This window comes from Chitinophaga barathri, assembly GCF_003807585.1.
GTDB classification, from domain to species: Bacteria; Bacteroidota; Bacteroidia; order Chitinophagales; family Chitinophagaceae; genus Chitinophaga; species Chitinophaga barathri.
Window position 1 is genome coordinate 461,371 of sequence record NZ_RMBX01000001.1, and the last position, 57,671, is coordinate 519,041.

The 57,671-nt window shown below is 49.2% G+C and carries 37 protein-coding genes (1 of these 37 running past the window's edge); 6 read left to right on the forward strand and 31 right to left on the reverse strand.

Annotated features, from left to right (window positions below; genetic code table 11):
* Window positions 1-256 precede the first annotated feature (256 nt).
* Together EG028_RS01630 and EG028_RS01635 are read left to right on the forward strand one after the other, a co-directional pair.
* Window positions 257-1,114, forward strand: a complete 858-nt coding sequence (locus tag EG028_RS01630) for a sensor histidine kinase (protein ID WP_162946195.1) — start codon at window positions 257-259, stop codon at window positions 1,112-1,114.
* Between the two features lie 4 nt (window positions 1,115-1,118).
* Window positions 1,119-1,883, forward strand: coding sequence for a LytR/AlgR family response regulator transcription factor (locus tag EG028_RS01635; RefSeq protein WP_120514293.1), 765 nt, complete (start codon window positions 1,119-1,121; stop codon window positions 1,881-1,883).
* Between the two features lie 96 nt (window positions 1,884-1,979).
* On the opposite strand, the gene EG028_RS01640 is transcribed toward EG028_RS01635, so the two are convergent.
* The 4 genes from EG028_RS01640 to EG028_RS01655 all read right to left on the reverse strand — a co-directional run bounded on the left by EG028_RS01640 (window position 1,980) and on the right by EG028_RS01655 (window position 8,499).
* Window positions 1,980-3,074: an efflux RND transporter periplasmic adaptor subunit gene (locus EG028_RS01640; protein ID WP_120514294.1), complete on the reverse strand. Its 1,095-nt coding sequence runs from the start codon at window positions 3,072-3,074 to the stop codon at window positions 1,980-1,982.
* Window positions 3,061-6,195: an efflux RND transporter permease subunit gene (locus EG028_RS01645; protein ID WP_162946196.1), complete on the reverse strand. Its 3,135-nt coding sequence runs from the start codon at window positions 6,193-6,195 to the stop codon at window positions 3,061-3,063. The genes EG028_RS01640 and EG028_RS01645 overlap by 14 nt, the downstream gene beginning before the upstream one ends.
* Before the next feature lie 4 nt (window positions 6,196-6,199).
* Complete coding sequence (locus tag EG028_RS01650) at window positions 6,200-7,576, reverse strand: TolC family protein (protein ID WP_162946197.1); 1,377 nt, start codon at window positions 7,574-7,576, stop codon at window positions 6,200-6,202.
* 107 nt (window positions 7,577-7,683) lie between these two features.
* A complete protein-coding gene (locus EG028_RS01655) occupies window positions 7,684-8,499 on the reverse strand; it encodes a helix-turn-helix domain-containing protein (RefSeq protein ID WP_120514296.1) in 816 nt (271 codons plus the stop codon).
* Window positions 8,500-8,656: 157 nt separating this feature from the next.
* Here EG028_RS01655 and EG028_RS01660 point away from each other — a divergent pair, with 157 nt between their 5' ends.
* Complete coding sequence (locus EG028_RS01660) at window positions 8,657-9,100, forward strand: hypothetical protein (protein WP_120514297.1); 444 nt, start codon at window positions 8,657-8,659, stop codon at window positions 9,098-9,100.
* Window positions 9,101-9,185: 85 nt separating this feature from the next.
* On the opposite strand, the gene EG028_RS01665 is transcribed toward EG028_RS01660, so the two are convergent.
* The 27 genes from EG028_RS01665 to EG028_RS01795 form a co-directional block, all read right to left on the reverse strand.
* On the reverse strand, window positions 9,186-10,454 hold the full coding sequence (locus EG028_RS01665; RefSeq protein ID WP_206614334.1) for a polysaccharide pyruvyl transferase family protein: 1,269 nt from the start codon (window positions 10,452-10,454) through the stop codon (window positions 9,186-9,188).
* A gap of 11 nt (window positions 10,455-10,465) precedes the next feature.
* The gene (locus tag EG028_RS01670; protein WP_120514298.1) at window positions 10,466-12,118 is read right to left on the reverse strand and encodes a RagB/SusD family nutrient uptake outer membrane protein; all 1,653 of its coding nucleotides are present in this window, start codon (window positions 12,116-12,118) and stop codon (window positions 10,466-10,468) included.
* A gap of 18 nt (window positions 12,119-12,136) precedes the next feature.
* Window positions 12,137-15,433 (reverse strand): SusC/RagA family TonB-linked outer membrane protein, encoded by a 3,297-nt coding sequence (locus EG028_RS01675; protein WP_120514299.1) that lies wholly within the window; start codon window positions 15,431-15,433, stop codon window positions 12,137-12,139.
* A 157-nt stretch (window positions 15,434-15,590) separates the two neighbouring features.
* Window positions 15,591-16,616, reverse strand: coding sequence for a FecR family protein (locus EG028_RS01680; protein ID WP_120514300.1), 1,026 nt, complete (start codon window positions 16,614-16,616; stop codon window positions 15,591-15,593).
* Between the two features lie 45 nt (window positions 16,617-16,661).
* On the reverse strand, window positions 16,662-17,225 hold the full coding sequence (locus tag EG028_RS01685) for an RNA polymerase sigma factor (protein ID WP_120514301.1): 564 nt from the start codon (window positions 17,223-17,225) through the stop codon (window positions 16,662-16,664).
* 199 nt (window positions 17,226-17,424) lie between these two features.
* The gene (locus EG028_RS01690) at window positions 17,425-18,759 is read right to left on the reverse strand and encodes a glycoside hydrolase family 28 protein (RefSeq protein ID WP_162946198.1); all 1,335 of its coding nucleotides are present in this window, start codon (window positions 18,757-18,759) and stop codon (window positions 17,425-17,427) included.
* A 155-nt stretch (window positions 18,760-18,914) separates the two neighbouring features.
* Entirely contained in the window at window positions 18,915-20,630 is a 1,716-nt protein-coding gene (locus tag EG028_RS01695) for a RagB/SusD family nutrient uptake outer membrane protein (protein ID WP_120514303.1), read from the reverse strand.
* 41 nt (window positions 20,631-20,671) lie between these two features.
* Window positions 20,672-23,980, reverse strand: coding sequence for a TonB-dependent receptor (locus tag EG028_RS01700; RefSeq protein WP_162946199.1), 3,309 nt, complete (start codon window positions 23,978-23,980; stop codon window positions 20,672-20,674).
* 172 nt (window positions 23,981-24,152) lie between these two features.
* Window positions 24,153-25,136, reverse strand: coding sequence for a FecR domain-containing protein (locus tag EG028_RS01705; RefSeq protein WP_123864502.1), 984 nt, complete (start codon window positions 25,134-25,136; stop codon window positions 24,153-24,155).
* Window positions 25,137-25,247: 111 nt separating this feature from the next.
* Window positions 25,248-25,790, reverse strand: coding sequence for an RNA polymerase sigma-70 factor (locus tag EG028_RS01710; RefSeq protein WP_162946200.1), 543 nt, complete (start codon window positions 25,788-25,790; stop codon window positions 25,248-25,250).
* Between the two features lie 491 nt (window positions 25,791-26,281).
* Window positions 26,282-26,734: a cupin domain-containing protein gene (locus EG028_RS01715; RefSeq protein ID WP_120514307.1), complete on the reverse strand. Its 453-nt coding sequence runs from the start codon at window positions 26,732-26,734 to the stop codon at window positions 26,282-26,284.
* Window positions 26,731-29,127 carry an alpha-L-rhamnosidase-related protein gene (locus EG028_RS01720; protein ID WP_120514308.1) on the reverse strand — a complete coding sequence of 799 codons (2,397 nt, stop codon included), beginning with the start codon at window positions 29,125-29,127 and terminating at the stop codon, window positions 26,731-26,733. The genes EG028_RS01715 and EG028_RS01720 overlap by 4 nt, the downstream gene beginning before the upstream one ends.
* A 153-nt stretch (window positions 29,128-29,280) precedes the next feature.
* The gene (locus EG028_RS01725; protein ID WP_123864503.1) at window positions 29,281-31,119 is read right to left on the reverse strand and encodes a cellulase family glycosylhydrolase; all 1,839 of its coding nucleotides are present in this window, start codon (window positions 31,117-31,119) and stop codon (window positions 29,281-29,283) included.
* Window positions 31,120-31,218: 99 nt separating this feature from the next.
* A complete protein-coding gene (locus tag EG028_RS01730; protein ID WP_162946201.1) occupies window positions 31,219-32,745 on the reverse strand; it encodes a RagB/SusD family nutrient uptake outer membrane protein in 1,527 nt (508 codons plus the stop codon).
* Between the two features lie 11 nt (window positions 32,746-32,756).
* A complete protein-coding gene (locus tag EG028_RS01735; RefSeq protein ID WP_162946202.1) occupies window positions 32,757-36,206 on the reverse strand; it encodes a TonB-dependent receptor in 3,450 nt (1,149 codons plus the stop codon).
* Window positions 36,207-36,427: 221 nt separating this feature from the next.
* On the reverse strand, window positions 36,428-37,477 hold the full coding sequence (locus EG028_RS01740; protein ID WP_120514312.1) for a FecR family protein: 1,050 nt from the start codon (window positions 37,475-37,477) through the stop codon (window positions 36,428-36,430).
* Window positions 37,478-37,548: 71 nt separating this feature from the next.
* Window positions 37,549-38,121 carry an RNA polymerase sigma-70 factor gene (locus EG028_RS01745; protein ID WP_120514313.1) on the reverse strand — a complete coding sequence of 191 codons (573 nt, stop codon included), beginning with the start codon at window positions 38,119-38,121 and terminating at the stop codon, window positions 37,549-37,551.
* A 209-nt stretch (window positions 38,122-38,330) separates the two neighbouring features.
* Window positions 38,331-39,182 (reverse strand): hypothetical protein, encoded by an 852-nt coding sequence (locus EG028_RS01750; protein ID WP_120514314.1) that lies wholly within the window; start codon window positions 39,180-39,182, stop codon window positions 38,331-38,333.
* Window positions 39,183-39,750: 568 nt separating this feature from the next.
* A complete protein-coding gene (locus tag EG028_RS01755) occupies window positions 39,751-41,118 on the reverse strand; it encodes a Kelch repeat-containing protein (RefSeq protein WP_162946203.1) in 1,368 nt (455 codons plus the stop codon).
* 20 nt (window positions 41,119-41,138) lie between these two features.
* Entirely contained in the window at window positions 41,139-44,495 is a 3,357-nt protein-coding gene (locus EG028_RS01760; protein WP_120514316.1) for a TonB-dependent receptor, read from the reverse strand.
* Window positions 44,496-44,506: 11 nt separating this feature from the next.
* Window positions 44,507-45,964 carry a hypothetical protein gene (locus tag EG028_RS01765; RefSeq protein WP_120514317.1) on the reverse strand — a complete coding sequence of 486 codons (1,458 nt, stop codon included), beginning with the start codon at window positions 45,962-45,964 and terminating at the stop codon, window positions 44,507-44,509.
* A 5-nt stretch (window positions 45,965-45,969) separates the two neighbouring features.
* Window positions 45,970-47,880, reverse strand: a complete 1,911-nt coding sequence (locus EG028_RS01770; RefSeq protein ID WP_123864504.1) for a hypothetical protein — start codon at window positions 47,878-47,880, stop codon at window positions 45,970-45,972.
* 10 nt (window positions 47,881-47,890) lie between these two features.
* Window positions 47,891-51,328 carry a TonB-dependent receptor domain-containing protein gene (locus EG028_RS01775; RefSeq protein WP_120514319.1) on the reverse strand — a complete coding sequence of 1,146 codons (3,438 nt, stop codon included), beginning with the start codon at window positions 51,326-51,328 and terminating at the stop codon, window positions 47,891-47,893.
* Window positions 51,329-51,385: 57 nt separating this feature from the next.
* Window positions 51,386-52,405 (reverse strand): FecR family protein, encoded by a 1,020-nt coding sequence (locus EG028_RS01780; RefSeq protein ID WP_120514320.1) that lies wholly within the window; start codon window positions 52,403-52,405, stop codon window positions 51,386-51,388.
* Between the two features lie 78 nt (window positions 52,406-52,483).
* Window positions 52,484-53,068 (reverse strand): RNA polymerase sigma factor, encoded by a 585-nt coding sequence (locus EG028_RS01785; RefSeq protein WP_120514321.1) that lies wholly within the window; start codon window positions 53,066-53,068, stop codon window positions 52,484-52,486.
* A gap of 139 nt (window positions 53,069-53,207) precedes the next feature.
* Window positions 53,208-53,903 (reverse strand): LytR/AlgR family response regulator transcription factor, encoded by a 696-nt coding sequence (locus EG028_RS01790; protein WP_120514322.1) that lies wholly within the window; start codon window positions 53,901-53,903, stop codon window positions 53,208-53,210.
* Window positions 53,900-54,940 carry a sensor histidine kinase gene (locus EG028_RS01795; RefSeq protein WP_120514323.1) on the reverse strand — a complete coding sequence of 347 codons (1,041 nt, stop codon included), beginning with the start codon at window positions 54,938-54,940 and terminating at the stop codon, window positions 53,900-53,902. Before EG028_RS01795 ends, EG028_RS01790 begins: the two co-directional genes overlap by 4 nt.
* Before the next feature lie 139 nt (window positions 54,941-55,079).
* On the opposite strand from EG028_RS01795, the gene EG028_RS01800 reads away from it, so the two are divergent.
* From EG028_RS01800 to EG028_RS01810, 3 genes are all read left to right on the forward strand, one after another.
* Window positions 55,080-55,766, forward strand: coding sequence for a hypothetical protein (locus tag EG028_RS01800; protein ID WP_120514324.1), 687 nt, complete (start codon window positions 55,080-55,082; stop codon window positions 55,764-55,766).
* 17 nt (window positions 55,767-55,783) lie between these two features.
* Window positions 55,784-56,653: a hypothetical protein gene (locus EG028_RS01805; RefSeq protein ID WP_120514325.1), complete on the forward strand. Its 870-nt coding sequence runs from the start codon at window positions 55,784-55,786 to the stop codon at window positions 56,651-56,653.
* A 157-nt stretch (window positions 56,654-56,810) separates the two neighbouring features.
* Window positions 56,811-57,671 carry the 5' portion of a PVC-type heme-binding CxxCH protein gene (locus tag EG028_RS01810; protein ID WP_120514326.1) on the forward strand. It continues 2,184 nt past the right edge of the window, so 861 of the gene's 3,045 nt are visible here — the first part of the coding sequence; it begins with the start codon at window positions 56,811-56,813; its stop codon lies beyond the right edge, outside the window.

Below are 57,671 nucleotides of genomic sequence, written 5' to 3' on the forward strand. Positions count from 1 at the left end.
ATTTCATGACAATATTGGCTGGATTGATACAGGGAAACATTCATAAAATCTGAATTTTCAGGTATTTTTGATCCAAATGCAGCCAGATTCCCGCAAAAAAACTGATATTTTGTTAATGGTAGCCTTGATGCCACCGACACTCATTGCGCTCAATTATTTTATGCTTGGTGGAGTTTACTTTTCAAGCTTTAAAAATTTTTGCATAGCATCGGCCGTTTCATTATCCGTCCTGTTGGGAGTATGGATAGCTCAAGGTATGCTGGCAAAGAAGATGCTGCAATTATTTCCCTCGCATCGCGATACGGTGAAAAGAGTGGCGATATTCTACAGCCTTAACCTGGCGATAGTGGCACTGACGGTAACGCTTATTTGCTGGATATTCGACCTGTTCAACATTCTGGGATTCCGGTTTACCGCGGAAGCCTGGACGAGATGCCTGATCGCAGGCGGCATCTGCACTATCGTAAACCAGGCCGTGTATGAAACAGAGATCTCCTTTGGCAGGATAAAGGCTTCCCAACTTGAGGCAGAGCAGTTAAAGAAAGCGCAATTGCAAACCCAGTTCGATTCACTGAAAGAGCAGGTGAATCCACACTTTTTATTCAATAGTTTAAATTCGCTGTTGTCTCTGATCGCTATCGATCCCAATAAGGCGGAAGAGTTTGTTGAGGAAATGAGCAGCGTATACCGTTACCTGTTACGAAGCAATGAAGAACAGCTCACCACCTTGCAAAAAGAACTGGAATTTATAGAGTCCTACAACCTTCTACTAAAAACCCGCTTTTCAAGTGGATTTCAGCCGGTGATCAGGGTAGAGGAGAAAATGAAAGAGTATTTGCTGCCGCCTATGACGCTGCAGCTGCTGGTAGAAAATGCCGTGAAGCACAATATCGTGGATCCTGATACACCACTCACGGTACAGATCTACACGCAGGATGAGAAACTGGTCGTCATCAATAACCTGCAAAAGAAAAACAAAGCCGTTGTTTCAAATAAAATAGGGTTGAGCAATATCATACAAAAATATAACCTGCTCAAGTGCGCGGGCGTAGAGATAAAAGAAACAGTCAATGAATTCAGCGTCGTATTACCTTTGATTAAGAACACGAAATAGTACTATGGAAATATTGATCATCGAAGACGAACAATTAGGCGCCGAAAAGCTGATGCGCCTGCTCACATCCATCGACTCATCCATCCAGGTAGTCGGCAATACCCGTAGTATTAAATCGTCGGTGGAGTGGCTGCTACAACACGAACATCCTGATATTATCCTTATGGATATTGAACTGACAGACGGGCAGAGTTTTGAAATATTCAACCATGTGACCATAAAAAGCATGGTCATATTCACGACTTCTTACGACGAATATGCTTTACAGGCATTTAAAGTGAACAGCGTTGATTACCTTTTAAAACCCATCAAAAGAGAGGAATTAAAAAATGCACTGGATAAGTTCCAGCAGTGGCAGCAAAAGTTCACTTCCACTTCGCTGAGCATCGAGCACCTAATTAATGAATTGAAACAACAACAATCTAAGATCTGGCGTTCGCGTTTTCTTGTAAAGCAGGGGCAAAAGCTGGTATCTGTTGAAACCTGTGATATTGCATATTTTTACGCTGATGGCAGGCTCAGTTATTTTATTACCCGGGACAAGCAGAAGCATGTACTGGACTATACCATCGAAGAACTGGAGCAAATGCTGGACCCTCAACAATTTTACCGTGCAAACCGTGCATTTCTGATACACATTAAGTCCGTCTTGCAGATACATAATTATTTCAATGGCAAATTAAAGCTGGAACTTAAGCCCGCTATTAATAAAGAGGTAATGATAAGCCGGGAAAAGGCGATGGAGTTCAAGGAGTGGATGGGAAAGTGAATGATAGCCACCTTACATCACTTAAAGAGATATGAAATTTTCTTTTTTTCTTCCTCTTCTTCTTTTATATGATCAGGTAGGATGCATTCCATAGGATTATGATTTTATTTTCCAGACAGCAGTGGTTTCGGGTTTCCGTTCGTCTGTGCCTTTCACCAGAATGGTATCGCCAGGCTGGATGTCACCGAAAATCTCGATCCCTTTATCAGTCGTCATACCCTGGCGAACGTCTACCCATTGAGCTTTTCCGTACTTTACCCGGATAATGAATTTCCGTTCCTGTGTGGTAACGATGGCGGTTGGTGGTACAATCAACGATAATCCTTCACGCGACATGCCGAGTTTCACGTAGGCGAAGGCACCCGCTTTAAGGGATTGGTCACGGTTGTCGGCGATGAACTCCCAGAGCTCCGTTCTGGTGGCGGGATCGATGGCGCCTGATTTACGCATTAGTTTTGCCGCGAATTGCCGTGTTGGGTAAGCATCCACGCGAAACGATATTTCCCTGATGTCTGGCATTGTGCTGACGTAAATTTCTGGTACAGCAGCGCGCAGGCGCAGTGTGGAATTGTTTTGAACGGTAAATAAAACCGTGCCTGGCCCCGTCATCGCGCCGGGATCGGCGAGCCTGGCAGTCACGATACCATCGAAAGGTGCGGTGATGTGCAGGTATCCGGAAACGGCCTTGTAGGATTGCGCCTGTTTGGCGGCGGCAAGGAACGTCGCGCTGTCGGCTAGCATCTGCTGGCGCTGACGTTCGAGATCGGCAGGAGCAACAATGCCGGGTGTTTTTGCCTGGGAAGCCCGATAAAGTCTCTCGTAGTGGTCCTTGCTCGAATTCCATTTGGCTTTTTCGGATTGAATGGCGGCTTCGGATTCGGCGAGCCGGCTGTTGACTTCCGGTGCTTCGATCACGGCGAGCGTCTGGCCTTTCCGGATGTGGTCGCCCATTTCCACGTTCACTGTTTTTACGAAGCCTTGTACTTTACTATATAAATCTGCCTGTTCGAATGGTTTGAGTTCTGCAGGCAATTCGACCGTTTTGCGGGCGGTCTCTGTTTTTAGCAAAAAGACAAGCACCGTGTCTTGAGCGGGCTTTGATTGCCCGGCCGGTTTCTTTTCCCCGCCGCAGGCAGCCAGCAGGATAATGGTGATAATACTCCAAATATGTCGCATGTTATTGATTGTCATAAGTTGAACTGTTTACGTCTTCGGGATCAAGTGAAACGGATGTATAAGCTTTTCTGCCCGCCATGGATTGATATACATGCGGCAGGAAAAAGAGTACGGAAATAGCGGAAAATGCGAGCCCGCCGATCACAGCGACGCCCAGCGGGGCCGTCTGATCGCCGCCTTCACCTAACCCCAATGCCATCGGTATCATACCGGCGATCATGGCGAGGCTCGTCATGAGGATGGGCCGCAAGCGTGATTCAGCGGCATGCATATATCCACCGGGAAGGTGCTGCCGCCGCATTTGTTCTGCATTCGTCACATATAATACCGCATTGGCAATCGCCACGCCCACGGCCATGATGGTGCCCATGTATGATTGGATGTTCAGGGAATGGCCGGTGAGCAGCAGGAATACGAGCGAGCCCGCCACCACAGCCGGCACGATACAAAGCACGGCGAGAGCGGTGCGGAACGACTGGAAGTATACCGCCATGACGAGTAATATCACGATTACGGCGATAAGCAAACCGGAGGCAAGACTGTCGAGCGTTTCGTGAAGCAGCACCGGTTGCCCGCGCAGCTGGATTTTAGACCCGTTCGCTGGTTTGCCGATCCCGGCGATCACCTGGTTCACTTTTTTGAATACGCCACCGAGATCTTCGCCATGTACGTTTGCGGTAATAGTGATATATCGTTGCTGGTTCAGGCGATCGTATTCCCCCGGTACCATCTGGCGCTTCCAGGCGGCTATTTCACCAAGATAATGGCTGCCGCCCGCTCCGCCGGAAACCGGGATGGCTTCCAGTTGCACCATGTTGTTCATGCGGTATTCGGGGTATTGCACCTGTATCTGGTAGGCGTTCCCACTGGCTTTATCTAGCCAGTAACTGGGTGAGGTGAAGCGGCTGGATGAAGTGGCGGCAGTTGTTGAACGAGCCACCTGGTCGCTGGTGATGCCCAGCTGCCCGGCTTTTACGCGGTCTACCTCCAGTTTGATAGCCGGGTAATCCATCGGCGTCGCTATCTGGAGATCACGGAGGGAAGTAATTTCCCGCAGGCGCTGTAGGAGTTCCTGAGCAGTTTTGCGGCCTTCGGTTAGGTTGCGGTTGATGACGGCAATCTCCACGGGATTCGTACTGCCGAGGTTTAGCACCTGCTCCACGATGTCACCGGGCTCGAATGAAATGCCTGCGCCCGGCATGGACTGTGCCGCAGCCGCGCGCAGTTTTTCCTTGTATTGAGTAATCGGAATAACGCTGCGCTTCAGTTTGATGCGGGTGACAGATTCGTGGGGGCCTCCTGTCCACAGGTGAATGTAATTTACGGGATAACTCGAAGGCTGGGTGCCGACAAATGCTGAGGTGATGTCTGTATTACCGGCACCAACAATGCTGTCAGACAAAGCAAGCAACTTGCGGGTGGCGTCTTCCGTCCGTTCAAAACGGGTGCCCACGGGCAACCGGAGCCGCACCTGTGCCTGGCCGCTGTCTGTTTCAGGAAACAGTTCCGTACCTGTTGCCATATACAGTATCCCCGCTGCCGCGATGGAAAACAGCATGTATGCAACCGAAAGAATGCCGCTTTTCCCATCCAGCCGGCGGCCGGCGGCGTTGTAACGCGTTTTCCAACCTTCCAGCCAGGCAATTTCCTTGCCTGCCGCATGTTCGGGCAGCAGTTTGCTGGCCAGCACTGGCACAAATGTTTGCGACAGCAGGAAAGATGCAATCATGGCAAAACCGACGGCCAGCGAAAGTGGCAGAAACATGGCTTTGGGTACTCCCGTCATAAAAAGAGCCGGCACAAACACAGCCAGTATGCTCAGCAGGATGAGGAGCTTTGGCGCCGCAATTTCCCGGCACGCGTCCAGGATGGCGCGGGCTTTACCTTTGCCCAGTTCCGCATGCCGGTGAATATTCTCTACTGTTACCGTCGCCTCATCCACCAAAATTCCCACCGATAATGCCAGGCCGCCCAGCGTCATGATGTTGATGGTTTGGCCGGCGAGATACAACAGGGTGGCTGAGCTCAGCAACGCCAGCGGTATAGTGAGGATAACAATCAGGGCACTGCGGCGGTCACCAAGAAAGATCAGCACCATCAGGCCGGTGAGCAGGGCGCCGAGCCCGCCTTCGAACAGCAGGCTTTTGAGGGAGTTCACCACATAGCCCGATTGATCAAAGGCGTAGGTAACTTTTATATCGTCCGGGATAGCGGCCTGCATGTCCGGCAGCGCTGCTTTCACCCGCTGCACCACCTCCCAGGTGGAAGCATCCGCGCGTTTGGTAACTGGAATATAAACCGATCGTTTACCGTTGACGAGCGCGTAACTGGTCGTCACATCAGCCCCCATACTCACCTGCGCAACGTCTTTCACATACACGGCGGGGCCTGCACCGAGTTGAAGCGGCATGTTCTGCAAATCTTCCAGTGTTTCAATCATGCTGTTTTGCGGCGTGAGGTACGTGGTATCGCCCATCCGCAGATTCCCCGCCGGCGCGATGGTGTTAAAACGCGCCAACGACTGCACTACCTGGTCGGGCGACAGGTTATGCCCGCGGATCTTTTCCGGATCAACCGTGATGAGCACCGTTTTCTGGTTGCCGCCAAACGGCGGCGGTGCTGAAACACCTGGCAGGGTGGAGAACATGGGGCGCACCCGGAACAGCGCCAGGTCGGATATCTCGCTTAGGGAGCGGGCTTCGGAACTGAACACCAGCTGCCCCACCGGTACGCTGCCTGCATCGAAGCGGGTAATGAACGGCGGCACTGTGCCGGGCGGCATAAATGCGCGGGAGCGGTTCACGTAACCTACTACTTCCGCCATCGCCTGCGCCATGTCGGTCCCCTCGTTAAATTCCAGTTTGATGATGGCGGCGCCCTGGATGCTGCGCGATTCCACATATTTTACGCCGGTAATGTAAAGGAAGTGGTATTCGTAATAGGAAGTGACCAATCCTTCCATCTGTTCCGGTGATAGACCGCCGTAAGGCTGCGCTACGTATACAACCGGCAGGCCCAGTTTTGGAAAGATGTCCACTTTTGCATTCCGGATAGAAAGGAATGAAAAGAAACAGATGGCGATCACGGACACCAGGATGGTTACTGGATGCCGCAAAGCGGCGGTAATAAGTTTCATAAAATTATTTCAGCGTGTCTGTGAGTGTTTCAATGTTTCCTTGTGCAACGGAGATGTCCAGCAGCGAACGCCAGACCTGCAACGTGGCACCGGCCTGTGCAGCTTCCGCTCGAAGCAGGTCTAGCTGGCCCTGCATGAGACGGGTATAATCTACCAGCCCGCTTTCATAACTGATCCGCAGGCCCTCATAGGCAAAACGGGCGGCTTCCGTTTGGACAGAGGATTTACGGGCGATCTCACTGTTCTGCTCAAATGCCAGCTGCGCTTTTTCGAGTTGTGTGCGCAGGTTGAGCCTTGTTTGCTCCAGGCGCGCTTCCTCTGCCTTCAACAGCGAGCGGTATTGATTTTTGCGGATATTGGTACGTGTAAAACCTAATAAGGGAAAACTCAATTGAATCCCGGCGCCATAATTACGGTGCGAAAGCGACCAGCCGTCAGACTTTGTAACCGTACCATCAGCAGCTACCCCGGACCCGCGGGCATAAGCATTGGCCCATACGTCGAACCGGGGCCGCCATTCCCGTTGTACTTCCTTCAGCGACGCCTTGCGTACTTCCACCCGCGACACGGCGACCTGTAGCGCGGGATGCGCGGGATCAGTTTCCGCTCCGCCCGAAGTTCCCGGAAGCTCCCGTATGAATGCTGTATCTGATAGTACGATGTTTTGCGGTGTGGAAGAAAGGCCGGTAAGGCGGATCAACTCTGCCGTCTGATCAAAAAAGCGCCGGCGCAGTGTGAGAATGTCCATTTCCGCCTGGGCAAGCGCCGACTGGAATTGCATGGTATCTATTCCAGGCTTCAGCCCTTCGCGGGCAAGTACCAGCGCTTGTTCCAGCCCGGTTTTGGTCCGGTCGATATTGCCCTGGTAACTGCGGGTGAGTGAATAGAGATATGCGGCGTCGAGATAGGTAACAATGATGGCGTATTGTTCCCGGAAAAGCTCGTCGTTATATTCGCTGGCAGCCAGCCGATATTGACTGGCTGCTTTCTCCGCCGCTGCCTGCCGCTGACCGAAAGTCAGCGGTTCCCATTTCAGTAAAGCGGATAGCACCGTGCCCGGCACTGGGTCGAATGTGTTTCCAGTGGAAGGAGGTCCGCTGATGGGGAGAAATAGTCCTGGATATGTAAGACCGGTAATATTATTGTACGTAGCATATCCTGCCTGGTAGCCTGCGGTGAGCTCAGGAACAAGGGTATTTTTTATCAGGTCGCCGTACTTTGCGGCGGCATTTGTTTCCTCACGGAAAACTTTGAGCGCCGGAGCTTGCGCAGCTGCGGTGCTGAGGGCTTCCCGGAGGGATAAGGGTTGGTGCTGTGCTTTCAGCACGAGTGAAACCGCCAAAAGAATGCCCGTGGCGGATAAAACCTTAAAAAACTTCATGGTTTGTTTTTGATGCATGAATGGCAATACAGTAGCCATTCGCCGGGCACAAAAGTATGTTAAGCCGGTAGGGTTATATGGTATATTTGAAAATGTTATGGTATATTTTATGAGGTCTTGTACTGCAGCGGGGTTGTACCGGCGTGACGCTTAAAGAATTTCACGAAATGGGATGTGTCGTTGAAGTTGAGTAGCATAGAAATCTCGGAAACATTTTTATGGGTATAACGTAAAAGGCGTTTTGCTTCGTTGGTGATGTGTTCGGCGATCACTTCCGCTGCCGATTGGTTGACGGCTTTCCTGCACGCGGCGTTGAGATTTTGGGGGGTTGTGTTGAGCAGGGCGGCGAAATCCGCTACTTTCATTTTGGCAGGTTTCTCCGGCAGCAGGCCAATGAAGGTTTCATACAGTTCATGCCTTACCGGTTTCCGGGAAGAATAAACGTCTGCCGAATCCATGATCTTCGCCAGCAATGCCTTTATCAGTCCTTCTTTCATGAGGAAAGACAGGTTGGAAGTGGCGTTATTTTCAATGGTCAGTAATTCAAATATCCGGTTCAGCGACGGCGCTTCTTCCGTATACAGACATGGAAACCGGCTCACCTGCTGGATGAGCAGCGGGAGTTCATTGTCCAGGCTTCGCTCAGTAAAACTGTTTTTGAGGATCAAAACGAAACCTTCAGGCTCGGTTTGGATATCCCAGCTGTGTACCTGGTCGTAGGAAATGAAGAAAAGAACATTGGGGCGGATCTCATATTGTATCCCGTCTATCCAGTGGAAGCCCGATCCTCTAGTAAGAAAAATAATTTCAAAGTATTGTTTATGTTTATGCGGTTCCGTTTTCCAGGATGTTTTTCTGAAGGGCTCAGCTTTTATATGATTGCTGGCAGCAATCTTGTTTTTAACGGGGATTGAATTTTCCATCTGCTAATTAAATGCACTGAGATGCCGACCAGACACACCAGACATACTGTCCATAATTATACAAAATATTACCCCAAAAATATAAATACAATTTAAAGAAAGCTCTTATTTCCAGATACAGAATTTTTTCCTGATTTTAGCTATAAACTCTATTACCTTGAACAAACTCCTTCAAAAAATAGCCCCCTTAGGATTAATCCTGCTGCTCGGCTGCCTGTTGCTTTTTCATTTTGCCGTTATTTCCGGCATGCTGCCGTTTGATATGATCTGGGGCGGACAACTGCAAACGCAGGCACAAATGATCAGGCAGGAAATTATTGCCATTGCATTCATCCTGGTTTTTCTGATTGTCGCCCTTTGCAAAGCGGAATTACTTCCAGTGAAAGCGCCGGTCAGGATGATCAATGTATTGTTGTGGATAATGGCCGTCTTCTTTTTACTCAATTCCGTGGCTAATATCTTGTCGGAAAACAACCTGGAACGATTGATCTTCACACCTATCAGCCTTCTACTTTTTATTTTCTGCGTTATCCTTGCCCGGGGAAATGCCGCCCGGAAAAATAAAATTTCTCCGGGGAACACAACCCAGGCACCTTTGTAATGCCATACCTCGGAAAAAATCCCGGCAATAATGCCGGGATCATTTTCACATACAGGATTCCACTAACTAAGCGTTCCAATTTCTATTACACAAAAGATTTCATAATTTTCAAACAATCATCATACCGGGCGTCTACCGTTTTCCTGGCATCTTTTACCTTTTTCAGGGCAGCCTGGTAATTTTCGTGAATTTCCAATAACCGCTCCGTGATCTGCTCCCCAGTCGTATCGTCTATCTCAAAAACCCAGTCATTGAAGCCCAGATCATAATACATTTGTCCTTTTATCGTATCGGTTGGCTGGCGCAGGTAGAAACTGGGTGTTCCGTTTGCCGCTGCTATAATGGGCGAATGGCATTCAAAACTCAACACCGCACTGGCTTTTTCATAAACAGAAGCCGCCTCGTCTGGCAGCCAGTAATCATGCGTGACGATAAACGGCTTGATCTCTTCCGGCAGCGGATCGATCAGCAGTTCTTTCATGATATCCACCTCGTAGGTCATTTCCGGGCATACCAGTATCTTGTTGCCCGTTTTTTTCACCCATGCGATCATCGCCGTACGTAATTTGGCATGGTCTATTTCCTTGTATTGCTCATTGACTTCATCCACCTGTTTTATCTTTTCATCGGACCAGCCAGCCCTGTTCGGGTTGATCCTGTAATAAGGCGTGTACCGCAGGCGTGGAATGGCGCAGATGAATTTCCTGGGCAGCAGGCCGTTTTTCGCCATAAATTCCCCTGCCTTGGTTTTATCGTGTATATCCAGCACAAACGTGGCATCAGGGGCAAACGCGATATGTTTTCCTTCCAGTCCGTTCTTCTTCAGCACCGCTATCGAAGCGGTTTCGCGGGTAAAAATAAACGAAGATTTTTCCAGCAGGGCTTTTAGGGCAGGGGGCACGTCCTGTATGGTGACTCCAAATATACCGAACCCTTTATCCGTATTTTTATTCCAGCAGCGTAAGTTCTCAGCCGCAACCACCGAAGGGCCGGAGCCGTGAATAAAAAAGTCCGCCTCTTTGAATGCCAGCTCCAGTTCCGGTGACTGCAATGCATAATCCTTATCAAATTTGCCGTGAATGATCTGCACGTCCGGGTAGTGCTTATGTAGCATGGCGTCCGACATTTCACTGTCCGTTCTTTTCCAAAGAATGATCCTGGCATTTTTCATCCTGCTTTTCAGCAGTGCGATCAATCCGGGCGTATGAGCGATATCGCCGATGTTCACATCCTGCCAGCCCGATACCAGTAGCAATACTGGATCCTTTTTTCCTGTCGCTTTCAGGATATGCGGTATCAGCAATGAACCTGCGGCCATTGCCGCGGTTTTTTGTATAAAATCTCTGCGTTTCATAAATAATAATATTAGTTGTAGTCTGGGTTTTGTTTAAGTTCCGCGCCATAGTTAGCGTCGATAGCGGATTGAGGAATGGGAAAGAACAGGTGTTTGTCTTTAATGCTGCTCCTGGTGTCGGGCCTGATATTGTATATCCTGACCCTTTCCACGAGATTGCCCATGCGGCAGAGCGTTCTCCTGCGTGGCTCTTCCACGGTCAGTTCCCGTGCCCGCTCATCCAGGATATAATCGATCGTAACATCGCCGGAACCGATGAGCTTCGCGCCCGCGCGGGCTCTCACTGCATTGATGTCATCCGCGGCGGGGCCCGGCTCCCCTTTCCGGAAATAAGCTTCGGCACGAAGCAGGTAAGTTTCCGCCAGGCGATACACCATCATATCTGTAAATGTTCTGCCTGTTGAGTTGTCGCCGGACTTCGGAAGATTTCCTTCCACCTTACGTATGGTGGGAAACATGTAAAACATAGTATCGTCCGCGAGTGTTCTTTTTTCTACTATTTTCCCGAAGAAAGTGGACCCCGGGTTGTTGTAAACGAATGTCCTCCGGATATTGTAAGTGGAGTTGCGCATGTCGTTTTCCCAATTATCTTTCCAGATATCATAAAAGAAATAATTATTGGGTCGTACCCAACCCACTCCCCTGCCCATGGAATCGGCGAGAATGAAGCCCGCCTTGCCATCGGGCGCCCTGAAGTTGCCGCTGGAATAAAACGGTGCCCATCCGCGGAGGTTATTGTTGCCACCCGTCCCGCCCTGGCCCCCTGGCGTCTGGTCCTCGATCTGTAGCACATAAATACTTTCAAGATTGCCCGAACTCCTGTTTTGGTTGCCGTTCCTGAAAAGATCGGAGAAAACGTCGCCCGGTTTTGATTTCTCTGAACCGAACCGGATGGTCATAAGATTGTACAAGCCCGAGTTTATCACCCTCGTAGCCGCTTCTACCGACTTATCGTACATTTCAAGGGAAATATATACCTCTGCAAGCAGGTGATCGGCCGCAGCCTTAACGATCCGGCCTTCCCTGGCTTTGGGAACAGTAGCTGGCAGCCACTGCGATGCGAATTCCAGGTCGCGCACAGCCTGTTCATATGTTTCTTTGCGTGAAGCCCTCGTAAAGTCCGCTTTCGGCGATGAATAAATCGTATCTACCAAGGGAACGCCGCCGTACAGGTTGGCCAGCAGGTTAAAGGTATAACCCCGGAAAAAACGGGCTTCGGCTATAATGGCATTTCTTTGCGCGTCCGATTTCCAGTAAGCCGCGGCTTCCGGCTTACCGGCATAAGCGATAATAGTATTCGCACGAAGCAGCATGGTGCCGTAGGCCCAGTTCCAGTAAAAACCGACCACCAGCTGGGTGGAAGTAAGATAAGTTTCGTAATTCCGGAAAGGTGCAATGGTCGGGCTGCCGGTAGTGGCAATGTCCGTTCCGAACTGCATGTTGAAATTATGATTGATGCCGTCCGTGTTGGTAAATTCGTCGCGCGCGCCCTGGTGTAGCGCAGTAATATAATTTTCAAACCCGATGGAATCCTTCAATACTGCGGTATTGCTCAGGTTGGAAAGCGGCACTTCGTCCAGCGACTTGCTGCATCCCTGCGAAAATATGATGATCCCGGTTGCCAGGATTATCAGGATTCTTCTTTTTAGGTATTGCGATAACATTACTTCCTGTTTTAAAAGTTAGAAGCTTACATTCAGCCCCGCCGCCACACTGCGTGGTGTGGGGAAATATTCACCCTGTGTACTGTACCCGCTTTCGGGGTCAGGACCGATCCAGTCGGTGAGCGTATAAAGGTTCCTTCCACTAACGTAAATGCGCAGCGAGTTGACCCCGAACCGCTCCAGCGTTTTTTTCGGCACTTCGTAGCTGAGGGACACATCCTGTAAGCGGATAAAATCCCTGCTCATGTAATAACCGTGCAAAAAGGGATTGGTATACACCAGCGAAGGACGCGTTGTTGATTTATTTTCCTCCGTCCACCAGCCTGCATCGAGCATATTCACCGCGCGGCCGGGATAGTTATTGCCCAGGGAACTGCCGGTGAAATCCAGCTGGTTGAAGCTTTTGATCCAGCCCTGCATGGCGTTCACAAATATGGAAAGTGAAAAGTCTTTATACCTGAAATTATTCGTGATCCCCCAGCGGTATTTGGGCTCCAGCTGGCCGATCACTTTCCGGTCGGCAGTATTGATGGTCTTATCGCCGTTAACGTCCCTGAGCCTTACAAACCCGGGCTTGTAGCCCGTCGGCAGTACGTCGCCTTCCTGGTAGATACCGTCCTGCTCATAATCATACGCTACAAAAACCGGCTCCCCGATAAACCATTTGTTGGCCACGTCGTTGTCCTCTTTACCATCTCCGTCTATATCCGAGTTGTAAAGATGCACCAGTTTGTTTTTGTTAGTTGAAAAAACGGCGTTGGTGTTCCATTCAAAATTTTTCCGCTGGATGTTCGCGCTGTTGATCGTGATCTCAATACCCCGGTTGTTTGTTTCACCGAGATTGGTCAGGATGCTTGTATAACCGGTCATGATGGGTATGGACCTTCGTACGATAAGATTCTTCGTTTTTATATTATATCCTTCAATCGTGGCTGCCAGGCGGCCATCAAAAAACTCGGCGTCCAATGCCAGGTTGGCCGTGGCGGTGGTTTCCCACTTAAGGTCCGGGTTCGCGATGGAAACTGGATAAACGCCTGTGGAGGTAGAACCGCCGTCCCCATAAACATATTGATTGGAAGCCGACAGGCTCAGCGATTGGTAAGGTCCGATCGCCTGGTTGCCCACTGAACCATAAGAAGCCCGCAGCTTAAGAGAATTGACGAAAGTTACCGGCTTGAAAAATTGCTCGTCGGACAATATCCATGCAAAGGCAGCGGAAGGGAACGTTGCATACTTATTGTTCTCCGCAAAAACTGAACTGCCATCCCTCCGCGCGGTAAAAGTAAAAATGTACCGGGAAAGCAATTCATAGTTCAGCCTGGCCATGGAGGAAACACCGTCTGTCTGTTCCGCATCGGATGTGACCGTTTGTACTTCTCCCAACGTAAGACTGTTCCACTTCAGCGCAGGATTGGCGAGCGGGGAGGCGTTGGCAGTGGTGTTTTCCAATTGCGTATGAGTTTGCCCGTACAGCAACGTAACGTCAAACGCATGATTCTCATTAATTCTTTTTTTGTAGGTCAGGATATTCTCAAACACCCAATCGAAGTTTTCCTGGTTAAACTTGCTGGCACTCGTAGTATTGGAATTCATCTTTTTGTCCTGGGCAAAAAAATTGTAGTTATGACGCCAGCGGTAGTTGGGAGAATAGTTGAAGCGGTAGCTCAAACCAGGAACGCCGGGAAGATTGAGCAACGCGTAAAAATTCGTGAAAAGGTTGTGGTACGCCTCCTCATTTTCGGTCAGCAACGCCGCCCTCATGGGATTTAAAACCAGCTGTTCCTCGGGTACCGGGAACCTCGTCGGATCGCCGTCATCGTAATACAGGCGCCCATATGGGCTTGTGTGATATGCGTAATGTACGGCGGCTTCCTTGCCGGACAAATCCCGTTTGATATAAGTTGAATGCAGGCCAAGCGTCAGCCAGCTGGTGATCTTGTTCTCGATATTCGCCCGCAGCGAGATCCTTTTCTGGTTATCGTTATAGATCAGCCCTTTTTCGTCGGTATAAGAAGCGGAAAGGAAATAATTCGTTGCTTTCGAGCGGCCTGATACGTTCAGGTCGTAGGTGGCAACCCTTCCCTGCTGGGCGATTTCCTCCCAGGGATCGACGGTGTGGCCGGCCTGGTAGTTTTCCGCTTCGGAAGACTGCAGATATTTTTCGATCTGAGCCGGGTCGCTTTCCAGCCCGCTTTGTTTCCGCCAATCCAGCAGTGCCTGGATATAACGCTCCGGTGAAAGTGTTTTCAGTTTGTAGCTCCATCCGGAAAAGCCCTGGAATACATTAGCGCGGATAACCGGCTTTTCCGATTTCCCTTTTTTGGAAGTGATAAGGATCACGCCGTTGGCCGCTCTTGAACCGTAAATTGCCGCTGCGCTGGCATCTTTCAGTACTTCCATGGATTCGATATCGTTCGGGTTGATGTCTGCCAGGCTGCTGTTGAACTGAATACCGTCTACAATGATCAGGGGATTATTACCGCCATTCAGGGATTTTGTACCCCTGATGAGGATAGATCCTCCCTGGCCGGGGCGGCCGTTATCCACGAATTGCACGCCGGCGATCCGCCCCCTCAATGCCTGGCTGACGTTGGTGGTAGGCAGATTTTCCATCTGCTTCATGTCCACCTTGGAAATGGCGCCGGTTACATTTCGTTTGTTCTGCGCGCCATAGCCTACCACTACCACCTCACCCATCCTGGTGTTGGAAGCGGCCAATGTTACCTGCAAAGCCTGACGGTTATCGACGGGCACTTCCTGCATGCTGTATCCGACAATACTAAAAACCAGTACTGCGGACCCGCTGGCAACGTTAATTGAAAATCCTCCCTGTTCGTTTGAAATAGTGCCGTTCTTCGTGCCTTTCTCCAAAATGCTGACGCCGGGAAGCGTCTCGCCATGCTCGCCTTTCACTGAGCCTTTGACCGTAAGTGCGGCAACTTCGCTGATGGCATGGCTTTCGGGAAGGCCCTGCGATGATTTGCCTCCGTCCTGTTCTCTTTTCAGCAACAGGATGGTGTTATTCCGCACGGTGTATCGCAGATCTGTCTGGTAAAGCAATAAAGCCAGGGTATAGCCAACTGACCTTTCAGCCCGGCTCAACACTAGTTTATCGTAAACATTCACCTGCGATTCAACGTAGGCAAACCTGTAACTGGTCTGTTCCTCGATTTGCCTTAGTGCGCTCAGCAGCGGCTGCTTTTTCAGCGCCACGGTCACTTTAACGTCGTTAACACCCTGCGCGCTTCCGGGAGAAGCGGTCAACAGCTGTATACTGAACAGGACACCGGCGATGGTGAGACAACCCAGTTTCATAAGTGAATACCATTTTCGAGGAAAAATAGTTAGGGCAAGAGGAAGGAAACGCTTCCCCCAGTCAATAAATTTCATAACTTTGGAATGTTTTAAATGTTATCGTAGATATTTAAACGCACGGCTGCTTTGATTCCACTCGGGCAGCCATTTTTTTTAGTCAATTAACGCATCCTTCGCCATTTATTTTGATTGATTTGTCGCTTTCTGCTTTCCAACTGGTATTGGTCAATGTTGTGATCACGTCCATCACCTGCTTCAACCCCGCGTCCTTTCCTGCAAAGCGTGCCGTGAACCTACAATTACCGGTTGCATTCCCTTCAAACTGAACCTGCACGTTGAAGTGCGTGGAAATTTTTGCCATGGCCTCTTCCAGCGTTACATTGTCGAAAAACAGTTCCTGCAGCCGCCAGTTGGCAACCATTTCCCCGTCCACTTTTGATATCTCAGCCCGGATGCTTTTCCGGCCCACTACCAGCTGTTCGCCGGCAGACAGAAGGCCGAGCACAGTATCCTCACCTTTCTGTACCTGCACTTTCCCCGTGGACACCGTAACGACCACGCCGCTATCACCGCCATAGGCCCTTACATTGAAGGAAGTACCCAATACCCGCGTGGTTAAGCCTTCACTATGTACAAGGAACGGCCGGGAATGGTCATTTTTCACTTCAAAGTATGCCTCGCCGTGGAGGTATACTTCCCTCGTTTTTCCAGCGAACCCGGCAGGGTATTCAAGAGTGCTTTGCCGGTTGAGCGTTACCACCGTGCCATCAGGCAGCGTTACCGTTCGTGGCTGCAAGACGCTTTCACTGAGCACCATTTGTTGCGTGACCTGTTTTCCCGAGGGAGAAAAGATGAATAATGCCGTCAAGCCAACGATGAAAAGCAGGGATGCCGCCACTGCCAGGCGTTTCCAGTTAAATGGCCTCCGGGAAGCGATGCGATGGTAGTCCAATGTATCCTTTTCCTTCTGTTTGAGAAGGTTCTGATAAAGCATATCCCAATCGGGTGCGTTGCCGTCCTGCATGGCCGGCGCATCCCAGAACTGCCGGAGGTCCAGCTCTCGCAGCCGTTCGTCGGGAAGACGGTCCAGCAAGGCCCAGAACTCCCTTAACTCATCTGCATTGATGGTGTGATGGAAATACTTGTCGAGAAGGTGCTGTATTCTTTGAATATCGTGTGACATATCATGCGCTTACAGGAATAAGACGCAGAATTGAACCGGCAGGTACTATAGAAAACTGAAAAATTTTATGATATCCTGGCTTTTAAGGTAACTCCGCACCGTTTTCAGTGCTTCCACCACGGTATTGCGGACGGTATGGCGGGATAAGTTGAGCCTGACGGCGATCTCTTCGTGAGAAAAGCCATAATCGCGGCTGAGAGAGAAGATAAGCCGGCGCTGAGGGGATAACTGTTCCATCGCCTTATGCAGTACCAGCTGGTATTCCCTTTCAATAACAGCCTGGTCCAATGCGGATTCTCCTGCCATCAGCTCCCTTTCTATCAATTCCTGCAAACGCTTGTGCCTGGAGGCAACCCTTAAAAAATCCAGGGCCTTGTTGCAGGCTACCTTTTGTATAAACCCTTCGAAATTCCGGATTTCGGTGATAAAATCGCGGCCCATCCAGATTTTCAGGAATACATCCGTCAATATTTCCTCGGAAATTTCCTTTGATTTTGTGATGCGGAAAATATAGTTGTACAATTTGACCTTATACGCTTCGAACAATGTACGGAAGGCTTTTTCGTTGCCCTGCGCTATCTCATGAAGCAAAATACTTTCATTACTCATGGAAAGGCGATTAAACGTGGATACTGGGACTAAAATAACAATTCTTAGCGGGTTTAACAGCAATAATTCCTATACGGCAATTTGACCAGGTATTAATATCTGCTATGGAGCCATAAACAACGATCCCGGCAAGACTACCGGGATCGTTACACTTACAGGTATATTTACTACACATACAAAAACAAATCCGTTACCTGGATTATTGCATCTTTTCACCGTTCAGCTGAAGCCCGGACTTCGTTACCCCGCTGATTCCGGTCAACCTGTATGGCGCACTATTGTCTCTCCCTGTCACAAAGCGAACGTTGTTCAAAATAACTTCTTTCCCCTCTGACATCTGCAATAGCGGTTGATGATCAAGCCTTTCCAGAGTAATATTTGTCAACGAAATTTTAGAGAAGTTTCTGGCGTTGAAAAAGCCGGTTGAAGAAAGTTTTGCCCCTTCAAAAGATCCAGGAGCTGAACCGGCTCTTTCCCGGAAGCGGAACTGGCTGCCACTGATCTCCAGCACCAGGCTTTGATCCAGATCCCCGATTATATTAAATGCACTGAGCAATCCTTTGGCCCTGATATTTTCAAAACGGATGCTTGTGACAGGCTGCCCGGTTTGCCATAGTCCTTCCTGGAAATTATAATTGTAAAGATGGTCTACATTTTCGATTTCCACATCCCGAACAACCCAGTTACCGCTTTTGAGCACCGGGTGTTCATCCTTCGGTGAAAAATGAACGAAGGCGGAAAGCATGTTCGTCCGGCGTTGTATTTTGTGCATGTATTCCCCGGGGCCCCAGATCTTGCATCTTTCCACTCGTAAGCCGAGGCAGCCGATGCGGAATCCGTTGCAGGAAGTGTTCACCTTGCAATCAGTGATCACAAAGTCACGGTTGTCGTTCCCCGCAAATGCATCATCCCCCGTACGAAAGTCACAGCCTGAAACTGTGAATGAGCTGCAAAACCGTGTATGCAGCCCGTCATGGCCACCCAGTATGGTGACGCCGGTAACTTTCCCCCCGCTGCAATTGCGGCAGTTGATAGCCCAGTTTGCGGAATTTTTTATCGTAATTCCATCGATCACTATCTGTTGGCAATCGATGAGCCGGATGCAATGCGGTCCCCGAAACCCTTCTTCTCCTTTAGGATTGTAACAGTCCACCCCGTCGATCGTGCCACCGCCGGTAATGGCCACATCCGAAAGCCCTTTACCGTAAATAAAAGCGTCGTTCCGATAATCTGCATATTTATCGCTGCCTTTCAGCAATGCCCCCTTATCCAGCTGTAACCGCACCTTGCTTTTCAGGGTGATGCTGCCGCAAAGGTATTCTCCGGGAGCTAATACTACGGTTCCTCCTCCAGCCCCAGCGCAGGAATCAATTGCTTGCTGAATCATCTGTGTTGACAGGGAAGTTACATCCGGCTTCAAAGTTATGCGCAGCCCCGATTGTGCACCCGCCTGCAGGCAGGTGATTAAAACAAGCAGTCCTGCGTAGAATAAAACATGAAGGAACCTTTTACATTCGTTGATCATAGGTCGCATGATTGTCCATTTTACGTTAGCATGTTGGCATTTGAGCATAGCTCATTGTTAAAATTTCCCCCTGCGATTAACAGCACTGGGGTACCGCTATGTAGCCAGTTCGTTCGCATATGATGGCGGCGATACGCCTTTATTAAAGAGCAGCGCTATATCTGTTAATAATTTGGATTTTGTACCATCTTCGGGTTTACCTGCATCTCCTGGATGGGAATAGGCTGGGCATAAGAACGATTGTCGTTCCATTGTATTTCCCCTGTAGTCACTCTCACAAAATAATCCGCCTCTTTGCTACCGATGCGCCAGCGGCAGACGTCAAACCACCAATGCCCCTCCCCGAATAACTCGGCCCATCGCTCGTATTTCAGCGGATCGTTCGCCAGCTGGTCAGGCGCACCATGCTTATCAGTGCCCTTTGCCATTGTGCCCGCGGTAAGACTGGGATAATCTGCCGGTGAAGCACCGTTTACCGGGTAACCGTAAGCTCTCCGTTTTACCTTGTTGATATATTCCAAAGCATTCACATTATCACCGGTATTTTTGCAGGCTTCGGCGAAGAGCAGGTAAACATCCGCAAGCCGGATAAAATAAAAATTGTCGTTGATCTGACCATTGAAGCTCCAGATAGGATGGTCGATTGGTCCGTATTTCCGCAGGAGCCACGCGTGGTATTGCGTTCTTTCGCCAGGTTTGACATATTGCGGTACGATGGTCTTTGGTGCGTTCACATCATCTCCCACTTTATCTATGTAAGGCTCCAGCGCACAGATGTACAGCCGCGGATCAACCGCATTGCCCTGACGCAGCTGCAAGCTTTGTGTCAGGTAGGCCGGGTCGTTGATATTCTTTTCATCGGCTGTGAGCGTTGGGATCGGTAACGTAAAACCGAACCGTGCAAGGTTGCGGTCGTGCATGAAGAGATTATCAAACCCATATCCTTCCAAACCATAATACAAGCCCATGGTGGCTCCGGTAGTAGGACCACCAAACACACCCCAGCCCGCGGTAAAATCAACTTCGGAATTCAACTCGAACAGCGATTCGTTGTTGAATTTCTTTTTTCCATTGAACATTTGTTTGTAGTCATTCAAAGGCAGCAGTTGGCGGCCGCTGTTTTCAATAACTTCCAGCAGCTTGGCCCTGGCTTCTGTCCAGTTTTCCGTGAAAACATACGCTTTTCCGAGGAATGCCTTGACACTCCATTTGTTTACACGCCTGATGTCTGTAAAGCCGTCCAGCAAGGTCTCTGCTTTTTCCAGGTCATCAATCATAAAATCCCACACCTCACCTACTTTAGCCCTCTCCACATACAGCTCCTCCTGTTTGCGGGGAATGTTTGTGACGATGGGTACTCCGGGCTTGTCGAAATTGGCTTTACCCATACCATCTCCCCACAAATTAACCAGGAAAAAATAATACAGCGCGCGCAATCCCAGCGCCTGACCCTCGATCTGATCCGTAACATTCTTTTCATCCGGCTTCATATAGTTTGCGCGGAAATTCTGCAACGCTTCCAATACTACATTACATGCGGCCACTCCCCGCCAGGCATCTGAATACACGGAGGCAAAGTCACCACATTGGGGCTTTGTATTGTTCTGGTGCAGCTCATTCCACCAGGCGTCATTCCGCCATTGCTGATCGGTTATATGACCCAGCGGGTAAGTGCCTTTAGGAAAAAGGAAAGCACCATACAAGCCGGCCGTCCGGGTCATTGCGTAGGCATTGTTCAGCATCAGCGAAATGTCCTGTGTGCTTTTACCCAGTTCTGCCGCGGGAATCGCGTCGGGATCCTTTATATTGAGGAAATCTTTATTGCATCCGGTTGCTGCAGTCAGCATTGCTGCTGCTATGATGATAAACCTGTATTTCATAACGATGATAATTATTAGGGTAAGTCAATGCATGTGAGAATCTAAAAACTTAATTCAAGGCCGAAACCGATATAACGTGTTTGAGGATAAAGGCCCTGGTTTTCGATGCCTCTTTCCCGTACGCCGCCGCCAAGTTCCGGATCTAGCCCGCTATACTTTGTAAACGTGAGAAGATTTTGTGCGTTCAGTGAAATCCTCAGCTGGCTGAGCTTTGCTTTCTCCAGTATCCTTTTTGGAAGGTCGTATGCTACCTGTAAAGTTTTCAGCTTTACATATGCGCCATTTTCCACGAAGTAGGAAGATATCTCCTTATAATTACCACTGGGATCCTGTTTGTAATTATTCCCAGCGTCAAAATAACCCATGCGGGGTTTCTCAGTAAGGCCATTATTCCCAAAATAGGAAAGGCCGAATATATCCGCCGTTGTATTGTAATCGGCGCTGAATGTCTGGTTCAGCCTCCGGTTGCCGTAATAAATATCCATTCCGTTTACGCCCTGGAAAAGGACTGTCAGGGATATTCCCTTGTATTGTGCCTGTAAGTTCAGCCCGTAAATCATGGCGGGCCATGGGTTGCCGATATATGTTTTATCGCGGTCATCAATCTTCCCGTCGCCATTGAGGTCTCTGTACCGCAGATCTCCTGCTCCTGTTTCCGCCTTCCAGTAGAGGCCGCCGGGCGCTTTGCTGTTCAGCTGCTGCACCTCGTCGTTGGTAGTAAACAGGCCGTCAGTGATAAAGCCGTAGAATTGTCCCATGGGGTAACCGTCTTCCGTGCGGCTGGTGTTGCCGTTCCAGTAATCGCCCGGCCAGCCGTTCTGCAATACGGCATTGGGAAGCCCCAGCTTCAGCACCTTGTTGCTGTTGAACGATGCATTGCCGCTGACGGAATAATTGAATGCGCCATGAGTTTCCTGCCAGGTTGCAGCAATTTCAAATCCCTTATTCTGTATCTTGCCCAGGTTCACTTTGGTGGTGCTAAATCCGAGGCCGCCGGTGGCGGGCATCGGAAGGTCATACAGCATGTTGCTGGTAATGCGGTTGTACCAGTCCGCCGTAATGGAGAGCCGTTCGCGAAGCACAGATAGATCAATCCCCAGGTCTGTCTGTGCCACCTCTTCCCATTTTATATCTTCATTGGGAAATTTGCTGATACCCCAGCCGGTTACCACGCCATTTCCATAATTATGCCTGCTTATGTAGCGATAGGAACGGTCGTAAAGAAACTGGCCGATGCCGTCATTCCCCAGCTTCCCCCAACCTGCGCGCAGCTTCAGGTTATCAAGCCACGCAAACTTTCCTTTTACAAAACTTTCCTCGCTGATGCGCCAGCCGCCCGACACGGAAGGGAATACGCCCCATTTGTTGGCGGGGCTGAACTTGTCTGATCCGTCGCGGCGTATGCTGGCCGCCAGCAGGTACCTGCCGCCGTATCCATAGTTGATCCTGCCGAACTGCGACAGGGTACGGGATAAGGTGATACCGCCATCTCCCGTGCGGGTATTCTGGATAGAGAGCGCGGTATTGTATGAGGGAGATAACTTAAAATCCTGCGCGCCGACGCTGGTAAAGCTGCCATCGTTTTTCAGCACCTCGTAGCCTGCCATGGCTTTCAGGTCGTGTGCGCCGAAACTGCGCGCATAGGTGAGCACCAGGTTAGCGGACAGGTTTTCCCAATGGTCCTGCGCCTTGTTCAGTTTGCTGATGCCGTTATTGACCTTGCCCCAGAAATATATAGGCTCGAAGGTGGTTTCATCTTTCCCGCCAATGGCCGCACCAAATGTAGTGCGGAGGTTAAGACCCTCAATGATCTGCCAGTCTGCATAAGCATTGCCTTCGAGCGCAAAATAATTGTTATTGATATCGCGCACCAGTGCCTGGCCCACCGGGTTATCCCCACCGAATCCATCAGGTACCACGCCCCAGGTCTTATCTGTCGGATTGTTTGGATCATACACCAGCATGGTCGGAATGGAGCGGTAAGGAATCCCGCCATCCACAGGCCGGTTGCGGGTCTTCCAGGCATATAAGTTTTCCCCGAACTTCAGGCGCTTGCTCAGCTGGTGCTCGGAGTTAATGCGCAACCCGTACCGTTCAAACCAGTTCCCTGTTTTGATGCCTTCTTCTTTCTGGTAGTTGGCCGACAAAAAATAAACAGATTTGTTGCTCCCACCCGACACGGAAAGATTATAAGTTTGCTCCACCCCGCTGCGGAACAGGGCCTCCATCCAGTCTGTATCAGGCAGCTCGTTTACCGGTTTGCCCTGGGTATAATCCTGACCTATATTTTTGCGGGCTGCAATGTAATCGGGAGTACCTAATAATACAGGCAGACTAACAGCATTCCGCCATCCGTAGTTGGCGGAAAAGTTAACCTGCATCTTTTGCTGGTTGCGTCCTTTTTTTGTTGTAATGAGAATTACCCCGCCTGCGGCCTGTGCGCCGTATATGGAAGCGGAAGCCGCGTCTTTCAAGACCTCCACAGAGGCAACGTCCTGAATGTTGAAATTATTGCCGGTGCCCATGCGCACCCCGTCTACAATGTACAGGGGGCCGATACCGTTGATGGATGCCGCTCCCCTGATAATAATATCTGAACCTGCCCCGGCTGCTCCGCTGCCTTTGGTCACATATACACCGGCAGCCCTGCCCTGCAAGGCTTCATTCATGCTCCTTACGGGGAGATCTTTAATTTCAGCTGCCCTGACGGAAGATATAGCCCCGGTAAGATCACTTTTCCGCTGTGTGCCATACCCCACCACCACAAGCTGGTCAAGATTGTTGATCTTTTCAACCAGCATTATCCGTAAACCTTCCTTACCGGCCGGTACAGTCACGTCCTGCATTTCATAACCCAGGGCTGAGAACTGCAAAACGGCGCCAGGATCCGCCAGTACACGGAACTGCCCGTTGGCGTCCGTTACCGCGCCGCTGCTTCCACCCTTCACTTTAACGGTAACGCCTGGCAAAGGTTCTCCCTCCTTGTTCCGCACCTGTCCGGTTATTTCCTCGCGAACGGGAGTTGGCGCCGTTGAAGCGGAAGTGTCGGGCACGGGCTTGTAGATCACGACCAATCCCTTGTTCTCTTCAAAGACCAGGTCTGTTTCGGATAACAATGTTTCCAGTATCCTGCGGACGGTAGTCCTGTTAAATTGCAACTGTGAAGACTTCAGCGATTCCAATTCCGCGGGATTAAACGCAAACTGGATACTGCTGAGGGCGCTCACCCGTTGCAGGCAGGAGGTAAGCGGCTCGTTGCGAAAACTGACTTTCAGCCTGGTATTATCCAGCCGCTGCGCAAGGCCGGGTGAGGCATACAATACGCCTGCGCTGATTATAAGAGCAGACAAAGCAAGTAACGACAGTTTCATAAGAAATGAAGAAACGTGGATAATCTTTTTTTGCATAATTTTGGTTGTCTTTGGGTGATACTCAATACACTTGCATCCTCCAGCTTAACGGGCCGCGGGGTGCATTTTAGCCGTGCCTGCTCTAACAGGCACGGTCTTTTTTTTCAGGATGTTAAGGTTGACAAGGCCGGCCGGTGACCGTAATCGTGGAATCTTTCTTATAACATTTTATACGGTAAATTCTTTCCAATGCGTTTAATACGTTCTGCAGCGAATCCTGTTTGCTGAAGCTGATGCTGATCCTGCAATGACGCAAACCCGTCGCCAATTGCACCTTCACGCCATACATATTGCGCAGTGAATGTGCCAGCTCTTCGAAGCCTGCATTCTCAAGCACCGTCCTGCCGGCTCTCCATCCATCTATCATATCTCCGGATAACCGCAACTGTTTTATACCGCCAGGCCCCGATCCTACTTCAATCCCCTCCAGCGCCCCTAGTACGCCAGACAACTGCTTCCCGGAATGTACCTGCACTTTGCCTGTTTTCACCAGCACCTTCACTTCCGTCTGTTGGTATGCCTTTACAGAAAAGGAAGTACCCAGCACCCTGGCAGTAATGCCGTTTGCAGCACGGACAATGAAGGGCAGTTGTTCGTGCGGTGCCACTTCAAAATAAGCCTCACCAGTTTCCAGGTCCAGCTCCCTGGACAGTTCCAGGTCAGCCGGGTAGCGGACGCGGCTGTAACTATTCAGCCACATAACCGATCCATCGCTCAACGCAATGCGTTTGACCTCAGGCCCTGTTGCCTCCGCAAGATATTTCAATGGTGCACTGGCCTGGTATGATACTTTCTTTTGCAGGAAATATGCAGCCAGGCAAATAACACCGGCCACGGTCGCAGCCGCCAGCAGCCGCATCCTTCTTTGTACAATCACCTTACCCCTACCCTGTGACCGCGCAGCCATTTTACGGCTTACGTGCTCCCACATGCCATCGCGGACGGCAGCCTTTTCCAGGTTGCCATCGAAAGGCTCTCCCGCATCGCCCGCTTCATCCAGCGAAGCGTACCACTGCTCTACCTGTTTGCGTTCTTCCGGTGTGGCGGTGCCTTTTTCATACCGGTCCAATAAATAAGCGAGTAATTCCCTGTCCACAAATAGTATGGTTTTGCGCAGCCTCAGCGGCGGCGCGGTGCAAATAGTTTGCTGTCACGGTTATATAGACAACCATACAGGCAGAGCATACTAGTCGGCAGGAAAAAAAAGTCAGCGGTGTTGCAGGCGGCAACGAAGTCGTTTGAGTGCAGCTGTAATATGGTTCCTGACAGTTTGTTCAGAAATAGACAGCTTGCTGGCTATCTGGTTGGCGGTAAGCTCGTTATTTCGGCTGAGAAGAAATACCCTGCGCATTTTGTCAGGCATGGATGTTATTTCCTCGTCAATGTTCACATGAAGCTCGCGGCGGATCACTGCTTCGCAGGCAGTTTCCGGTTCAACCCGGAAAGCGTCGGAAACGCCGGGAATATGTTTATCACGAACGGCCTGGTGCTTGAAATAATTGAGTATGCGGTTCTTTAATGCAGCGTGGAGATAGGTGGCTAGAGTGGTTTGAACCTGCAATGTGCCCCGTTTTTCCCAAAGAGCGACAAACAGGTCTTGTACAAGGTCGGAAGCATCTTCCCTGGAATGAACCTTGTGGAAAGCATCCACATACAACCGTTCCCAATAACGCAAATACAGCGCCTGAAAGGCGTGCGCGTCATCATTCCGGCAGATGCGGTCCAGGAGTTCTATATCAGTTACTTCCAACAGCAAAATTTTGGTTGTATTTGGCATCCAGGCAGGGTGGCAAGATATTCGAGCAGTTAAAGCCGTGTTGTCTTAGTCATCTAATCAGGTTGAAGCCACCCCGGGTGAAATAAAGATAGAGATTCTTTTTTTTATCAAAAAGAAAAAACAAGTGGCCATTACATATTGCGTTTGCAGCTGCCAGCCGGGAATTATAAAAAATGGTCCCGGCAAAAATGCCGGGACCGGTACACTAACAGAATATACAATACAAGTTATGAAAAAAAATCTTTATTAAAATTCCCCCGGCGATAAAAATCGCCAGGGTTATGCCTATGGATTTATCTTAATGTTTACATGAACCTTAGGAAAAAAGGAGCGGCCGCACCCTATTTTTGACCGCTCCTACGGCAATCCATCATTCAGTAAATGCTTATTCACATTGCCGCACTTCTTTAAACACATTCAGGATCGCCGGGAACGTAATTTGCCACAGCTTCTGTTCATTGCATTTATTTTTTAACTTCAGGATAGGCACGTGTATACCCCTTTCTACCATCTTTAATGATGAAGATCAACAGTATCTTTGTCTGCCTGGTTTTATCAGGATTCCGGGTGAGACTGTGGAGGATATTCCTTTCTTCAAAAAACATTTCCCCGGCTTTGAAAACTTTCGGTTGCTCCCCGCCAAGGGTAATCTCTACAGCGCCTTCCAGTACATAACCGAATAGCTCACAATCGTGGCGATGGCTTACAGTATCCGCGCCGCCGGGAATGATCGTCATTACGCTTGATTCCATTTTGTAAGCTTTCAGTTCAGGGTCGGAAAGCGGTGTACTTCTTATGCCCACGAAGCTGAGAGGCGCCTGGGGCATGGACGTTGCGGCATGATGGTCGTGCTGCTGGGAATAAGCTATACTATGCAACAGCACCGCCGGCAAAAACAAATTGAGCAGTTTTTTCATTGTTTATGGCTGTTTATAGGTAAATCAATATTGTTGACGCCAGGCTTTAATACCAGGATTTTGCCATTCCATTCCAGTATTGCTTTTGGGCCGGCGGGTACTTCTATGGAAACGTCCCAGCCACCGGAGCTTCGGAGATATTTAACTGAAATCAGGCCTGCGGGATGCGGCACAGCCGCTTCCACGCGCTGAAGGCCGCCGAGGTGCGGATGAATGCGGATGGTATTAAAACCTGCTGCACCGGGCTGTATACCCGCGATGGTATTAAGAAAAAAATAAGCCGGATAGATGCTCCAGGCATGGCATTCCGAACGAGGGTTATCCGCCCATTCTGAAAAAGTATGCATACCGTTGGCCAGCATGGTTTGCCAGTCTCCCAGCTGTTCTATCAACTGATCTCCCTCTCCTGCGTGCTTAAACGCCTCGAACAGGAAAAACTTAAAATAAAGCGATACCGGGAGCAGGCTGGTATCTTTGGTGATCTTTTCCAGTAACTGCCTGTTATCCGCCTTCGGAAGACAATTCGTTAATACCGCCATGATATTGGCATGTTGTGAAAATACCTTCTTATCCGGCGTATCGCTGAACAATCCACGCTCCTGGTCGAAACAGCTTTCTTTTACACGCGATTTTATACGGGCAGCAAGGTTTTTGTAGTGGGCGTACACATCCGGTTTAAAATACCGCCGCATGTAATCATCCAGCTGCATGATGGTATACACATAAAACAAGTTGTAAGGGGTAAGACTTTTAGAAGCAGAGCGGGCAAGAATGGCATCCTTATCGTAGAAGGTGTCCAGGAAATCCAGGTAAGGCAGGTTGCCGATCATTCCTCCTTCGCTCACCTGCTTTTCGAACCAGTTCAACACTCCCTCTATCCCTTCCGCATATTGGGCGGCAAATGCAGTGTCCTGCCGGTGCATGCGGTAATCATTCACCATCAGCGCCCAGCACAGCGCATACAACGGGGTGTATTGCGGAAGGTCTGAGGGGTAACGGCTCATGGTAAGGCCAGCGGGCGAACGGCTCTGGTCAAACTGCCGGATGGCGTTCATGGTCAGCCTGTCATCTTTAAAATGAAAATACGCGTGCAGTGCCTGGATACGTGTATCGCCAATGTATTGCATCTGCTCATAATAAGGATCTATGTATGTTTCCTGGGCAGCCAGCCGGGCCGTGAGCAGAGAGGCGTTGAATATTTTTTCGTGCTCAGGGTTATTGGATCTGAAACTGGCTTCATTTTTAAAAGGATACATGGTGCTTTCAAAATCAAAGTCTTCAATTTCCAGCGGCTCTCCGGCCGTTTCAATGTCGAGCTGAACAAACCGGAATACCCGGAACCACAAAGGTATGAACGAGCGCTGATGGCCGCCATCGGGGCGGAATACATCGTATACGCCATATAATTTTTTCCCTTCAATACTGTCACGGTGACCTTTGCGCCATTTACCAGGCTTGCCCTGGGGCGTTTCCAGCAGCGTTTCGGCATAGCTGATTTTGACGTTTGCTCCCTTTCCCCTGCTGACCAGCAACCTGGGATAGCCCGTGGCCAGCACTTTATTGTCCAGTAACAGGGAAACCTTGCTGCCAGGTGGAATGGTGATGGCGGAAGGCTTCGCCGGCCAGGCTTCCGGAGGAATTAGCCCTGAAACCCTAGCTACGGCTGCAAAACGCCGTTGTTCTCTTTCAAGCGTATCAACAGGGCGGGGAACCAGCGTCCACCACCCGTCATTCACAGGGCCATCAGGATATCCGCGGCCAATAACCGCCGGTGTCACCCAGCCCGAATCATTAAACGTGGGCTGTTCCCAGTTCCAGGGATATGCGGAAGCCTCCAGGCTGTCTAATGCGCCTGCAACATAGTATTGCCAGAAAAGCCGGGGATCGTTGCGTTGAAAAATAACCGGGCTGTAAGCGTTGTTCCGGTAAACTTTCCAATCCTTACCAGTCCGCAGTTCCGCTACATCACTTTCAAGGATGAACGCTGTTCTGTGCGAGTGTTGTGAATACCCGTTCCACTGTCCTTGATTCCAAACAATGGCCGCTATCACATTCTCCCCGGTTTCCAGATGCGTCTTAAGATCATACCGCTCGTAATTCCAATGCCCCAGGTCGTTGCGGGCGGGCCCCAATCCTACCATCCGGCCATTGACGAATAGTTTATACCGGCTGTCTGCGCTTACATACACGGGAAATTCATCCGGCACTGCACTCAGGTTGAGTTTTTTTCTGAAATGATAAACTTCATATGCCTTTAATCCGCTGCCGGGAAAGGTAATCCATGCCGCTTCCCAGGGCCTTTTCAATAACCTGCCGGGAATCTGCTGGCTGAAGCCGGAGAGCGAAAAAAAGCATAATAATATTGTAAAGTGAAAAAAGCTCGTTTTTGTCATTGTCCTAAAACTTATCAACGTTGGCAACTATAAAATCTTCCGGTGATGAAGGGACTAACCGATTCTACTCCCTTCAAAAGCTTTCCCGAATAATTCAGGAGCCGTGAAGTCAAAATGCACGCGGTGATTAGCATTTTTCTCATTCAAATTCCGCTAATAAGCAATTGATGTATATAAAAACATCGGCTTAACAGAAGTTTTCTTTATGCTGAAAGGATCGTCCAGTGCTGTTTCCCGGCCCCATCCATGCAGGGAATCAAAAACGCCGGTAGAAGTCATATCCATGCCCGGGCAGTCGCTGTTGCCCGGCCCCCAGCTCCATGCCATCCAGCCGATCTGTTGTTTATGCGCGTATTTCATAATAAACCGGTATGGTATGCAGCATTTACACTTTACTTCCATGGGCGCAAACTCGCCGATCACCAGGGGAATATCTTTTTCAATGGATTGATCGATTGCCCGGCTGATCCTTTCTTCTGAAATACCGGAATCCCAGATGTGCCAGGAAAAAAGGAGGTTCTTACCCGGGTCGTTCTTTAAGAGCGACGCTCCATTTTCGAGCAGGTATTGTTCATTCCGCCCCCAATTCGCCGCATCAATCATCAGCGGCACGCGGATGCCAGCGTTCCGCATTTTTTTAACAATGGCAGTGTAGGTTTGTACAAAATCAGCCATGGTAATGGTATTATCACCTGCTTCATTGGCGATATTGATCACGAGGTACCGTTCGTATTTTTTTATAACTTTTACCACATCAGGCTGCAGCCAGAAAGCAAGGCATTCGGGCAGTTTGTCCCATTTACCGGTAGCATCATGCAGTTCAAGCACAGGCAATAAGCCATGCCGGACCGCATTTCCGATCACCGTATCCAATGCCTGCCCGCCACCGCCGAATTTCATCCACATTATCCGTACACAATTTGCCCCGGTTTTGGCAATCTCTTTAAAGGAGCGCTCTCCCGTTTTATCAGTTACAACGTTCATTTTGTTCACGCCGCGCAGTATGATCTTTTCACCATCGGGCGCGTGCAAAAAACGCCCTGTCACATAACAGTGTGTTTTTACCGGCGATTTTTCAAGCCAGCCGTTTACTTTCAGCCAGTTCCTGCATCTTTCCATCCATTTTTCCCCGGTGGGTAATCGCAGGCCAAACCCATGGCCGCCTTCCTGGTAGATATGCAATTCGGCGGGCACCTGGTTTTCCCGCAGCGCTTCGTAGAACTGAACGGAATTTTCCGCTGGCACACCGGTATCATCTGCTGCATGTACCAGGAAAGCAGGGGGCGTTGTTGGGCTTACCTGCAAAACAGGAGAAAAGAGCGCCTGTTGTTCATCCGTTGCATGATTGCCGAGCAGTTTTTTATAGGATCCGGCATGCGCATAAGGAGCTACAAAGCTGGTGACAGGATATATAAGCATCATAAAGTCAGGGCGCAGGCTTAACCCTTGCCGGTTAGCAACATACTGACGGTTGAATTGCGTGCCTGCACATGCTGCCAAATGCCCGCCAGCAGAAAAACCCAGGATGCCGACCTTCCGCGGATCGATGCCCCATTCTACAGCCCGACTGCGCACTAACAGCATTGCCTGTTGCGCATCCTGGATGGGTGATATGGAGGGTTGCCGGGAAATGACTGAATCAGGTAAACGGTATTTGAGTACAAAGGCAGTAACGCCTATTTTGTTAAACTCCCTGGCAACATCCTTTCCTTCGTGACCGGTTGCCAGCACCCAGTATCCGCCGCCCGGGCAGATAATCACAGCAGTGCCGGTAGCAATTCCCTTTGGGGGTTTGTACATCTCAAGCGAAGGGTTTACCACGTTGCTCGTCAGCTCAATACCATTCCTGTTTTCAATTTTTTCCTTCACGTTCTGCTCCAGCTGATCAGGAACGGCCCCTTCGTACAGGGGGATCACCTGCTGCGCGGATAATGACAATGTTAGAAAAAGCGTGCTACTAGACAGTAGCAACCATTTTTTTTTAGTTTCCATATATGTTGTATACATTTTTTGCAGCATCCTGGACAGGAACCGCACGTAGTCCATGAATAAATAAAACCAAATAGTTATAGTACACCTTAGGAATAAAAATTAGTAGCCAGGATTTTGCCCGTCACTCAGCATATTTGGATTGGTCTCCATTTCAGAAACCGGTATCGGCATCAGTACATGCGTGCCTGCTGTGAATGAGAAGTTCGCATAACTGACAGGGAACCCGAAATCCGCTTTTGTCCAATTACCGAGATTGATGTACCCAGCTGCGTGCCAGCGCTGGAGATCATTCCAGCGGATACCATCTTCACCGGCCAGTTCAAGCAAACGTTCGTTCATGATGTCTGCCATGGTAACGGCCGCCAGGGCAGCAGGCTGCGCCGCTTCAGGGCCTGCCACTGATTTGCGGGCGCGGGCGCGAACGTCGTTTATCTCAGCGAGCGCTTCGGCGGGTTTGCCGGTTTGCAGGTACGCTTCCGCTACCAGGAGTTTAATATCAGCTAGCCGTAGTATACGTGTATTGTTGATGGAATTAATGCTGGCAAGGCCTACATACTTTCCCCGTTCGCCATTAATATATTTTGTGAATTTGTAACCTCCGTTGAAAGACCAGGGGTCCGCAGGATTAGCGGCAATTGTTTCGCCTCTGCGCGGGTCCACAGGGCCAAACGACTGGATCAGCTTGAGGCTCGGCCCCATCAAGGTTCCAAGGTTCGTCCAGCTGTCCTCGAAATATTGGTAAAACGCGCCCATACTGCCTGTGCCCTTTCCAAAGTCGTTCATCAGCCAGGGGTTTTCCTGGCTGGATGCGCTGGCCTGGAACTCGAACAAGGATTCGGAATTGTTCTCTTTCCGGTAGTCGAAGTTATCACCGAAATGTGCCACCAGCGCGCGGCCTTTGATGTTTTGATAAGCGGCAAGCGCATCGCCGTAATCCTGCAGGTTCTTGCTGTTAAAACATGCTCTTGTAACATATCCTTTCACCAGCATCCCGTAAGCCGAATTCTTTGTAACGCGCCCGGTTTGCGCTGCCGGCCAGCTATCCGGCAGCAGGGTGGCGGCATCTTTCCAGTCTTTGATCGCCTGGTCCAGCAGTTCCAGGTCTTTGGAGGGTTTAAGGTACAGATCACCTGAGTTGTCCTTGATCCTTACAACAGATACAGGGGCTTTCTTCCACCAGGTCCACAGCTTATAAAAAGCCCATCCGCGCAGGAACAACATTTCACCTTTGTTGAAATCCGCCAGGCCGGCGGTCATATACACCTGCTTGTTTTGTTCAGTGATCTCCAACATGGTGTTGGTGCGGTTCACTATTTCGTAGAGTGTTTTCCAGACGTTGTTCAGGTCCCCATCTCCCCCGTTGAGGCCGCTGAAATTATCCATTACAGTGGGGTTGTTGGACATGAGATCGTCCCCGGGAAGCAGCCACAGGCGGTGCCGGGGGCTGTTTGCGTTGTAGGCATAAAGATCGGTCAGCTTTGCGTAAGCACCACCAATCCCCCGTTGCAGGTGATCTTCGTCCTTGAAATAATCCGCTTCAGGTTCCTGTGTAGGCAGTATGTCCAGCTTTTTATCGCATGCGCAAAACATGCAGATGGCCAGTATATAGGTGAGTTGTTTTCTCATGGTAATAAGCATTAAAATTTACTGTTCAGGCCAATGGAAAAGGTTCTGGGCATAGGTTGAAGATCGTTCTCAGGGTCCAGGCCTTTCCATTTAGTGATTAAAAACAGGTTGGAGGCGGACGCATAGATCCGCAGGTACCGCAAATGCCCGCCGGTTGCTTTATATACAGATGCAGGCAATGTATATCCCAGCTGCAGGTTGCCCATTCGCAGGTATCCTGCATTTTCAACAAAACGGGAAGAAACACGGCCATTGGCATTCGGGTCTCCCACTACTGCCCTGGGCATATCGGAGTTGGGGTTTTGCTGCGACCATGCGTTCAGCACGGAAGTGCTCATGTTGTTCCCACGTGTGCCCGTATTTTCCAGGTTCTGCCGGGCAGTATTCAGTTTTTGTACATCGCCTACGCCCTGGAAGAAAGCAGACAGATCGATGCCTTTATAATTTAGCCCTACGTTGAACCCGTAAAAATACCCGGGTATGGTTTTACCCAGGTAGGTCTGGTCGAAGTTATCCACTGCGCTGTCGCCGCCGGGTGTGTAAAAGCGGTGCCCTTTGGCTGCGTTTGCCGGACCATTAATGTCCCTGAACCAGAGGTCGCCTGCTTTGTGAGGTTGTTGCGCGCTTTTATCATTATATACAGCATCGTATGCGGCTGCGGCTGCGTCATCGCGGAAAATACCCCCTACCTGGTAACCATAAATGTAATTCATGGAATACCCGGTTTCAATGCGGGATGTGCCATTATTCAAGGGTACACCACCATAGGTTGAAAGCACTTCGTTTTTGACCGTCGTAATGTTGGCACCGGCATTAAAACCGAAATCACCGATCTTGCCTTCATATCCAAGACTCAATTCCATGCCGCTGTTCCTCACGCTCGCAATGTTTGCAATGGGCTGGTTTTTGGCCCCGACGCTGGGCGGCAGCGTGGTGGTCTGTAAAATACCCGTGGTTTTTTTGTTGTAATATTCCGCTGTAACGGTCAAGCCCCTCCACAACACAGCATCGACGCCGATATTGGTAGTGGCCGTCTTCTCCCATTGGATGGAAGGATTGGGAAAGGAAAACATAGCGGCACCCAGCATGTAATTGCCCATGCCATTACCACCCGGCATTGAACCGAAAGCATACATGGGATTTTTGTCTACCGTGGAGATATAAGCAAAATTGCGCACTTCCTGGTTACCCAGCTCACCCCAGCCTGCACGAAGTTTCAGGTCCGTAATCCATGCCTGGTCCTTCATGAACGGTTCGGCTGAAATGCGCCATGCTGCTGACATGGCAGGGAACACTCCCCACCTGTTGCCTTTGGCGAACCGGCTGCTGCCGTCGTACCGTACGATCGCATCCAGGTAATATTTCGATTTGTAGTTGTACGCCACACGCCCTAACAAACCTTCCAGCGCCCAGCGGAAATTATCAGTTTGCACCTCAGTATAGGGCCTGTCCGCATCAATCGTCCAAAGATGTGGTTCCAGCGTGGTCATATAATCAGAACTGCCGGACGAATACCCCGCACGGTATTGCTGGTCCATTACATTCGCCAGGAAGTCCAGCTGGTGGCCGTTAAAATTGCGGGAATAGTTCAGGCTGAGTTCTTTTACCAGGTTAAAGTTTTTGGTCACTCTTTCTCCATAAAATCCCAGTGAGGTTCCGCCTCCTTTGTCTTTAGGACTGCCGGCTGTATAATCGTAAAAATTTGAGTTGTAATCCCCGAACTCCATCCTGTTATGCTCATAGGCATCAATGCTGACTGTTCCTTTCAACTTCAGGTTAGGCAGGGGTTCCAGTTCAAGATACACGCTGCCCATATTGCGAAGGGACTTGTATTTCCGGGTATTTAGCGCGATAGAACCAAACGTGTTGATCCGGGTGCCCTCACCGTAGAGTTTATCCTTATTCCAGGAACCGTCAGGATTATACCCCTTTACGACTTGCGCATAGCCATTCAGGAAAGCAGGTCCATCTGCATAGATCGGCTGCCAGGGCGGCGTAAGAGCCCGGTCCATCAGGTCTGAATTGTTGTAATCCTCGCCGGCGATATGGGCTATGCGGTAGTTGATGCCGGTCCTCAGCCATTTGTAGATCTTTGTGTTGATCTTTACAGAACCTGAGTATCTTTCAAAGCCCTGGTTAATCAGCGCGCTTTCCGAATTGTTGTATCCCAGGGAGAAGCTGTAATCGGTATTTTCCGATCCTCCGGAAACACGCACGGAATAATCCTGGTTCGGCGCGTTTTTATTGACAAGGGGTGTTTGCCAATCCTCATCTACCGTGGAATTACCCAGGTAACCCGGACTGGCCGGGTTAAACCATGGGTCCAGTGTAACAGCGGGATTCGCAGCATATGAATTTTTGAAAAAATTAACGTAGTCCTTCGTCCCGAGCACGTCCCAGGTTTTGGCGAAGTTCTGCACGCCGTAACGGGCGCTGAAGTCCACGCTGGGAGCACCGGCCTGCCCTCTTTTAGTAGTGATCAGGATAACGCCGTTGGAAGCGCGTACACCGTAGATGGCTGCGGCGGAAGCGTCTTTGAGCACCGAGATGGAAGCAATGTCGTTAGGATCGAGCATGGCAAAAATATTGATCCCACCACGCACGTCGGCTACCCTTGCATCAATCTGTCCTTCAATACCAGCGCCCAGTTCTGTAATGGGAATACCGTCCACCACATACAACGGGTCTGATACACCCCAGGTATTGACACCCCTTATGCGGATCGTAGGACGCGTCATGGGATTGGCGGCATTGCCGGAAACATGGATGCCCGTCATTCTCCCCTGGATAGCGAACTCAGGGCTCATGGCCACGCTTTGTGCGATCTGTTCTGAGCCGATGCTGCTGATAGAAGTTGTAACATCCTTTTTTTCACGGCTGCCATATCCAATCACTACCACCTGGTTCAGCCCCGTAGAAGCCACGGTCAGTTGGATGTCGATGTTGGTGCGGCCGTTTACCGGTACCTCCTGCTGAATGTAGCCAATATAGGAAATCACCAGGGTGGCATTATCCGGTGCAGTGAGGCTGAAGGCGCCCTGCGGGTCGGTTACAGCGCCTACTTTGCTGCCTTTCAGCTGAACGGTTACGCCTATCAGCGGCAGACCGTTGGCGGCATCTGTCACTTTTCCTTTAACGGTGACCTCCTTCAGAATCTCACCAGCCGGGGCAATCACTACCAGCTTGTTTTGCATGGCTTTGAAAGTAAGCCCGGTGGAAGCGAAAACTTTTTGCAGGATGTCCTTTACCGGCTCATCGCTGGCTGTTACCGATACCTTCTGACGGCCGGTGAACAGGTCGTCTTTATAAAGAAACCGGTAATCGCTCTTTTTCTCAATGGCTCTAAGCACCTCCTTAAGGTCGACTTTATCAAGCCGCAGGCTCAGCCTGGTATCCTGCGAGAATACGTTGGCGGAAACCTGCATGCTCAGCAGGAAGACTAAAGCAAAGGAAAGTTTCATACAGAGTAAAATGTTTAGTTTACCCAAATACAGGTAACCACACGGAATTCGTGGAATTTTTTTCATACATTTAACGTGGTTTATGGTGACAAAATGGCTCCCCCGAATGTTTATCAGGCAGTGAAGGGGAGAATAAAAAACCAGGACCCTGGGCGGGAAATGCAGCAAACATTTCCCGTTCTTTTTTAACAGGATTTAAGTCTTTTTCATAACGTATAGTTTTACTCCTCAATAAATATTTCGTTCTTAACGATCCGGTATTTAAATGAACCGGTGAATTGCAGGGCGCTCAGCGCCTGTTCAAGCGTTTCATCCTCAAAAACGCCTGTGAATCTGTAGTTTTTAACCGTGGTGTCTGCAAAATTGATCTTTACGTTATACCAACGTTCGATTTTGGCTGCAAGGCTATAAAAAGGTTCACTGGTAAAAGCAAGTTTGTTCTCTATCCAGGCGGTTTCCAGCAACAGGCTGTCCGCCCCGCCATTTACCGGAATCATACGGATTGAATCCAAGTGAATAGCGGGGGAAGCGGCTTTCCCCGGCCTGTTCTCAGACAGGGTAATGCGTTGTCCCGGTTTAAGTTGAATGGTCTTTTCTTTTCCCGTTTTCGGTATCACCACTATGGCGCCGGTAATGAGCGCGGCTTCAAACTGCCCGTCTTCCGGATAGGCTTTGATATCAAAACTGGTACCTAACACCTGCACCTTTGCCTGCTGGGTATGCACAATAAAAGGCGCATCGGGCATAGGTTCTACATCAAAAAAAGCCTCGCCCGTCAAATGCACGGCCCTTTCTTCCTTCGTAAAATCGCCCGCGGTATAGGTAAGCCTGCTGCCAGCATTCAACCATACGGCCGATCCGTCAGGCAGGATAATCTTTGTGCGGGAACCATTGCGGGTAGATACTTCACTCAGCTGGGCCGGATCGCCATTCCTGTTTGTGAAAAAAATGGCAAAGACAACCGCCAGCACGATGCAGGCAGCTGCCGTAAGCCATTTAGCTGTGTTAAGACGTGAAATATTAAAATGCGCCTTGTTTGCGCGCTGATTCTCTTTTTTTTCACTGATAGCCTGCCACAGGCGAAGGTATTTGCCATCCAGCTTCCCGCTTTCCTCTTCAGACGCCGCATCCCAATGCTCGGCCATCATGGCATATACCTCACGCAACTCAGGCTGCTGATCCATCAGTTCCTGCAAAGCGGTTAGCTCATGCGGCAATGCTTCACCTGAAAGTTTCCTGGCCATCAGGTTCCATATCTTGTCTTCTTCCATTGAAAAAACGAGTGGTCCTACCTTATAAGACAACAAAAAAAGGGTTCCCCCTTAGAGAGCAGAAAAAAAAATTATTTTTTTTGACCGGGATGCGAGGCAAGGTAATCCCGGATGAATTTTGCGATCCGTTTGATAGCGATTGTCATTTGCGCATCTACTGTATGTTCGGAGATATTCAGAATTTCCGCCACTTCGCGGTATTTCAGTTGATTATCCCGCACCATGGTGTAGATCAGCCGGCATTTAGGAGGCAACAACTGAATAGCCGCCGAAATCCTTTCAGCCATTTCCCGGCCCATCAGCAGCATTTCCGGGTTAAAATCATTGGTATTCAACCCTTCAGGATATTCGTCCACCAGGGAAAGCAGGTCTTTGGATTTACTCGCCAGGAATGTAAGCGATCTTTTCTTTACTGCAGTGAAGAGATACACGGAAATGGAACGGATCTCCGGAAGCCTGGCCCGCTGGTTCCATACGGCAACGAACACGTCCTCCACTATTTCTTCCGCCCCCATCTCATCTTTAATAAGTGTTATAACAAATGATTTCAGCTTTGGGTAAAAATAATCAAACAGGCGTCTATAAGCCCTTTCGTTATGCTGGGCAATAAGGTCTTGAAGATGCGAAAGCTCATCTGGTTGCATACAGGCAATATAAGCATAAGCCCGAAAATAAAAAATAGACGTTAAAATGACAATTATTATAAATGAGATTCCGGGCAGATAAAAGGCCCCTGCTGCTGGCTCATAACTGCCTGCTGCCGATCAGGAGCAACCAACGTTTCAATAGTTGCCCGGAGGCAATCGCCGATCAACGCGGCATCCGCAAGAATGTTTGAATAAATTTCTCAAATTTATTTTCTTCCAAATGGAGACTTCTTCATTAAGGTTTTCAGTGCACTTTTATATGAATCTAAACCACCAAATGCCGGAGCCCTTGAGTCGGAGAAAATTTGTTCGCCATGATCATTGTATACACCGACAGTTACATGTGTATCATAGTTTACGGTTGTATATGAATTAGTGGTGCCGTAAGCGGTTCCTTTCGTTTTATCATCCTTAGTTTTAGAATCATACGATGCTATGCCACTTCCAAATGTTTGCGTTCCCTTGTTCTGAATGGAATATGATCCTATCACAACATATTCTACTCCCAATAATTCTGCCCATTCCTTTGGTGTAAACATCGCCAGATCGCTAGCCTGAAGGTTTTTCTTAGCCAGAATATTATTGGTGGTCATGGGATCCTGGATAGTTTGGAAAGGCGATTGCGCCCTGAGGGCATTGACGCAAGATTCCTGTATTTGTTTACTCATTGCAGGTGTTGCCAATCCCTGCTCATTCGTTTCAATTTCAAATGGAAGAACAGCAACTTTATTCTTTCTCTGTTCAGGTGACGCCAGTTGCGGAGTGTTTGCAGGCTCGGCCCGGGTTGCTGTAGCCGCAGGCTGTTGATCAAATGATTCCGTTCGCCCACTTGCAAATTCTACCCTGCTTATTTCAGATTTTTCTATTTCATATTCCGCAGTTTCCTTGCTATACGTAAATTTAACTGCTGTTGCTGTTACGGTAATAACTTTTCCAGATTTCCTGTCACCGTTTTTCATGACTAACACGTCTTCTTTACTCTGAGCGAACGTCTTTACAGAAATTGACACGAAATAGGCTAGTAAAATTAATACCATCAGCTTAATGACTTTTCTCATGGGTTAAAGGTTTAATTTTTTAACAATTTGTATCGGCTTTGGTTGTGCCATTTATACTTACCCTTGAATTATGAATAGTTTTATCACTATGTATCATATTGCATTGCAAACACTCAATACTATTTATAAATAAGTATAATATATATACAAATAAGACTCTTCTACCCCTTATGGTAATAATTATACCCCGTTCCCGACTACTGATATTAACGGATCATTACTTACTTTGGATTGAAAAATAATGAATATTCAGTTCATGAGATATCTTTCAGATCAGATTGCTGTTACAGCTCATTTAAAGGATCTTCAGAAGGAGAATTTGAAAATCTTGGAAAAATCGGCACCGGAACTTTCCTAAATCGGAATAAAATTTGCTGAACGCCCAGTCGCAAAAGGTTAAGGGCCGGTAGCTACAATGGCGATACGTCATCAGCCTCTATCGTGCACCGGGTTCAATTTCAATTGAGCAAGACAATTCACAGCATACTTCCGGAAATGAAAAGGGCGCCCATAAATATGAGCGCCTTCATTTAGTAGATGGAAATGTAATTTATAAAATTGTAAAAAGTCATGGCTGGAATTTCCAAAGCCGGTTGCTTTTTCCCAGGTAATAAGCCGCATTTTCTGTAGCAGCCCCATACCCGGCTCCGCCGTTATGCGGAATAGGTGAGGGTACATTCGTACCCATGGCATTAAATGCGGCCTGGGGCATTACTGGAAGCGTCGTCCAGGTGTTTGTCGCATCTTCGAATGCATAAACGACCCGTTGCAGGGTGAATGACTGCGTGATGTTGAAAATGCTTCCTCCGCCAATGTAACCTTTACCGCCGATAGCGAATCCAAAACCTCCAATCCGGTAATAATACCTTTCAGGATGCGCTGCAACTGGTGTAAACGTTAGCGCCACAGGATCGAACCGCTGAAAATCAGCCAACCCGGAATTACTGTTCGTATTATTGGCCCCTCCACCCCCGATGATGGCCTTACCATTCAGCACGAAGCAGGTTACCCCTCTGCGCTTCTCTCTCCCTACAGTTCCAATGACAGGAAAAGTAACCGGCAATTTCATCCATGTATTGGTCAATGGGGAATATTTGTAAAAATCATCCAGGAACACGGTTGAAAAAGGGCCGCTTTCACGCAAGCCCATGCCAATGTATCCTATACCATTTATCGCAAAGCCACAGGCATCCAGTCTTTCAGAACCGGCTGGCATATCCGCAATCCTGTGCCATGTATCGGTATCAGGGTTATACTCATAGAAATCCCTGAAATTTGTTCTTGCTGTCACGCTACCTGTGGAGCTATACGAAACAACTCCGCCATTACCTACATAGGCCTTCCCGTTTATAACAAAAACGCTGGCGTTGCTGCGGCCGGCGCCTGGAAAATCTTTTTTCATCTCCCATGTTCCCGCAAGCGTATCATAAGCGTACAGTTTCCTGCTATAGGTCGTAAATTGCGCGGTAAAAGGCGGTACGCTTTCCCCTCCTCCGAAATATACCTTTCCTCCTATTGCAAAAGAAAAACCATAAGCCCTCATGGAATCGGGAAACTCACCAACCTGCCACCACTGCCCCGCAATATACATTAAGCGGCTTTCAGCCGTTATTCCTTTTGACCTTACATGTACCTTTCCACTTCTGTTCAATCCGCCCGGAGCGGCCACCATCAAGAGTTTGTTTGAAACCTGCAGCACTGTGCCCTGAGTCTTGTTGTCCGCGTTGCCGAACCAGACTTCAACATCTTCACTAAAGTTTACCCCGTGGATGACAACGGTATCTCCTTCGTAAAATACTTCCGGCGAAAAATCATTGATAGTTACCCTGCCCATCGTACTATCTACCCCCTCATCCTCTGCCGGAAACACCACTCCTTTGTTGCAGGCGGAAGCCGCTATCATAAATGCGAGCAAACTCAATAAAATTACTTTCATGTCTGATAAATTTATTCTTCTTAAAATGTGTAACGGGCGCCGAACTGGGCCTGGCATCTGCTAGCCATGTAATTGACAGAATAAGGTTTGCCCGGGTCCTGGAAGTAATATACCGGGTAACCTCCTTGCGTATAAGGCTTGTTAGACTCGTTCATACGCGGTATCAGACCTACGCTCGCCGTGCTGTTAAAGGTATTCGGCGAGAAATATTGTACCCCCCAATTCCTGTTCAGCAGTTGCGTCAGGTTCATGATATCGAGCGTGATCGTGATGGTTTTGCGTTCATCAGGTTTACCCAAATAAAAATCCTGTGCAATGCGGAGATCCGCCTGGTAGTTCCACGGTGTTCTGCCGGTGTTCCTCGTAGTATAGTCACCCCTTCTGCTTCTCAGGTATTTATTCCCGTCGATATACCGGTCAAACGATTCTGCTTGTTCCGCCGCAGTGTGAATGCGCCCTTCCCTGTCTGAATAATCACTGAAGAAACGGATAGTTTCGCCTGATTTAGGGATATACGCCAGGCTGGTCTGCTGACCGGTTTGCTGCACTGAATAGTTTACAAAACCATACGTAAACGGCGAACCACTTTGCACTGAGCCAAACAGCTGTAACATGGTGGAGCCGAACCGGTATTTCAACTGGTAACCCGCTGAAAGGATAATGCGGTGGCGTATATCGAAGTTACTCAATGCAAGACCCGGATCGTTCGGGTTCAGCGCCTGGTTCAGCTGCCAGTTGCTCTCAGGACTGTTGCGGATGCCGTTGCTGATATCCTTTGCTTTACCATAGGTATAAGCAGCGCTCCAGTTGAAGCTTTTCTGCATGTCGCTGGAAACCTGGAAAGTGACGGCATAACTATGCCCCTTGCCGGTATTACTCAGCAAATAAATACTGGTAAAACCCGGATCAGTGCCAGCACCCGTAAATATCGGCTGCTTCCGGGTAATGGTATCATAAGCATAATAACCAGGCGAATCTTTCAGATTGATCTGCTGGAAAAGTATGTCCTTTACAACTTTAGTATAAACGGCCTCAATGCTGAACTTATAACCTGCTGGTGAACTATAGTCGATCGCCAGGCTGCTCCTCCATGTTTTCGGCATCTTGAAGTCGTTATCTATCAGATCAGCCTGCGTTTTCCCGGCATCTGGATTGTTGATGATCTGCCCATTCTGCGCGGCAAACCACGCGATGCCCTGGGCATCGGCCCGGAGAGGACTGACACCTGGTACGAATTGTATGTTCTGAGCACGCGCATCATACGATCCAAAAGTTTTCCCATTGTTATAATAAGCATATCCAAGCCATGCGAACGGAATACGCGAAACGAACATGCCCGACCCGCCACGAATTACCAGGCTGCGGTTTCCAAGAACGTCCCAGTTAAATCCTATACGGGGCGAGAACTGTGGCGAACTGAAAAAATCATTCCTGATCTTCGACGCCGGCGTATAGGTATATCCAGCATAAACGGACGTAAGCATGTTGTCCGTAATGGCTTCCTTTACACGGTCAGGCAATACGGGTCTGTCCGGAAGATTCGTATAGTCGATCCTGATACCAGGAGATATACTGATCCTGTCTGAAAGGCGGATCTCATCCCTCACATAAGCAGAAAGCAAATGAACGTTGAAGCGTGCGGAGGGATTCGCCATGAGATAAGGCCGTGAATTATCGAGATAATTGAAATTACCTCTTACCCTCGCCGGTTGTGACTCCAGGAAGGCTTCCACGCCGCTCAGGGCGCTACCCGAGTACCCGCTTTGATAATCTACACGTCCGTTAAAAGAATTGACAAAGTTGTAAGTAATATCATACAGTTCGTTGTGCGTACCGAAGAGGATGGTGTGCTTGCCGCTGTATAGAGTGAGATTGTTGGTCAGTTCCCAGGTGCGCTGCCTGAAATCGAACACGCTGGCCTCCCTGTCAGTACCAAGGAAGATGGTAGTGCCCGGCGTGCGCCCTTCGATCTGTACCTGGGCCATTTCGGGGAGGCTTCCCGGTTCACGGTTGTCGTTTGCACGGGTATAACCGATGACCAGGCTGTTATGAAGGCGGGGGCTGAAGCGGCTTTTCAGCTCGGCTACCGTAGCGCTTTGCTTGTTTTTTTGCATAAAAGCGATGCTGCCAAACCTGAAGTTCAGCTCGTCCCTTTCCAGGTTGGAAGCTTCGGAGAACATAGTGTTGTTGCGAAGCGACAGCTGATGCTTGCTGTTGATGTTCCAGTCCAATCTCACAAAAACCTTCTGGCTAGAAGCATGAATGGTCGTATCGCCAAAAGCGCCCGGATCATAAACAGGGCGGTTGGGATCGTCCGCAGCGTGTACGCCGGGGTTGAGCAGAAAATTCCTGATGCGGATCGCGTCGTCCTTCGTAAGTATCTTGTCGCTTGCGGCCGTTCCCGCGCCATTCTGAACAGGGTCGGTACGCGATCCCGCTTCCATGTTAACGAACGCGAACAGTTTGTTTTTAATGATCGGGAAACCGATCCTTGCGCCAGCCTGGTACTCTTTAAAGGCTTTTGGCATCTCACCGTTGCCGCCATGCTTGTCCTTGCTGACCAGCAGGCTGTTCCTTCCGAAAGCATATACCGATCCTTCCGTAATATTGGACCCGGAACGGGTTACCGCGTTCACGGAAGCACCTGAAAAATTGCCGAGCTTTACATCATACGGAGCTACATATACCTGTACATCCTGGATAGCATCCAGCGATATTACATTGCTTCTCGTAGAAGAACCGGGCATACCCGAAGTGCCCGTCACGCCGCCGGCGGAAGGCGAAAAGCCGATCGCATCATTGTTTACGGCGCCGTCGATGGTAACGTTATTGTACCTGAAACTGGAACCGGCGAAAGAATTATCCTTCGTAGCCTGCGGGCTTAAACGTGTAATGTCTTGCAATGAGCGGGAAACGGTTGGTTGTGCGTTGAGCCTGGAATTATTGATATTTGTACCAGCCCCGAACCGGTTGGCAGGTTGATTTCGTTTAGCTGATACTGTTACCGATTTCAGGTCACTTACTTTCTCTGCCAGGTGTACGGGCACTTCCACAGGAACACCCAGTTTTATCACCAACTGCTGTACGACGGCTTCTTCGTAACCCATGCTGCGGGCCGTTAACACGTAAGGCCCTCCTACCCTGAGCCCGGCGAAGACAAACCGGCCGAACTTGTCGGTTACCGTTTTGTAGGAAGTGCCGGTAGGCATATGTATCATTATCACAGCCGCGCCGGCCTGAATCTCCTGTTTGTTCCCGGCCGTAACAATACCTCTTGCCTCACCGCTTGTTTCCTGCGCCAGAACGGCCGCGGGAGCGGCAAACAGCAGCATAAAGGCAAACAGGACGGTGAGTGTGTCTTTTATTCTTGTTGACATAAGTATAAATGTTATCGTATAATTTCCTGCGTGATGCAGGCTTTCACATTAGGAATGTTACCCGTGGCCTTTACGAAACTATTCCAGCTGGTATAAGCCGTATTGAGATCAAGTGTATTAAGGACAGGAACGGTGGTGTACCTTCCGCCTTCATACAATACAGGCTCAAGGTTCAGGTATAGCGTAGGGCTGATGACACCTGCGGGTAAACCTGTGGATGCCATAGAAGGTGTGCTCCCTTTCGCATAAAAAGAAATTTCATGACGGCTCCAGATAAGGTTGACTGCGATGTTCAAAGGAAGCACCGGAGTACCGTCGATCAGAATCGTTTTGGGATAGATCAGATCGATCCCGTTCGGCGCCAGCAAAGAATCGTAGGGAATTCTTTCCAGTTCGTAAAAAGGCGCGTTGACCGCATCGCTGAGAAACCTTCCGCTTACGGTGCCGAGTTTTTTGAAATCCGTGTAACTGCTTGGCCGCTGACTGCCAGACCTTATTGGTTTCCATTTTCCCTGTAATGTATCATATGTCATGCTGGACGCAGTGAACCACGCAATGCGGTGGTACACGTCGAATTCATCCGGCAGGAAAGACGTACTGTTGGTATTGTTGAATACCCTGAGGTACAGCTTCCCGGCCTGAAGCGCCTGGCCCGCATAATTTTCCTTTCTTACCAACAGATGGTATTTTTCCGGTGGAACGCTCCCGCCATCGAAACTTTGAAACCTGCTGCCGATTTCCTGTACATCAAACATCCGGTTATTGACAAGTTTCATGGTGTAAGACTCAGAAGATTTTAATTCCACCACGGTGTCGAGTGCAACAATAGTGTTCATGCGGGTACCTTTGAGCGGCAGGCTTTTTTGCGCCTGCGAAAGCCTGAAGAAAGGTATACGCGTTACGAGGTAATCTATCGGTTGATAATCCTCATTGTATAAAGTACGGTACACACATACTATGCGATGTTTTCCGGCCGGCACGCGTGCCCAGCGGGCAAGGTCCACGCCTCCTTGCACAGGTGCGCGCTCAAGTCCCAGCACCCCGGGCCAGTCTACCTGTATATTCCTCTCCTGGTCCCCTACTTTATCGGGCTGGTAAGGATAAAAATTTTGTTGTATGCCAATAAAGTCGCCGGTCATTTTCGCGGCAACGGGTAGTCCCTGGTCATCCATCTCCGGATCGATAAAAAAGCTTACCAATGGCCCGGGCCGCATTTGTGCAGGTGTGGCAGGAAAAAAGCCCGTCGGGGGATCGCTGCCGTAAAATGCGCTGATGGTTTTATTCTTAACGGCAGGCGGAAAGTACCTGTCATTAGGTTCTTCATCAGGCATATTAGGGTAATAGGAAATTCCATTGAAAAACCTTACATATGCCGCGCCCTCCATGGGCCGGGCCCGCTCCTTGCTGCATCCTCCTGCTGTTACCAGCAGGATCGCGGCAATCAGTATCCTAACGATATTATTTTTCATCTTGTTTATTTTATGTGATTGATGATGATCAGCCTTGGTTGTGCCGGATCAGGCGCTGTTGCCGTGCTTCTTCCGATCACCGCGATGGTGAATACGCCATGGTCGGTATATTCATTGGTCAGGCTCACAGGCGGATAGGCCAATGCGGCCGCATTTACGCCGAAGTAATTCCGGTTTTGCGTCTTCGCCATCAATGCTATACCGTTTTTGCTCAGGCCCGGTGTATTGCGGATGCTGTCGCGGTCTACTACGCGATATGCAGAAAGATCCACGGTATTGGTCTTGGCAGGGAAAAAATTAGCGCATTTTCCCAGGGGACGGCCTTGCTGAAGTATAATATTATTGCCTGTCTTATCAGGGACGATTGTTGTACACCAGCTGACGGCATTCCGTACGAACGCCGCTTCCTTTACGTCGGCCACCATGTTCAGGAACGTAACATCGGTCGCCCAGTAGTCCATATAACTTCCCGTCTGCGTGAAAACATTAGCAAGCGTGCGCGTAAAGGACATATCATTGTAGACCGGCGCTGAAGTAACCCTTCCGTCGATATCCTCGTAAATCCATACGCTGACATTATCGCCCTTGTGCGTTTCAAAACGCCCTTCATGAATCACACGGCCTCCGTCATCTTTTACCTGCACCTCATGCCATCCATTCTGAATGATCTTATAACTGTCCGCGCCGGAATCTATGCCATAGGCAAGATTTTGAAACGGCATTCCGTCCACGATTGCAGCAAGCGTCCCTTTCCCGGGAAGGGCATGAATGACCTGCACCCGGCTGTAGTCCAGGTTCTGGGGCTTGATATCCTGCACCAGCTCATAACAGTTCGTATAATACGGCGAGGCGGCAGGTGTTGACGGTGCAGGCGGCGTGATCTGGCGGGGGCTTATCACGATAGTGTAAACTCCCCCGGCAAGGTATGTTTTGATGCGCGCTATGGGCATGGACTGGATGAACGTAACCCCTTTGAAACGAGTGCTCATATTAGGTATGCTGCCTCCGTACGGGTTCGTATAACCGTTTACAGCGCGTGGCGCGCCTATATCCCAGGATAATTCCCCCTTAGGTTCAAAAAACTTTTCAGACAAAAATTCGCCTTGCGTATTCCGGATGCGGAAATAATAGGTTCCATAAGGCAACTCCGTATATGCGCCGGCATTACCCGGTAAAATATTGCTGGTAGCGCCGCTCACCGGCGTACCATCTCCATAGGTGAGCGTAACGCCTCCATTGCCTGTAAGATTGGAACCTGTGGACATGCTTCCCAGGTTTATGATCCGTATTTTAAACCGCGACGGATCTGCGGCAGGCAATACATCCCTGGGAAATACGCGTACATTCATGCCGAAAGGTTTGCCATCGGACACTTTAGAGTATCCGGGAACAAGAAACCCTTTTTCAAAACCGGAACAGTTCTTGCAATCAGTCCGGCCCAGGTAAAAAAATACGTCCTGGGCAGCCGAACCGTTTTTATGCAGTACCGTGGTAATGGTGTCGTGTACCATTTCCGCACCCAGCCTGGCGCGAAACGTATTTACACTCACGCTTACGCTGTCCCCGCGAAGCAAAGAATCAGGCACCATTACAGGATTGCCGCCCTGGAGGGACGGATGGAAAGTGCCGGCGGATTTCCTCCAGATACCATCCGAGATAAAGTAAGGCGTAGGAGGAAAATTCGGCGGACCTTCAGCGGCATCAAAAAACTGGCTCATAATGCCTGAAGTAAGCACGCGGCCATTCATCGTAATTTCCGCGTCATAAGCAAAATTCAACAACCGTAAAGGCGATGCGGAATTAGGCGCCAGCGGCGATGGTTGGATCTGCGGAGGCAACGGCGCTTCTTTTTTACATGCCGCCATCGCCAGCATGAATAACAACAAAGCGCAGGTATTGCGTAATTTTAATCTCATAAACGTTAGGTTAAAAAATATCATAAGTAAGACCGATCATTATTTCAGTACCCCGGTAATATGCTCTTCTTACATATTCCTTCCCGAAATACAGACCCTTGTTGCCATAGTTGGTATATACCTCTTTGTATGGAGGATTCAGCAGATTTTTGGCAAATCCTTTCACCGCCCACTTTTTAAGTATCCGCTGGCGGAATACGAAGTCCAGTACAGGCACCGGTCTGTCATATATGTCCGGTTCACCGGTAAGCACGATCTGCAGCAGCCGTTCTCCCATCTGGTTAAAGCTGGCGGTAAGACTGGTGCCTGTTTTCGGGTTCTCGTAATCCAGGCTCACATTCAGGGAATATGCAGGCTGGTATTGCAGCGGGGACTTCTCGGGAGCGTAGTTGTCTATCAGGCGCGACTTTGCAAGCCTGTCCTTATTACGTTTGATGTAACTATCCGCCAGGATGAGATTGGTATTGAAAAAGAAATGCCGGAACGCATATCCCATAAATTTCAGGTTTTTCCTTGCTTCCAGCTCAATGCCCCTGATATGACCGCGTTCACGGTCGTTATAAAACTTAACCTGGCTGAAATCGTACCCGTTTGCGGTAGTGCCGGCGGAATCGTTGCTGTATACGCGCGTCAGCTGACCATCAATGAGCTTGTTGTATACGGACACGGCGAATACTTCCCCGGGAGCCGTAAACCATTCAGCACGCAGGTCGAAACTTTGAGAATACTGGTTTTGCAGGTCAGGGTTACCGGTCACGATAGCAAACTGGAAAGGATCATACTGAGTGATGGGGATCATCTCCCGCAGTTCGGGTCTTGCAAGCGTTGTGTTGTAAGACGCCCTTACGTTCAGGTTTTCTTTGGGCTGATAAATCAGGTTCACGGAATAGTAAGGCTGGAACCCGACACTGTAATTGATCGCCGGATCGAATGTCGGGTTGTAAACTACCGGTGTGGCGGTACTGCTGCGGTCTGTGGCCGTAAGCATGATGATGTTGCTGGTATCGAGCAAAGCTTTCACCTGTGTTTTTTCAAACCTTACGCCACCCGCCAATCGGAGATTGTTCCTCAACTGGAGGTCCCCCATCGCGTAAGCAGCTTCCGCAAGGGAGTGGCCTTTATAATTATTGATCGACTTCGCCACTTCATAGATAAATCCTGAAGGATATGCCTGTCCTTCATTCAGCTGGCTTTCGCCGTTCATCAAAGCGACTTTGTCATATGCGATCATTTTATCGAGGTCGCCACTTACAGCCGACAAAGCCGCGCTGGACGGGATCGTTTGCAGATATTCCCGGTAATCACGCTCTTTCCTCAAAAAGTAATACCCTGTTTTGAAAAGATGTTTGCGGTTGGCAACGATAAATGGAACAGTAAGATCCGCCTGGTAATTCTGATTATGCTCGTCCAGCAGCCTGTAAGCCCTGTTGTTCGGGTCGTACAATGCGCCGCCCGCTAATACGGAAGCACGCGTGCCCGTCAGGAACGACCAGAAATCGGCGCCTGGCGCTTTATTCACATAATTGTATTTATTGCTGTCGATCACCACGCTGGTAAACCGGTAGTCAGGATTATTCTGTTTGCCGTTGCTGAAACTGACGTTCCATTCAAACACAATAGGATTGACACTGCGGCTGACTTTATGTTTTCCCCGGCCCTGGTACGTATTCATCATACGTTCTTCCTGCCGGAGGCTGTATACCTGGTTAAGAATGGGATATTGCTGCGCCGAAGCCGGGAAAGAACCGGTGAGTGAAGTGCCCTGCCCTTCCGCGGCTTTGTTCCCGATAAAGTTAAGACTGATATCATGCCCTTTCGCGGGCCTGTAGGACAAGCCCAGCAAACCACCAAAATTCAGGCTTTCAATCCCGGTATTTTCCGTTTGTACCAGCTGGTCGTTCAGGGTTACATTATTCGCGGTATTGGAACCTGGAATAAAAAGAGGGTAACGGTAACCCACTCCCTGGTAAATGCTCCAGCTTGCAAGCCGTGCGTTCTGCTTGGCTTCCGTGCGGTAATAATAGTTCGCTCCCGCAACAATACCGAATACCTGTTTGCCCCATTTGTAATTATTCCCGAAACTGAAGGAATATTGCTGGTTCGGTTTGGATTTTTTATACTGCGTGGTAAGTACCGGGTCGAAGCTTTTCATGATCCTGTCAATCCTTCGTGCCTCCATACGGCCTTCGGGCGTAAGACGGGCGGAATAAAGAAATTGCTGGATCCTGCGGCTGGTGGTATAAGTGTTGAACGCGTTGGCCGGATCTATTGACGCGGGGTATTCATCTGAAAGGCGTAGAAATTCAGGGCTGAGATTTTTCTTTTTTACATTTTGACCCCATTGTCCTAATTCACTATTGTAAAAAGAATTAAGGTCTCCACCCAATCCTACGGTTGTGTTTGTCCCTACCTGCACGCTGAAGGTCAGGCTAAGGCTGTCTGGTATGGATTTCGTCCGCAATTCCACAATGCCCGCGGCCGCATCGGCAGGTTTGTCGGGTGTCACGGATTTCAGGACTGCGATATTCTCAAGCAAACCCGCCGGTACAAGATCAAGCGGCACGCTGTTGTTGTCAGCATTTGCATTCGTTAGGCGCGCACCGTTCAGCTGCCCGACCACATTCCTGTCTCCCATGCCGCGAATGGATACATACTTATCATTTGTAACCGTTACGCCGGAAACCCTTTGAAGCGCCTGCGTAGTGGTCAGGCTGGCAGTTTTCTCGATGTTCCTCGCGGAAATGATATCCGAGATCATAGCGGAATTTTTACGCTCGTTCAGCACAGCTGCTTCGTTGTTGTATTTCCGGCGGGCTTCCACGGAAACTTCACCCAGCAATTTCCTGTCCTGTGTAAGTTGGATCTCAACATCACCCTTTCCCGCCTGGACCTTCACCGTTTTTTTTACATAGCCTATATATGTAAGCAACAAAACGGCCTGCTTATCCTTCAGGCGAAGCACGAAAATGCCGGAAGCATCCGTTATGGCATTCTGCTGGGCGCCCTGGACGATGACCGTTACGCCGATAAGCGGTTCTTTTGTTTGCATGTCCAGCACGCGCCCTTTCAGGATGAAGCTGACCGCTGCCTGTTGCTGAGTACCCGGGGCAACAGCGACATTGTTTCCCACGATATGATAGCGGATGCCGGTTTTTGCGGCGATCTCGGCCATTGATTGGTCCACAGGTTTGCTCTGCCAATTGATCTTTTTTACCGTAATTCCACGCAGACCGGCCTGATCGAAACTAAAGTTCCGACCGGTCTGTTCTTTGATTTTCCCGATAAGTTCTAAAAGACTTATTTCCTCCGTTTGCAGCGTTATATTTTCAGCCGCTTTCCGTTGTGCCAGCAGATACGACGGCTGCAACAAAATGAGCGCCAGCAAAGGCATGCAAAAGGAATTCCGCAGCGGCCTCAGCCACCGGATAAATCCTGTTGTGAACATCATTGATAATAATTTAAGTGTGAGTGTTTTTGCAGGCGGAACATTCGTTCCGCCCTGCTGCTAGTTGTGTTTAATGTAAATGGTGTCCTTTTCTGTTACAAAAGTATAGTGATAAATAAATAGCAGGTTGTGCAGCACATCTTTCCAGTTTTGCCCTCTTTCATATACGGCGGTAACTTTTTCCGAAAGCAGCACCTCGTCTTCGCACGAAATATTGATGGCATAAAAAGCTCCGATCTTCTTCAAAGCGTCGCGCATTGGCATATTGTTCAGCACCAGCGCGCCGTGCCGCCATGCATCTACAGCGTCCGAATGGATTGAAGAAGGCGCGCCAAGGAAAGCGGACTGTGAAGCCTCAAGCATCTGCCCCGGCTTAAGCGTATATGACAGGCTGCTGTCCATTAAATGACTTATTTTTATTTTTCCGCTGAGAAGGCTTATCTGGACACGTTGGCCAGAATCGAAACCGTCGATATTAAATTCTGTACCCAGTACCAGCGTTCGGATATTGCCTGCAGCTACCTCGAAAGGCTTCACAGCATTCCCTTCCACTTTGAAAAATGCTTCCCCCCTTAACTTTACCATACGATCGGCCTCAAAATCAGCGGACACCAGCAAACATGCCCCGGTATTCAACCATACCTGGCTGCCGTCAGCCAGCCTAACTTTCAATGGATTTTTACCAGGATTCTGAATAGTATCCCATTGCAACTTTTGCGTAACATGTAAAGAAGAAGTGGTTTTCCGGTCCTGGAGTAATACCATGGAGACAATGGCTATTGCGCCTGCCATTACCGCGGCCGACGCATATTTGATCCATGATATTTTTCTGGTTACCGGCTGATCGTTATGCTCGCTGCGGATACGTTCCCGGATCACCTGGAGCATCTGGTCAGCTTCTGATTCCTGCGGCCGTACTGATTTCGATGATGAAAATGCGGAAAGCGGGAAAAGCTCTTCCCTCAAATGATCCGCACCGGTTTCATCGAAATATTTCCAGAAGAGTTCTTCTTCCTCGCGGGTGGCGCTGCCGTCGAATATTTTTCCTGAAATTGTTTTCAGCCTTTCTATTGATGCCATAATTCGTGCTTGCTTATAATGAAGACACGCGCATCAGAAAACCGGGCCCCGGATGTATATTAAGGGAATGTTAACAATCTAAAGGCTTACCAGCAGGGATAACAATTCTTTCCGGAGTATCTTCAGCGTACTGCCCATTCTTCTTTTTACAAGCCTTTGGTTGATACCAAGCTCCGCCGCTATCTGTTCGTAAGTCAGGTCGTGATCACGACTGAGTATGAATATCTCTTTTTGCTCAGGATCGAGCCTTGACAGGCAATCCTGGTACTGACGCCAGATTTCATTGAATTCCAATGATGGTTCCAGATTTTCTGACAAATAAGCGGAGGAAGCCGCCTCAGCTTCATATGCCGCCTCCAGGCGCCTGCGACGGAGGAAATTATACAAGTGATTGCGGGCTATAACAAATATATACGCTGTAAGGATCACATCGTCCGGAAGCTGAGTGCGTGTGTGCCATAGTTTAAGGAAGGTATCCTGCGTCAGCTCTTCCGCCAGGTCCCTTCTCTTGACGCAACCGGTCAGGTAAGCCAGCACACGTGGCATCAAAGTATAAAAAATAATCGTAAAGGCTTCATGATCAGAGTTTTGAAGCGCTTCAGCTAGTTCCTTATTATTCAATTCGCCTGGAGGAATTTCCTGGAAGTTCCGTCTATTCTGCATTGCCTCGATATTTCCGGTTACACATTTTTAAATATTCTTCCGGGTGCAAAACAAGGGAATTAGATACAGATTAATCACAGGGATTACCTCGTTTGAGAAAATTTAAAATAAAAATAACACCACTCCATGTGCTGGCGCATCAGGATCCAAATCCAATTTTTTTTACAATTTCCTGCCTGTAAGTCTTACCGACAGGTATAATGTAATCGCCTATGCGTAAACAACTCCCATCGACTGCATCTACTGCATGGATATAAACAATATAAGATTTATGTACTCTGAGGAATCCTTGCGCGGAAAGGATCGCATCAAAATTCTTCATGGAATCCAGTGTTATGATATAACGCTCTTTCAGAAATATCTTAACATACTGTTTTGATCCTTCAAGGAACAGGATATCCGCCACCGGGATCTTTTCAATGATGCCATTGGCCTTTACGAAAATGTACCCCTGCCGGTTTCCCTGCGCGGGCAGAAATTGGTGATATGCCAATACTTTATTCACTGCCATCTCAAAACGTTCGAACAAAAAAGGCTTAAGCAAGTAGTCCACCACCTGCAGCCTGAATCCTTCATAAGCGTAATCCTGGTAAGATGTCGTGATAATGGCATGCGGCTTGCTCTCAAGGCTGCCCAAAAGCTCAATTCCTGTAAGATCCGGCATTTGAATATCAAGTATGACCAGGTCCACGCCGCTCTGCTCGATTGCGGTTTTTGCTATCCTGGCATCTGTAAACACTCCTCTCAGCTCAAGCTGCGGCAACCGTGAAATATAATCGGAGAGCAGCCGGAGAGCAAGATCATCGTCGTCCAGTATGACGCAGCTTAGCTTCATTTTTCAACATTTAATTTATGGATCAGCAATACCACATCGAAACGGCGGCCGTCGTTGAAAATGTTCAGCTCATATGCTTCTTTGTATACCAGGCTCAGCCTGTGCTTTACATTGCTAAGGCCTATACCTGAAGAAATGTCCTTATGCGGGCGGCTGTCAAAAGAATTCGATACGCGGAAATAAATCTTTTCGGGCTGAACGTCAAATAAAATATCGATGAACGCGCCATCCCTGTCAAGATTGCCATGTTTGAACGCATTTTCAACGAAGTTGATGAAAAGAAGGGACGGTACGTAAACGCCTGGTACATCCGCAGACCTTGCTTCCATCTTTACCTTTTTTTGCCAACGCTGTTTTAAAAGCTGCATGCTGATGTAGTCTGCTATATACTCTATTTCTCTTTTTACCGGAACGGCCTGTACATTACCTTCATACAACTGGTAACGCATCATGTTCGCAAGTTTTACGAGCATAGGCCCGGCATCGTCCGACTTGAAATGGACCAGCGTATATATATTATTCAGGGAATTAAAAAGAAAATGCGGGCTCACCTGTGCTTTCAGCCATTTCAGCTCCGCGTCGGTACGATATTGCTTCAACTCTTCTTCCCGGCGCAGCTTGCGGTGCAGCTCCTCTGAAACACCCGCAAAATTTATCAGCAGGCAAAAAAAAGCCAGGTAAGGCAACCTCGAATAAAGATGTTCCGCTGAAAACAGCCAGTCAGGATAATACGGGGCCATAAACAAGGCATCGATGACACAGATGGCGGCAGACATCGCCGAGCACAGACCCAGCAGCACAGCGCCATACACTACATACTTTTTTCGGAAGTAATAGACCGGCAGCAGCACCCAGTAATTAAAATACGGCACCAGCATCAGCGTCAGCACGTAAGTAACTGAATACCACCATATCTTTGACGCTGTAAAATGCAAACCGTTCTCCGGCAGCCATTGCTGAAGATACCTGACTGTCGCATTCATGAACAGCAGCCAGATGCCGGCGTGAATAAGAATTTTATAGACCTGCCTTTTCATAGCGATTGTAAAAATGCGAAATATTCCTTACCCCGGTCTTACTTTCGTTCATGAAAATCATCCGTTGGTTCAAAATATTCTTACCGGCTATATGAAGAGCATACATTTGCCGTTATCAGAAATAACCAAAAGTAAAAATATGAAAACCTTACAGCTGACATTGCTCGTTCTCGTACTGGCATCTTTTATTGGCTGCACCAAAGAGCCTTCCGCCAGTGTTGCGCAGGAAAAGATCCATACCACCTATGAGCTTTTTTATGACAAAAATACCGATAAAACGACTGTAAAAGCCTGGTTCAGATTCAGTAACGCAACAGGCACCCTTCTGCAATTGTCCCAGCCTTCAGACGTCCGGTTCAACAACGAGCCGCTCGTGTTCGACAGCCTGTTTGCCTATTACAAAAAAGAATACAGCGGGAGCATACAATCGGGCACGATCGTGTTCACCGACATCAATAATAAGGTTTTCCAAAATACGCTGCAATTGCCCAAGCCTGTCGCATTCCCTGAAAATTTCACCACCGTGTCTAAAAGCGCCTCTTATACGCTTTCATGGCTGGGCGACCCTGTTGGGCAAAACGAAGCCGTTGGCATCGGAATGGGATCTGCATCCGCAATCAGCGGTAATCTCTTCAACCAGCCCGGCGCAGGAGCTACAAGTATCATCCTGGAAGCCAACAAACTGCAATCCATCGCCACTACCAACGGCCAGGTGATCTGCGTAATGGACCGTTATACGCTTAACCAGCCGCAACAGGCACCGGCGGCGGGCGGCGTTGTCAAAGGCACTTACCGTACGCTCAATAAAACGATTACTTTACAATAACCTATGAATCAACTATTATGCTGAAAAAATCCTTATTCGTGATCCTCGCTGCCGGCGCACTTGCTTCCTGCAGCTCAAAGGACGATCCGGCCCCTACGGCGCCGAAGCTGATCTTCAAATTCAAATTCGATGCACAGCAGGAACGGCTGGATAACCTTGGAAGGCCCTCCTCCATAGCTGCCGGAAATGCCGGCCAGTCACCCGTATTCCGCGGGATGAGCGCTCACTACATTGAGCTGGCCCCTCTGCCGACGACCTTGCTTGAGCAGGGCACTGTCTTATACAAAAACGCGGAAACAACCGCGGGCGGCGCCAGAGCCATTGATTTCAGCAAGTCAAAAATCGCTGCTGACGGGGAAACTTTTTTCGAGATACCGTTAAAAGATGTAAAACCCGGTAAATATGAATACCTGCGGGTATCACTCGCATACCAGTCCTATGATATCAAGATCAATGTGGCTGCATTAGGCCAGGAGATTACCGGCACCGTCGCATCTTTCATCGGGTATAATACCTACATCGGCGCTTATAAAATAAAAGACAGCACGGTGACCCTTAACGGCAACAGGCCACAAGGTTACTGGTCACTGGAAGTGCCTACAAAAGTGGTGAGCGCGCAGGCGCCGGCAGGTGCTACCACTGTGCCTAATCCACTGGCAGGCACCTCTCCGATCCCACCGGGCTCCTGCGTGGTGACCGGGCCTTTTACAGGCGGGCTTTCAGTTACAGGTAATGAAACGAAAGATCTCGTGGTCACCGTTTCGCTTTCCGTTAATAAGAGTTTTGAGTGGAAAGACACGAACGGCAATGGAAAGTTTGACGTACTGGAAGGTGAGACCGTAGTGGATATGGGAATCAGGGGGTTAAAAACGATCATCAACCAATAATCGACAGGTCAGGGTTACAACACCGCCGGCAGAAGCGTAATGCTGATCTGCCGGCTTTTTTCATCCGGGGTGCTTCTGCATTTTTTTCAAAAACCTTGTACGTTTATTATTTTTGTTTATTTTAGTGTCAATCTAACAGTTATTATTAAATCCACGTATGAGACAGTTTCTTCACCGGTTATCCCGTAACCTGCTGATTGCAATGCTGCTATTCAGCGCATGCCAGCCCCGTCAGGAAAAAAAAGCGGCAAAACAGACAGTAATTCTCACTGAAGCGCAACTGCGGCAGCCTGCCCATGCCACCGAAGGCTTAAAAGTAAGAGACGGCCTGGAGGCAACGCTTTTTGCCAGCGAGCCCATGATCACCAATCCCACCAACATGGATATTGACGCGAAAGGAAGGGTATGGATCACAGAAGCCTACAACTACCGCAATCAGCTGAACCCGGACCATCCTTATAAGCAGGAAGGAGACCGCATCCTGATCCTCGAAGATTTGAACGGGGATGGAGCCGCTGATACCGCGAAGGTATTTTACCAGGATACCAGTATCAATGCAGCTTTGGGCATATGCGTACTGGGGAACCGCGTGATCGTTTCCTGCAGTCCCAATGTATTTGTATTTACAGACACTGACGGAGATGATAAAGCCGATAAAAAAGAAGTATTGTTCACCGGGATAGGCGGCGTTCAGCACGATCATGCCATTCACGCCTTTATATTCGGACCGGATGGAAAGCTGTATTTTAATTTTGGCAACATGGGCGACAGCCTGCTGGACAAAGAAGGAAAAATTGTTAAAGATCCCCAAGGCAATATTGTAGCCAACAAGGGTCAACCTTACCGCCAGGGCATGGTGTTCCGCTGCAATCCAGACGGCAGCTCGCTGGAAGTATTGGGGCATAATTTCCGGAATAATTATGAAGTGGCGGTGGATGCATTCGGCACCCTCTGGCAATCGGACAATGATGATGACGGCAACCGGGGCGTGAGGATAAATTATGTGATGGAATACGGC

Excerpts from the sequence above, each read along its gene's own strand:
- EG028_RS01665 (WP_206614334.1), bottom strand. The coding sequence starts at position 10,454 with ATGAAACGCAGAGATTTTATACAAAAAACCGCGGCAATGGCCGCAGGT.
- EG028_RS01640 (WP_120514294.1), bottom strand. The coding sequence starts at position 3,074 with ATGACAATCAATAACATGCGACATATTTGGAGTATTATCACCATTATC.
- EG028_RS01670 (WP_120514298.1), bottom strand. The coding sequence starts at position 12,118 with ATGTTATCGCAATACCTAAAAAGAAGAATCCTGATAATCCTGGCAACC.
- EG028_RS01720 (WP_120514308.1), bottom strand. The coding sequence starts at position 29,127 with ATGACAAAAACGAGCTTTTTTCACTTTACAATATTATTATGCTTTTTT.
- EG028_RS01695 (WP_120514303.1), bottom strand. The coding sequence starts at position 20,630 with ATGAAATACAGGTTTATCATCATAGCAGCAGCAATGCTGACTGCAGCA.
- EG028_RS01715 (WP_120514307.1), bottom strand. The coding sequence starts at position 26,734 with ATGAAAAAACTGCTCAATTTGTTTTTGCCGGCGGTGCTGTTGCATAGT.
- EG028_RS01725 (WP_123864503.1), bottom strand. The coding sequence starts at position 31,119 with ATGGAAACTAAAAAAAAATGGTTGCTACTGTCTAGTAGCACGCTTTTT.
- EG028_RS01755 (WP_162946203.1), bottom strand. The coding sequence starts at position 41,118 with ATGAAAGTAATTTTATTGAGTTTGCTCGCATTTATGATAGCGGCTTCC.
- EG028_RS01635 (WP_120514293.1), top strand. The coding sequence starts at position 1,119 with ATGGAAATATTGATCATCGAAGACGAACAATTAGGCGCCGAAAAGCTG.
- EG028_RS01800 (WP_120514324.1), top strand. The coding sequence starts at position 55,080 with ATGAAAACCTTACAGCTGACATTGCTCGTTCTCGTACTGGCATCTTTT.
- EG028_RS01645 (WP_162946196.1), bottom strand. The coding sequence starts at position 6,195 with ATGAAACTTATTACCGCCGCTTTGCGGCATCCAGTAACCATCCTGGTG.
- EG028_RS01630 (WP_162946195.1), top strand. The coding sequence starts at position 257 with ATGCTGGCAAAGAAGATGCTGCAATTATTTCCCTCGCATCGCGATACG.
- EG028_RS01760 (WP_120514316.1), bottom strand. The coding sequence starts at position 44,495 with ATGTCAACAAGAATAAAAGACACACTCACCGTCCTGTTTGCCTTTATG.
- EG028_RS01730 (WP_162946201.1), bottom strand. The coding sequence starts at position 32,745 with ATGAGAAAACAACTCACCTATATACTGGCCATCTGCATGTTTTGCGCA.
- EG028_RS01795 (WP_120514323.1), bottom strand. The coding sequence starts at position 54,940 with ATGAAAAGGCAGGTCTATAAAATTCTTATTCACGCCGGCATCTGGCTG.
- EG028_RS01680 (WP_120514300.1), bottom strand. The coding sequence starts at position 16,616 with ATGTCACACGATATTCAAAGAATACAGCACCTTCTCGACAAGTATTTC.
- EG028_RS01750 (WP_120514314.1), bottom strand. The coding sequence starts at position 39,182 with ATGAGAAAAGTCATTAAGCTGATGGTATTAATTTTACTAGCCTATTTC.
- EG028_RS01745 (WP_120514313.1), bottom strand. The coding sequence starts at position 38,121 with ATGCAACCAGATGAGCTTTCGCATCTTCAAGACCTTATTGCCCAGCAT.
- EG028_RS01770 (WP_123864504.1), bottom strand. The coding sequence starts at position 47,880 with ATGAGATTAAAATTACGCAATACCTGCGCTTTGTTGTTATTCATGCTG.
- EG028_RS01685 (WP_120514301.1), bottom strand. The coding sequence starts at position 17,225 with ATGAGTAATGAAAGTATTTTGCTTCATGAGATAGCGCAGGGCAACGAA.
- EG028_RS01740 (WP_120514312.1), bottom strand. The coding sequence starts at position 37,477 with ATGGAAGAAGACAAGATATGGAACCTGATGGCCAGGAAACTTTCAGGT.
- EG028_RS01735 (WP_162946202.1), bottom strand. The coding sequence starts at position 36,206 with ATGAAACTTTCCTTTGCTTTAGTCTTCCTGCTGAGCATGCAGGTTTCC.
- EG028_RS01790 (WP_120514322.1), bottom strand. The coding sequence starts at position 53,903 with ATGAAGCTAAGCTGCGTCATACTGGACGACGATGATCTTGCTCTCCGG.
- EG028_RS01655 (WP_120514296.1), bottom strand. The coding sequence starts at position 8,499 with ATGGAAAATTCAATCCCCGTTAAAAACAAGATTGCTGCCAGCAATCAT.
- EG028_RS01675 (WP_120514299.1), bottom strand. The coding sequence starts at position 15,433 with ATGAAACTGGGTTGTCTCACCATCGCCGGTGTCCTGTTCAGTATACAG.
- EG028_RS01785 (WP_120514321.1), bottom strand. The coding sequence starts at position 53,068 with ATGCAGAATAGACGGAACTTCCAGGAAATTCCTCCAGGCGAATTGAAT.
- EG028_RS01805 (WP_120514325.1), top strand. The coding sequence starts at position 55,784 with ATGCTGAAAAAATCCTTATTCGTGATCCTCGCTGCCGGCGCACTTGCT.
- EG028_RS01650 (WP_162946197.1), bottom strand. The coding sequence starts at position 7,576 with ATGAAGTTTTTTAAGGTTTTATCCGCCACGGGCATTCTTTTGGCGGTT.
- EG028_RS01780 (WP_120514320.1), bottom strand. The coding sequence starts at position 52,405 with ATGGCATCAATAGAAAGGCTGAAAACAATTTCAGGAAAAATATTCGAC.
- EG028_RS01775 (WP_120514319.1), bottom strand. The coding sequence starts at position 51,328 with ATGATGTTCACAACAGGATTTATCCGGTGGCTGAGGCCGCTGCGGAAT.
- EG028_RS01765 (WP_120514317.1), bottom strand. The coding sequence starts at position 45,964 with ATGAAAAATAATATCGTTAGGATACTGATTGCCGCGATCCTGCTGGTA.
- EG028_RS01690 (WP_162946198.1), bottom strand. The coding sequence starts at position 18,759 with ATGCGACCTATGATCAACGAATGTAAAAGGTTCCTTCATGTTTTATTC.